Here is a 45,175-nt window from a genome sequence, read left to right as displayed (position 1 = left end):
GACCTCGCGGATGATATGGATGGACTCGGCTTCGAGCTGCTTGAGATGGGTTTGGCGCTGAGCGCTGACGATAGGAGCTGTCATGGTCGATGTCTCACGGTCGCCATCAACACGAAGATGGCAGGACGGAATAAGAATATGGGCTTCCTGGGAGGCAAACCCTAGCGAGACATTGGTAATAACGTCAAAGAATCAAAAATGATCCAAAAAGCGTTTTTAGTTATAAACACTCAGAGCTCGACCCGCTCGACCCAGGTCGACAGCGTCTCGCCACGGAGCTCGAGCACACGCAGACCGGGACGCGCCGCCTCATCGATCGTGAATTCGTGGCTCTTCGGCAGGAACTGATCCGATGTCGACGGGCAACCATAGACGGCCACGACGTCCTGCCAAGCCGCGAACGCCTGATGGATATGACCACAGATCAACGCCCTGACCTGAGGATAGGGGGAAAGCGTCTGCCACAGGGCGTCCCGGTCCTTCAATCCGATCGCATCCATCCATACCGAACCGATATCCAGCGGAGGATGATGCAGAGCAATCAGTGCCGGCCGGTCGTCGGCCTCGAGCTGCAGCGCAAGACGCTGCAACTGCTCCTGGCCCAGCTCCCCACCGGGTTGGCCGCTGACCCGCGAGTTCAACAGCAGTACCTGCCACTTGCCGAAGTCGAGTTGCTCGTGAAAAGGATGGCACTCTTCCATCAACTCCGGCTGATCATGGTTGCCGGGGATCCAGAACCACGGACAGCCCAGGGCCGCGAACGCCCGGCAGGCATGACGATAGGCCGCAGAAGTCTCGTCCTGAGCCACATCGCCGGTAACCAACAGCGCATCGGGCCCCAGTGCCCGGACGCGTTCGAGCACCGCCTCAAGTTGACGCAGCGGCAACCCTTTTCGCGAAGTTCCCTTAGGATCGGCCAGCAGGTGGCAGTCGGTAATCTGGACCAGACGCATCAAGGCGTTTCCGGCACGTCAGCGGCGTGGCCATGTGCCAGCCCGTGCTGCAACCACTCGCCCAGAAAGCGATTGATCTGCAGCTTCTCGTCGGGCTGATGCATCTGGGGGTTCGGGTAGCGGTAGCGCCCCTGGAAATGGCGTTGACGCTGAAAATCGGTCACTTCCGCCATATCGGCGTCGTGATAGAGATGCACCGTCATCCGCGGCGAGTCGACGAAACTGTCGAGCACGCCGGTCTGGGATACCCGAGCGACCGTGGTGTAGGGCGCCTGTTCGAGTACCTCGAACCACAGCGTGCCAAAACGGGCATGCTCCCCCGAGAGCGGTACTTCCTTGACCTCACCGGGCTCCATATCCATGACCAGACGGCAGAGCCGCAGATAATTGCTGCTGCACTCGGCCTGGAGCGTCTTGAGATCCGTAACGTAAGCAGTCTTTCTCATGCAGTTCTCCTGGCGCCTGACGGCCTGTGAAGGGCGCGAACGCGGACAGCTCACGCTGACCCGCATTCATCGCCGCTGCCCCTCGCGCTAGGCCATGACTCTCAACGTGGCACGCTCGCGCGCCAGCCAGTGAAAGCCAATCAACGCCATGGCATTGTCCAATTGGCCCGCCATTAATCGGTCCCAGGCATCCAGGAACGACATGACATGAACCAGAATATCCTCGTGTTCGTCTTCCAAGCCATGCACACCACCGATGTCCTGGCTATCGATCAAACCGCAAAACAGGGTGACTCGTTCGGTACACGCGCCGGGACTGGGGTAATAACGATGGAGTTCGATCAGCTCGCGGACCTCGCAACCGGCTTCCTCCCGGGCTTCACGCCGGGCGACATCGGCAGGAGACTCTCCCTGCTCGACCAGGCCCGCCACCGGTTCCAGCTTCCACGGCGACGTATCGTCATCCAGGGCACCGGCTCGAATCTGCTCGACCAGCACCACCTCGTCTCGAGTCGGGTCGTAGAGTAGTACGCCCACCGCGTCACGGCGAACGTGAACCTCCCGATCGAGAATCTCGCTCCATCCGCCATTGAATTTCCGGTGACGCAAGCGACGCTTCTCGAGATCGAAAAACCCCGTGTAGAGCCGCTGATCCTCTATTCGCTCGACATCCTTGGTGCCGAAGCGGTTAAGCGGGACGATCTCGTGACCCATGGGGTGGCTCCTTGGAACTGAAGGCTCATTATTGCGGCAGCCGTCAGCGATTCCAACCGGCGTTGACAGATTCCCGCCACGGAAAGGCCTTCCAGGTTCCGGCAAGGCTGCTCATCTTCACGCCAAAGAATGCCCAAGATAGCCAAAGTAAATTTTGAAGATAATAAACAATAGTTAGAGCGCAATATAATTCGCCTAAACATTTATATCCTGCCCGATTAACGATGAAAAAAATCGCGGATAAAGGTTAATTAAATCTCACCAAGAAAGCATAAAAATACTTAGGATTTGCAATAAAAATCATAATTATTAACACCCTAAAAATACTCAATTACTTGATTTTAAAGATAAATTAATGAGTATCAAAAAATTACAACAAACAACAATTTTAACAGTTTGCAATGAACTAAGTTCTCTCCTATCCCTACTTAAAAACCAGAAAAGCCGTCCATGTTGACTAAAAAAGCTGACGCTTATGCGTTTCAAGTGATTCAGCAGGGAGAGCCCCATGCCCATTTCAGCGAAAATCAGCCAGCTCAATGAAGATGTTGCTGCAGCGCCCGTCACTACGGTCGGAGACAGCGGGACGATCGCCCTCGACCAACCCAAGAAGGTGCTGCTGAGCCTCTCCCCGGACGACGTGCAGGAACTGCAGCGCGACGGCAATGACCTCCTGCTTCGGACCACGGACGGGCAAGTCATCCGTATCGAAAATTTTTACGGCACGGACCCGGCCATAACGAGCCAGCTCTACCTGACCGGCGACGATCAAGAACTGATATGGGCAAACCTTGGCCCTTCTTCCGGTGACGGAATCGTCTTGGCGGATTATCTACCCCAAGGAGAGTTCGGCGTATTCGAGCCTGCGGCCATTGCCAGCGAAGGTACCGGTGGCGCCTTTGTCACTCCGTTGGGCTGGGCCGCCATCGGGGGTGGCGCACTGGCAGCCGGTGCGCTTGCAGCAGGTGGTGGTGGTGGTGGTGGTGGCGGAAGCGATGATGACGACGCGGCCCCCCCCCGATGACGGAGACGGTGAGACCGACAACCCCCCCCGGACGCGCCGACGATATCGATCAACAAACCGGAGATCTCGACAGCGGAGATCTCGACAGCGGAGATATCACCAACGACGATACGCCGACACTGGACGGCCAGGCTGAGGCCGGAAGTATCGTCACGATCTTCGCCAATGGTAACGAGATCGGCACCATGATGGCCGACAATCAGGGCAACTGGGCATTCACCACCGACAATCTCGACGATGGAGACTACAGCTTTACCGCCACCGCCACCGATGCGGCCGGCAATGTTTCCGAGACCAGCGATCCCTTTGCACTGACCATCGACACCCAACCTCCCTCACCACAGATCGACTCCATTGCCTTTGAGGACGGTGGGGATGGAAGGCTTTCCGCCGAAGAGGTCGGCAGCACCGGATTTACCGGACACGTCGAGCCTGGCGATACCGTGGACTCGATCGTCATCAGCGATGCCAATGGAGAGACGATAACCGCCAGTGGCGACGACATCACGGTCGACAGAGAGGGTAGTTTCAGAGTCACGCCGCGAGCTTTGTTCAGCCTAATGAGCGACTCCAGAACCGACCAGCAGGACTCCTCCAGCCAGGATGAGAACCTCCATGTAACGCCGCAAGACTTGAGCGAATTGCAAGATGGCATGCTCACGGTGACGCTGACCGTGGAAGACATAGCCGGCAACACGATCCGTGTCACCGATTCGTCCACACTGGACACCCACGCCCCAACCGTTAGCGTCGATGTCCCCGATACCGATGACACGCACGTGCCGATCACCGGCAAGGTGGAAGATGCCAATGCCGATCTCGTCGTCACCATAGACGGAGAAGGTCATAACGCAACCAACAATGGCGATGGCACTTGGATAATAGACCAAGAAGACATCGTGCTGAACGAAAGAGATCATGATATTTCCGTGCTCGCTATCGATCTCGCCGGCAACGAAGCAAGCGACGCAGATACGGTAACCGTCGATATTACAGCCCCGGCTCCCCCTACGGTCGACAGTGCAACCGACGATGCTTCTCTTGTCACCGGGAACCTGACATCTGGCGACGCGATCGTCCCATTCTCAGCGGCACTGCCGAAGCCAATAGTATCGTCACGATCTATTCCGGCGAGACCGAACTCGGCACGACCATCGCCAATGCGGCGGGAGAGTGGTCGTTCACGCCAGAGGCACTCGATGACGGCGACTACGACTTCACCGCGACTGCCACCGACAGCGCTGGCAACGTGTCTGTCGCCAACGACCAGCGCCGCGAAATCCGTCGCAGCGTGCTGACCTTGATCGAGAATGCCGAGGTCTACCGTCAGCGCCAGCAAGCGCTGACCGAGCAGGTCGAAGAGGCCCGGTCCGTGGGCGGTCTCTACGACGACCAGTTCTCAGTAGGGCTGCGCGACGTCAACGACCTGCTGACGATCCGGCAGGAAGCGTTCTCGGCTCGCCGCCAGTTGATCGATCTGGAGAGTCAGCAGAAGCGCATCCAGTATCGCGCCGCCTCGCAACTGGGACTGATCAATCCGTTGATCACCGGCCGCCTGGGAGGTGACGACTCATGAGCCTTTCCGCCTCCGAACGCTTCACGGATCCGATCGACGAGAGCAGCGACCCGCTGCGGGAGGGCATGGTACTTCTATGCCGTCGCCTCGGCCGGCCCACCTCCCTGGCAGAGCTCGGCGACGGGCTGCCATTGGAGCAGGGACGGCTGCCGCTGAGGGAAGTCTCCCGCGCCCTGCGCCGGGCCGGGGTCAGCGCCCGGGTGAGCCGACGCTCGCTGAAGGATATCTCGCCACGATTGCTGCCGGCGCTACTGATTCTCGAGAACGACGAGACGGCACTGCTGGAATCGCTGGACGGCGAGGAAGCCCGCATCGCCCTCCCCGAAGCCGACGGCGGCGAGGAGACGCTGACGCCGGAAGCACTGGACTCTCTTTACAGCGGCACGGCAATTTTCGCCCGGCCGGCCGCCCGCAGCGACGACCGCGCCGGCAACTTCGCCCGGGCTGCGCCCAAACACTGGCTAAAGGAGCCGCTGAGAGCCTGCTGGCCCGCCTATGCCGAAGTCGGCGTCGCCGCCCTGGCAGCCAACGTCCTGGCGATATCCACCGCCCTGTTCGCGATGCAGGTCTACGATCGCGTCGTTCCCAACGCCGCCTTCGATACGCTGTGGGTGCTGGCCAGCGGCGTAGCGCTGGCGGTACTGCTGGAGTTCCTGCTCAAGGGGCTCAGGGCACACCTGCTCGAGGTGATCGGCAAGCGCCTGGATCTCGAACTCTCATCGAAACTTTTCGAGCAGGCGGTTCGCCTGCGCCTCAACGCCAAGCCCTCCTCCACCGGCGCCTTCACCAGCCAGGTGCGCGAGTTCGAATCGGTGCGCGAATTCTTTACTTCCGCCACCGCCGGCGCCATCAGCGACCTGCCCTTCGTGGCGCTGTTCGTGCTGATCATCGCCTGGATCGGCGGCCCGGTGGCCTGGGTACCGGTAGCCGCCATCGCCGGCATGATCCTCCCCGGGCTGCTGCTGCAGCGCTATCTGGCCAGGCTGGCGCGCGAGAATCTGCGCGAGGGCGCGGTCAAGAACGGGGTGCTGCTGGAGTCGCTGGACCAGCTCGAGACCGTCAAGGCAACACGGGCCGAGGGCAGAAACCTGGCGCTGTGGGAGTCGCTCTCGGCACAGCTCTCCAACGCCTCGATCCGGCTGAGAGCCGTCACCAGCATGCTGACGCATTCGGCCTCGCTGCTACAGCAACTGGGGTATGTCGGCATCGTCATCGTCGGCGTCTACCGCATCAGCGCCGGCGACATGACCATCGGCGCGCTGATCGCCCGCTGGCAGCACGTCAAGGCAGCAGTCGAAGGGTTGGACGAACTGATGCAGGCCCCCAACGAAAGCGGCACCGGCCAGAAAGTCCGCAAGCCCCGGCTTCACGGCGACTATCGCCTGGAAGAGGTCGTGGTCCGCCATCACGAAGAGGGGCCGGCCGCGCTGAAGATCGACGAACTGACGATCGAGGCGGGCTCGCGGATCGCGCTGCTGGGCGGCAATGGCGCCGGGAAATCGACCCTGCTGCGGCTGCTTTCGGGCTTCGTCGAGCCGACCGCCGGCCGGGTGATGCTAGACGACATCAATATCACCCAGATCGAATCCGCCGACCGGCGTCGGGCGATCGGCTATCCCCCCCCGGACATCGCGCTGTTCTACGGCACCCTGCGGGACAACCTGACCCTGGATGGAGCGGCCTACGAGGACGAGGAGATCTTCCAGGCGCTGGACGGCGTCGGCCTGGGCCGCTTCGTGCGCAGTCACCCCCAGGGGCTGGAGCTGCCGATCGCCTCCAGCGGCGGCGTCTCCGGCGGGCAGCGTCAGGCCATCGGCCTCGCCCGGCTGGTGCTGCAGGACCCCCGCGTCGTGCTGCTGGACGAGCCCACGGCCGCCTTCGACCAGAACAACGAGAAGCGCGCCGTGGCATTCCTCAAACGGTGGATGGAGGGCCGCACGCTGATCGTCTCGACCCACAAGAAACCACTGCTGGACCTGACCGATCGCGCCATCGTGCTGCGCGACGGCAAGCTGGCAATGCAGGGTAGCCTCGACCAGGTCGTGCAGGGCAATCGGGTCGCTTCGAGCAATCCGACCCAGCGGGAGGGACGCTAGATGGCCACCACACTCAGCGACCAGCAGCTTCAGCGGCAGCTTGGCGACCCACGGGCCAACCTGCGTCATCCACTCGCCCGCCCCGTGGTATGGGCCGTCTTGGTCTGCCTGCTCAGTTTCATCGGCTGGTCCGCCTGGGCGCACATCGCCGTGGTGACACACGGCGAGGGCCGCGTGATCCCGGTCAGTCGCATCCAGTCGATCCAGAGCCTGGAAGGCGGGATCATCGATGAACTCAAGGTGCGCGAAGGCGATATCGTCGACAAGGGCCAGTTGCTGGTCAAGCTCAGCGGCACCCGCTTCCGCAGTGCCTACCAGGAGACGGAAAACCAGGTGCAGGCGCTGAAAGCCGCCATTGCCAGACTGCAGGCCGAAGTGCTCGAGGCGGATAACATCGACTTCCCCGCGGATGTCGATGCCCAGAGCTCGCTGGCCCGGTCCGAGCGCGAGCTGTTCCACGCCCGCCGGGAGAAGCTGCGCGAGGCCACCCACTCCTTGGATCACGAGATCCAGATGGCCAGCCGACGGCTGAACCTGATCCAGCCGCTGGTCGAGCGCAAGGCCGTCAGCCAGATGGAGGCGCTGCAGCTGCAGCAGGATATCGCCTCGCTGCGTGGCAAGCGCGCCGAGATCCAGAACAGTTACGTGCAGGACGCCTACACCGAACTGACGGACAAGAAAGGCGAGCTGTCGTCGCTGGAGCAGGTCCTGGTGCAGCGCCAGGATCAGTACCAGCGTACCGAGCTGCACTCGCCGGTGCATGGCAGGGTCAACGCGATCAACTACACCACCCGGGGTGGCGTGGTGCCGCCGGGCGAGACCATCATGGAAGTGATTCCGCTGGAAGACCAGTTGCTGCTCGAGGCCAAGATCAAGCCGCAGGATGTTGCTTTCCTGGCGCCCGGCATGCCGGCTAGCGTCAAGATCACCGCCTACGATTACACGATCTACGGCGATCTCGAAGGCACGGTCGAGCAGATCAGCGCCGATACCATAGAAGAGGAGACGCCGTGGGGCACGGAGTCCTACTACAAGGTCTACACCCGTACCGACAGCGGCTCGTTGACCCACAACGGCAAGGAGCTGCCGATCATCCCCGACATGATCGCCCAGGTCGATATCCAGACCGGTGAGCGCAGCGTGCTGGACTATCTGCTCAAGCCGCTGCTGAAAGCGAAACTCTATTGAGGCTTGCCAGCGCCGTTCGACGGCGCTGGCAGCATTGGCCTATCGATGTTCGGCGAGCCAGCGCTCGGCCTGCTGGCGCAGCGCTTCGTCGGAGCTGCGATCCGCTCGCGCCTGCCCCGCCACCGCCCGCTGTGCGTAGTCGAGGGCCTGGGCATGCTCGCCTTCATCTTCCAGATATTGGGCATAGTAGAAGTTGGTATCGATGCCGTCGGGCCGGATATCCACTGCCTTCCGCAGCAGCTCCCGCGCCTTGTCCGAATCGCCGAACGCGATCGGCCAGCCCGGCGCGTGCTGGTAGAGCGCCCCCAATGTCACGTAGGCCGAACCGTTCTCGCCCTGGGGATCGATGGCGATCGCCTTCTCCAGCGCCGTGCGCGCCCGCTTGGCCAGGTCCAGCGCCCCCAGGCCGCCCTTCGCCTTGGCGTAGGACGCCAGCACGACCCCCTGGGCCGTCAGCACATGAGGGTTGTCCGGCTGATTCCTGGCCAGCGCATCGGCCTCGTTGGCCAGGTCCTCGAACGCCTTCATGCGGGCGTCGCCCTGCATCTGGTATTCGACATTGCCCCACCGCTGCATGAGGGAAAACAGGGTCGGGTCCGGCGTCTGCGCCACGGCGGCAGCCGCCGCGAACAGAAGCCCCACTACCACGCCGATCCGCAGCACCGGCCGCCTCCAGGGGCGGTAAGAGGGAAAACGCTGCCGCCATTGTCCTTGCACTGCCGCAATACCTGAAAGAGCCATCGGTGCCACTCCTGAACGAGCCATCGTTGCAATCTAACGATCGTTTGAATTCACCACTATAGGGTTTTAGTCGCAAGCTCTGGGCCCCGGTCTCGAAATGACAGTCGAAAACTGAATAACGTCTACGCTCATGGGTGAGAGGCACCGACGTGCCACCTGGCGAGGTAGATAGTCGTGACAGATGTCATGGAGTCGGTTCCCCCCTGTCTATCGGCTTTATCGGCCTCCGAGTTTGCCGCGTCGCTGCACCGGCTTACCGCCGATTGGCCCCATCCCGCTGCCGATCCCGAGTCGCTGGCCCGACGTTTTCGGCATCTCGTGGCATCGCGACTCGACCGGCTTGACCTCCCCGCGCGGGGAAGCACGCGGGTCCGATGGCAACATCTATCGGATATCGCCGCGCTCGACCTCGGCCTGGCCAAACTGTTCGAGGGGCACACCGACGCCCTGGCGATTCTGGCCGAGATATCCAGTCTCGAGCGCTATCCCGCCGCGGCGCACTGGGGTGTCTGGGCGGCGGAGCCTCCTTTCGCCCGCCTGATGCTGCGGCCGGCCTCCGGACGACCGGGAGCGCTGGTCGATGGCGACGAGGTCGTTCTCGGCGGCACCAAGGCGTGGTGTTCCGGGGCGCATGCCGTGACCCACGCGCTGGTCACCGCCTGGTTCGAGAAGACCCCCTGCCTCGCCGCCGTGGACCTGTCCCAGTCCGGAGTCCAGGTGACCACGCGTGGCTGGTCGGCGATCGGCATGGCAGCGACTGCCAGCGTCGAGGTCGAGTTCGAGAACGTCGAGGCCACCCTGGTTGGCGACCCCGAAGCCTACCTTCGACGCCCCGGCTTCTGGCAGGGCGGTATCGGCGTTGCGGCTTGCTGGTGGGGCGGCGCACGACGGATCGGAGAGACCTTGCTGGCTGAGGCCACCCCGGAAGATCCCCATCGCCTGGTCCACCTAGGCATGGTGGATCTCGCCCTGCACAACGGCGCTTCGAGGCTGCGCGAGGCCGCCGCCTGGATCGATGCTCATCCGCAAGAGGACGCCCGGTTTATCGCTCTCTCGGTCAGGGCCGCGATCGACGACATGGTCGCGACGATCATCGAGCACGCCGGGCGGGCGCTGGGCGCCGCGCCCTACTGCCGCGATGCGGCCTTCTCCCGGATGATGGCGGACCTGCCGGTCTTCGTGCGCCAGACCCATGCCGAGCGGGATCTCGAGTCGATAGGCCGCGACTTGCTGCAACGGCGCCAGGACGACAAGGCACCCAGTAACGCCCTGCCTCACCATGGATGGAGATTGATGTCATGAATGACGAAGCCACGGGATCCGAAGCGACCACGATCGCCGATGACCGCCAGATCGTCGGCGCGGGTACGCCGCTCGCCGAGTGGCGGCAATGGCCAGGTCTCTCGGCGCTTCCCGCGATCGACGCCGGGACGCTGGTGCTCGCCGGCGCCCGCGCCGTGGTCGTTGCCCCGCATCCCGACGACGAGATTCTCGGCTGCGGCGCGCTGCTGCAGCAGTGGTCGGCGCTGGATCGCGAGTTGTTGATCGTGTCGGTCACGGAGGGAACCGGCAGCCACCCAGGCTCTTCCGCCTGGCCGCCGGAGCGGCTGGGCCAGCTGCGCCCCGAGGAGAGCCGGCGGGCGTTGTCGCGGCTCGGTCTCGAGGGCGTGGACGTCATCCGGCTGCATCTCACCGATACCCGGGTCGGCGAGGAGAGCCATGAATTGGCCTATCGCCTGCATCGACTCCTGCGGCCCAACGACGTGCTCGTCACCACCTGGCGAGGTGACGGCCACCCGGACCATGAGGCCACGGGGCGCGTCTGCGCCCAGCTTGCCGACGACCGCGGGCTGGCGCTGATCGAACTGCCGATCTGGATGTGGCACTGGGCCGAGCCAGGGGACCGTCGTGTCCCCTGGCACCGGGCCCGGCGCGTTGCCGTCGATGACGATCAACTCGCGCGCAAGCGAGCGGCGATGACCGAACATGCCAGCCAGTGCGAGCCCGACCCGTCGATGGGTCGGCCCGCCGTCCTGTCGTTGCCCACGCTTGCCCGTCTCATGCAGGACCACGAGATGGTGCAGGCATGAGCGACGCCCCGCTGATGGCCCATTTCGAGCGGCTCCATGCCGGCTCCCCCGACCCGTGGGGATGCGACACAGGCTGGTACGAGGCTCGCAAGCGCGCCCTGACCCTCGCCATGCTGCGCCGGGAGCGCTATCGCCACGGCTTCGAGCCAGGCTGTTCGGTCGGCGCCCTGAGCGCGGCGCTGGCCCGGCGCTGCGACAGCTTCACCGGTTGGGATGCCAGCGCCAGCGCCGTGGCTCGCGCCAGAAAACGGCTTGGGCATCTCGACCATATACGCTTCGAACAGCAGAAGCTCCCCACCACTCTGCCCATGGCCACCTTCGACCTGATCGTCTTCAGCGAGATAGGTTACTACCTGGACGAGACAGCGCTGGTGGCCACGCTGCAGTCGCTACAGCGAGCCCTGGTGCCCGCCGGCGATTTCATCGCCTGCCACTGGCGCCCCCCCCTGGCCGACGGCTACCGCTCCGGCGATGCCGTCCACCAGCATCTGCACGAGCAACTGGGGCTGACCGCTGTATCGAGCCTGATCGAGCCGGACTTTCGCCTCGAGCTGTGGTCCGGGCTGGCCCCCGAGGTCGCGCCGAAGGGAGAATCGAGATGATGCTGGTGACAATCAGGGGATCCTCGCCCAGGCGGAGTCCCGCGCCTTGATCGGTATCGTGGTGCCCGCGCATGACGAGGAGGAAACACTCGGCGCCTGTATCGCCTCGCTGCAGATCGCTGCCGCGCATCCGGCCTTGCAGTCCGAACCCGTCCGGATCGTGATCGTGCTGGACGCCTGCCGGGATGGCTCTGCGACAATCGCCCGCCAGGCCGGCGTCGAACGGCTCGAGGTCGCCTTTACCAATGTCGGCCGAGCCAGACATCACGGAGCGTGCTGGTCGATCGACCAGGGTGCGCGGTGGCTGGCCTTCACCGACGCCGACACGGTCGTCGAGGCCGACTGGCTGGCGCGCCAGATCGCCAGCGCCGCCGATGTGGTGTGCGGCAGCGTCCATCTGCTCGATTGGGCGACGCTCTCGACGGACCTTCGCCGGCGATACCTCTCCCACCGTCAATCCGTGACGGCCGGAAGGCATATCCATGGCGCCAATCTCGGAGTGAGTGTCGCTGCCTATCTCGCGGTGGGGGGCTTTTCGCCATTGACCACTCACGAGGATGTCGTGCTGGTGGAGGCGCTCCGGCAGCGGGGATTCACCATCGACTGGTTGCAGGAGATGCGGGTCAAAACGAGTTCGCGCCGGGCAGGCCGGGCGCCGGGAGGGCTGGGAACATTACTGCAGTCGCTCGAGTAGAGCGCCAATGGCAGGCGCCGTGGCATTCGCGTTAGGCTACCGCCATCCCCAGGCCGTTGGAGACGCCACCTCGATGCAAGGACGGAACATGACTCGCTGGCGCGATCCCAAGAAGGATCCGCGCCAGGAGAAGAAAAGCAATCTGATCACGCCACAGGGTTTCGATCGGCTCCAAGGCATTCACGATCATCTCTCCCGCGTCAAACGACCGCAATTGTCGACCAAGGTCGGTGAAGCCGCCGCACTGGGTGACCGCAGCGAAAATGCGGACTACACCTACAATAAGAAGGAGCTCAACCGGGTCATCGCGCGAATCCGCTATCTGCGCAAGCGCCTGGACGAGCTCCAGGTCGTCGATCGCTTGCCGGCGGATACGGGAAAGGTCTATTTCGGCGCCTATGTCACGCTGGAAGACGACAACGGGGAGGAACTTTGCGTGCGCCTGGTCGGCCATGACGAAACCGACACCGGCAAGCACTGGATCAGCGTCGATGCCCCCCTGGCTCGGGCACTACTGGGGAAGGCGCTGGACGACGACGTCGTGGTCGCGGCACCCGGCGGCGAGACCCATTATATCGTCACCGATATTCACTATACGGACGGCGATAGCCAGTGAAGGACCACCCGACTTTTGAATGAATCAGCGGAGATTCAGAAAGCGGCGTAACGGTCGATAGACAAACTCGACAGCATTAGCGTCGACGAATCTAGATGAACGAGACCCACCGAGGACAGCCCATGCAGGAGGCCACCGAACACGCAGCACCGGCAGTCCTGTTCGCGCGGCAGCCGATTTTCGACGCCTCCCTGGACATCGTCGCATTCGAGCTGCTGTTCCGCCCCACCGATGGCGGCCCGATGCCGATGCCATTCGATGGCAACCGGGCGACCAGTACCGTCTTGCTGAATGCCTTTACCCAGGGCGATCTGAACGCGGTCAGCCAGGGCAAGCCGCTGTACGTGAACTTCACCTCCGAAACGCTCAGCGACGACCTGCCGTTCGACGCATCCCGACTGGTCGTCGAGCTCCTGGAAGACATCCCGTTCGACGACGCCATCCGTGCCCAGCTGGAAGCGCTGCGACAGCGAGGGTTCACGCTCGCGCTGGACGACTATGTCGAGGCCGATGCCACTCATCCCTGCCTGCCACTCGTGGATATCGTCAAGCTCGAGTACCCGCACTACAACGCGGCAGGGTTCGATCACATCGTCCAGCAATTACGCCGGCACTATCCAAAGCTCAGGATCCTGGCGGAAAAACTGGAGACGGAGGAGGATCTCAGGCGGTGCCAGCAGGCCGGCTGCGATCTGTTCCAGGGCTACTTCCTCGCTCGCCCCCAGCTTGTTCATGGCGCTGCGGTCACCACCGACCGCCTCGCCATCCTCAAGCTCATCGCGACGCTCAACAAACCGAAAGTCAGCGTGGGCGAAATCTCGTCGGCGATCGAGCGCGATCCGACGCTGGGCGTACGACTGCTGCGGCTGGTGAATACGGCGCAGTATCAGCGCCAGGTCGACATCACCTCGCTGCATCAGGCCGTGGCCCTGATCGGTACCCAGCGTATCCGCAGCCTGGCGACGTTGCTGGCGCTTTCGGAGATGGAAGACAAGCCGGAATCCCTGCAGCAGCTGGCGCTGTCACGCGCCTGTCTTTGCCGGGAACTGGCGTTCGGAGACCCGGACCTGGCCGAAAAGGCCTTTATCGCGGGCCTGTTCTCCTACCTGGAAGCCTTTTTCAATCGCCCCCTGGAGGAGCTGGTCGAATCGCTCCCCCTGCACGCCTCGATCACGGCTGCACTGCTGCATCATGATGGGCCGGTCGGCACGCTGCTCGAGACCGCGACTCGGCTGGAGAGCGGCGAGTGGAACGAAATTCCCTGGGCACGCCTGAAATCACTGGGCATCAAGCCCTCGAACATTGGCGAGGCGAATCAACGCGCCATGCAATCCATGAGGGAGCTGCAGACTAGCGCCAGGCTTTGATCGCCCGATAAACCCGGAACCGCCGATCGTCAGCCAGTACCTCGAAATCGCCAAAGGCAGCCCGCAGCCACTCGGGGTACGGCAGGAACGCGTTGGCGACCAGGGTCAGACTGCCACCGCCGAAGAGATGCGCCGGTGCCTCCCTGATCAATCTCTCGGCGGGCCCATAATCGATGGCGCGCTCCTGGTGGAACGGCGGGTTGCTGACGATGGCATCGAAGGTGGCGTCGATCTGTTCGTAGACATCGCTCTGGACGACGTGGCCGCTCAGCCGGTTGGCCGCCAGGCTGCGGCGGGTCGCCTCGACTGCGAATGCATTGATGTCTCCCGCCGTGACCTCGCACCCCTTTCGAGCCAGCCAGGCCGCCAGGATGCCGTCACCGCAGCCCACGTCCAGGGCCCTGATCGCTGACTGGCCGGAGGCCGGCAGCGGTGACCGGGTCACGGCCTCCATCAGCAGCCGAGTGCCGTCATCCAGCTTGCCATGGCCGAAGACGCCCGGATGTGTCGCCAGGGTCAGGCCATCCACCGTCAAGGTGTGCCAGACGGACTCTGTGTCGCCAGCATCTTCCGCCGTCCGGGTGGCAAACAAGGTGCAGCGGCGCGCCGTATCCAGTTTTCGACACGCCTGGTCCAGCCCCGCCAGCACCTTGGGAACCCGCTTGATGCCCCCCTGGTTCTCCCCCACGATCTGCAGCGGCGTGCCGGCTGGCAGCGCCGCATTCAGCGCCGTCAACCACCATTCCCCCAACGCATGACTCTTGGGCCAGAACAGCACCGCACCCGGCACCTCGGTGGGTAGCGGCGTCAAGGCGCCATAGGCCGGGCGCCCCGCCCGCTGCCACGCCGAGCAAACATCCAGGTCCGCGCTCCAGACCACCCCTTCACCCGACTCCAGCCAGCCGTCACGTGGCGGCGCCACCCATAGCCAGCCGCGATAATCGGCATCCTGGCGGGCCAGCAACTGGCAGGCGGGGGACTGCGTCGCCATCAAGACATCTCCTCGGGGTCGGTGCCGTCGGCACGTCGAATCAGATAGTGAAGGTAACGCCCCAGCCGCCAGTGCGGCTCGACCCGACAGTAACGCTTCTCGAGTTCGATGATCGTCTCGAGCTGCGCCTCGCTCGGCGAGCGCTCACGCAAGTAGTCGTGGAAAATCCGGATGCCGGCGACACTCTCGATCACCAGCCCTTCCTCCCGGCACCAGCGCTCGATATCGGCATGCGTCAACGGCGAGATCGGCGTCAGGCGTTGGCGCCGGCCGGTGCCCGACAGCCGATCCTCCAGCGCTTTATCGAGATTGCCCTTGACCACGTTGGAGAAACGCAGCGCATCGCGGTTGAACACCATCAAGGAGAGCCGACCGCCCGGTGCCAGCAACGCGTTCAGGAGGGAAAACGCTTCGCGCGGCTGCGCCAGCCACTCCAGCACCGCATGACAGACGATCAATGGCCATGGCCCCGGCGCCAGCTCAGGCAACGCCTGGATCGGCGCCTGCAACGTCTGGATAGGCAGCCCGCCGAAGCGGGCCCGCGCCCCTGCCAGCATGTCCGCCGAGGGTTCCGCCAGGGTGACGTGATGGCCCCGCTCGGCCAGCCAGCCGCTCATCTGGCCAAGGCCGCCGCCGACATCCAGCGCCGGCCCACCCTCCGGCGGCAGGGCGCGGGACAGCACGTCGTCGAGCACCGCCAGACGGATCTGGCCGCGCGCCGTGGCATAAAGGCTGTTGGCGAACTTATCGGCCAGGCCGTCGAAGATCCGGTCCTGTCCCACGGGAATATCGTTGCCGTGCCGCGTGCGCGAGGCGGTGTCATCAGAACAAGGCATGAGATAGCGATGGCTCGAATCGGAAAGGCGGCATTGTACCAATGCCAACGCGGAGCGTCCCGGCGCAATGGCGACCGCGGGTTTATCTTGGCGAATCCGGCGCTTATACTATGCGCCGCCAGAGACGCATGCACCGTCCATTCCATGGCGGTCGTCACTGCCTACCGATCTCGCCCCCATAGCTCAGCTGGATAGAGCGTCCCCCTCCTAAGGGGAAGGTCTCAGGTTCGAATCCTGATGGGGGCACCAAATTACATTCCTTAACGTTCCGAGAAGTTCCAAAAAACAAATAAAATTCATAGCTTTACACTACAATTCAGTCCTCAGCGTTCCCAGTTCTTCCTCCCAAATCCGGCATACAGATGGCATACTCATCGGAGTAACCCTCTGTTCGATTGTCACTCGTATGCCACTATGCCGCTAACCTCCCGCAAGATCGAAACAACCAAACCAGGTCCCAAAACCATCGCCCTATCAGACGGCTTGGGATTGGAACTCAGGATTTCGCCCAATGGCCACCGGGGCTGGCGTTTGCGTTACACCCGACCCAACGGCAAGCGCAACATGATGAGCCTCGGCCCATATCCCGAGATCACGCTCGCCGAAGCCAGAGAAAGGCGAACGGACGCGCGACGCCTCATCGCTAAAGGCATCGATCCGGTCGAACAGCGCAAGGAGGAAAAGCTGGAGAAGGAGTTGGCTAACACTCATACCGTTCGAGCCATGGCCAAGGAGTGGCACGACACCATGAGCCATCGCTGGAAAGCCGGCTCAGGCAGAGACAAGCAAAGCTGGGGAGCACTGGAGCGTCACGTTTTCCCCTATGTGGGTTCCCGCCCCTTAGAGGGAATCAAGCCGCTCGAATGGCTAGAGCTGCTGCGTCGGCTCGAGTCAGCGGGCAAGGGGGAGCAACGCCGGCGCGTTCATGCCTTCTGTCGAGACATCTACCGCTTTGCCATCATTACCGGGCGCGCCACCTACAATCCGTTAACGGACCTTGGCGCAGCGCTTCTGCCTCAGAAGAAAAAGCATTACCCATTCCTTCCTCAAGACGAATTCCCGGCTCTCGCCGAGGCCATCGAGGGGTACACCAACAGCCCCATCGTTCGCATTGGCCTGAAATTGCTCACCTTGACCGCCGTTCGTCCCGGTGAGCTTCGTCTGTCCAGATGGAATGAATTCGATCTTCAGGCTGGCGTTTGGGTGATTCCCGCCGAGCGAATGAAAATGGGCCGCGAGCACAAGGTCCCACTGCCCTCTCAGGCCATTCTCGAGCTTCGCGAACTCCATAGGATGACCCACCCTTTCGGCTGGCTTTTTCCGGGCAGGAACAACCCTCGCCAACCGCTCTCGAACGCGACGTTCAACATGGCGTTCAAGCGCATGGGGTACGAGGGCCGCTTGGTGCCCCATGGCTTGCGCCACATGGTCGCCACCGGGCTCAAGGAGTACGGCTACCCCCGCGAGTGGATCGAGATGCAGCTCTCGCACAAGCTGCCAGGCGTCGAGGGAATCTATACCCATGCCGAGCACATGGCCCCTGAACAGCGGCCGGCGATGATGCAGTTTTGGGCCGACAGGCTTTATCCGGTCGATGCACGATGAGAGCGCTGGGGCAAAAATGCCCGGTTCACGGGTTGCCGATGCGGACCCTGATCTGGGAAAACAGAGCCGACGGGACTATATGGGTCGCGCTCGGATGCATCATGAGTTCCTGTGGCATGCACCAGACGGCGACGATCCGTTTATCCCCCACCCGCTCTTACACTCGCAGGCGACAAGATGCCGCCGCTGATCCTCTCAACGAGTTCCCGCTCGAGACGAAGCTGAGTAGTCGCCCGGGTCGCGAAAGCGACTATTTCGGATATCCGGTCGATGATATCCAGGGGCTTCACCAGAGCTGCCCTAAGTGCGGCACGGCCATGCGGATTCGCAATAGTCGGGAATTGAGCCCGAATCTGAAGTTGATCTACCTCCAGTGCCGCTACGCCAAGTGCGGCTGTCGGCTGAAAGCCGAGCTGACCATCTCCGACCATATCTATCTGGCTCCCAACCTCGATTGAATCGTCTCCGACGACGGTTTCAGCGGTATCAAAGTCGATCAATTTTTGATCAAAAGGTGTATGGAGTTGTAGATAGCTGACTTACAGCTCGAACCGCTCGAAGTCCTCTTTTCTCCTCGGCATTCTGTGCATGTCCCGCCGCCGACTGGCCCGGGCACGCCCTGACAGCCACCGAGGAACCAACATGGCCAACGTCACATCGACAGCCGCCCCGTACGAGACAGTCGAGCGCCTGCAGCTCGGCAATCGTCTCCTTCGACGCCGCGACGTGGAGCTCAAGACCGGAAAGAGCCGATCCGCGATCTATGCCGGCGTCAGCAACGGCACCTTTCCGGCTCCGCTGCCCATCGGCGACAAGAGCGTCGCCTGGCTCGAGGAGGAGGTGGATAGCTGGATCGCCAACCGACTCGCCGAGCGTAACCGCACGCTGGCCGGTCGCCAGATCCAACACTTCGGCTCCCACGCCCAGGAGGCTCGCGCATGAAATGCTTCACGTTGACGGTAGGCGGACAGACGCTCGATTTCACCGACCAGGATGTCCCGGCGCTGGATGAGGCCCTGAACGTTGCGATCAATAGCGCCGGGCGGGAAGTGGTGCGCCACAGCGCCAGCGGCGAGCGCATCACCGTGTTGATGCACCGCAATGGCGGTGAAGGCAAGCATTCCACGCTGCCCCGCGATCCCAACACGGTGCTGATGCGCGACCTCAACTGCGATCTCAGTTACGAGCAGACGGACTGCTAGGCCGCCCGCCGCACGCTCGCACCACTCAACGACAGCGAATCAGCCAGCCGCTCGGCGTCCGCGCCGAGGGGAACAGGGAGGCTTTGTGCCCAATAAACGCGAAAACCCCGGTCAGCGTGGGGCTGCCGGGGCTCTCGAAGACACTCTTTGCAACGACGATCCTAGCAAATTCCGGCGCGGTGTCACGCCCCGGCACACGCCGATGGTCCGGGGGCTGGCGCTGGCCATTCATCATCCTTTGGCCGGGGAAGGCTTGCACCTTCCCAACGGGTCCGGCTACGATGCTCGCGTCACGGCAAAATCCGTGACCGGGCGTGAGAACCCGAGCTACTCAAGGCGCTACAGCGCCCCTACCTTTGCAGGCGCTTTTTTTGTGCCCGCAATGCGTCGTTATGGCGGCTGTGCGTGGGCGGGCTTCGGCCCGGCCGGTTTCCTTGAGTGCCGGTTTCTCACCCTGCGTACAGTCGCCCCCATTCGCGTGAGAACGAAGGGTGGCGGCTCCGGAACTACTCAAGGAGCTGGCCCCATGGCAGAACACGCCCCCCGTGCGTCCGCACGATCCGTTATTCCCCCGCATCAAATCGCTACCGCCGTCATCGGCGCCAAGCTGATTGCCTTTCGCGTCAATCGTCGTCCCGAACAGCTCGCTCACCTGCTGGGCATGACCCGCATGGCCGCCGAGCTGGGCGCGATCACCCAGGAAGAGCGCCAGCAGTTCCTGGCCGACCTCGACACCCTGATGGCCGAGGGGGTGAACCATGGATAAGCGCCTCGAGGACGCCAATTGCCTGACCGAAACCGAGTGCCTGTTGATCGATCCGCGCACCGACCGCGAGACCCTGCTGGACAATGCGGAGATGCGCCTCGACGCGATCAAGGATCTGATGTTCACGCTCTCGACCATGAACGGACAGGACCGCGATCTGACGTCGGTGGATCTCTCCAATCTGGCCATGGTGTCGCGGCTCCTGATCGGCGACGCCAGCGATTTGCTGGTCGCCGCTCGCGGCTATCAAACGCCTGTCACCGCCCGGCGTCAGAACGCGGGAGGTGGCCATGTCTGAGGTCATCGCCAAGATCCAGCGCGTGTCCCGCGCCTCGCTGGCCCACGCCGAGACCCTCACCCGCGAATGGCTGCCTCAGGGCAGCCGTCAGGGCAGCGAGTGGGTGGCCCGCAACGTCGCCCGGGGCGACCGCGCCAGCGGCTCGTTCGGCGTGTCGCTGGTCAGTGGCAAGTGGAACGACTTTGCCGACAACAGCGCCCACGGCGGCGATCTGGTCTCGCTCTACAGCTACCTCAACGCCTGCCGGCAGGTCGACGCCGCCATGGCGATCGATCGCCGGCTGGGGCTGGGCGTGTTTCGCCGTGGCGTCACGCCACCGGTGAACGACGCCGCCGAGGCCGCCGCGATGGTGGCCTATCGTCAGCGTCTCGAGGACGACGCCGCCGAGCGGGAACTCGCTCGCCAGGAAGCGGCGGACCGGGCGCGGTCGGCATGGCGTGCCGCGCGGCCCGCGCCGTCGACGCATCCCTACCTGATGACCAAGGGCATTCCGGCCTACCACCTGCGCCAGTGCCGCCGGGGCTGGCTGCTGGTGCCGCTCCATTCCGGCGGTGAGCTGGTCAATCTGCAGTGGATCACCCCCAACGGCCAGAAACGCTTTCTCAAGGGCGGACAGGTCCAGGGCGCTTACGCCGTAATCGGCGAAATCGTTCCGGGTGGCCGGGTGTACGTCTGCGAAGGCTGGGCGACCGGGGCGACGCTGCATCGCCTCACCGGGGATCCCGCCGTCTGCGCCATGCACGCCGGCAACCTGCGCGCCGTCGCCGAAAAGCTGCGCAAGGCGCTGAACGGTTCGCTGGATCTCGTTATCGCCGGCGACGACGACCGCCAAACCCAGGGCAATCCCGGACGACAGGCGGCCAACGACGCCGCGCTAGCCGTCGGCGCGATGGTGCTCTATCCCAAGTGGCCGGACGGCTGCCCCGACGACCTGACCGACTTCAACGACCTGTATCGCTGGCATCGGGCCCGACTCGATGACGCGTCCCAAGACGACCAGAGACAGGCTGGCAGCACTGACATGACGGGAGGTGACCATGAGTGAATCGCAACCCACCCTCTCGCTGGTCGGCGAGCCCACGGCCCCGAACCTCGACCGTCTCGAGCGGCCCGCCTTCGCGGTCTACGAGGGGCCGATCAGCGCCGATGGCAAGACGTTTCGCGCCGGGACGTGGTTCCACGGCATCAAACACTCCAACGGCGACGAGGCCGGCCAGCCTTACGACGTCTGGATCTGCGCGCCACTCCACGTCGACGCCGAGACCGTCAACAGCGACGACGGCAGCGTGGGGCGTCTGCTGCGCTTTCGCCATCGGGGCCGCTCGGTGGAACACGTCATGCCGATGGAAGCGCTCGCCGGCAAGGGCGAGGAAGTGTTGAAGGCGCTCATGCGCCAGGGCCTCGAGATCGAGTACAACCAGCGCCGCCACGTCCCGGCCTACATCGCCAGCCACCACGGCCTCGACCGCATCCTGGCCACCACCACCCGCCCGGGCTGGCACGACACCAGCGGCGCGTTCGTGCTGCCGAACCGGATCATGGGCGATGCCGACGTGCGCTTTCAGGACAGCGGCAAGGCCGCCCACCTCTTCTCCGAGCGCGGCACGCTCGAGGCGTGGCAGGCCGAGGTGGCCCATTACTGCCAGGGTAACCCGGTGCTGATCCTGGCGGTGGGCTGCGCGCTGGCCGGGCCGCTACTCTCCCGCGTCGGCGTCAACGGCGGTGGCGTCCATCTGGTCGGCGACTCCTCGAGCGGTAAATCGCTGGCGCAGTCGCTGGCCGCGTCGGTGTGGGGCAATCCCGGCGTCTTCGCCGCCTCCTGGGACATGTCCAAGGGCGGCATCGAGATCGAGGCCTCCTCGCGCAACGACACGGTGCTGATCCTCGACGAGATCAAGCGCGCCGATCCCAAGCGGGTGCAGGAGATGGCCTACGCCATCGCCAACGGGACCGGCAAGGGCACCATGACCCGGGAGCGGGAAGGACGGCCCAAGCTCTACTGGCGCGTGCTGGCCCTCTCCAGCGGCGAGCGCTCGCTCTCCGAGCATGCCGCCATCTCGGGTAACAGCGCTCACGCCGGGGCGGAGCTGCGCATGGTCGACGTCAACGCCGGCACCCGCACCTATCGCGCCTTCGATGACGTGCACGGCAGCGATGGCGCGTCGTTCCACCGTCGGCTGACCACGGCGGCGTCGCAGCACTTCGGCCAGATCGGCCCGGCGTTCGTCGAGCGGCTGGTGACGGAGAACGATCCGGACCACTTCCATCGTCGCTTCAAGGAGGTGCGCCAGCGCTTCGAGACGTCGAGCCCCCAGGCGGGCCGGGTCGCCGACCGCTTCGCCGTCATCGGTCTCGCCGGCGAGCTGGCCATCGAATACGGCCTGCTGCCGTGGCCGCCCACCAGTGCCGCCCGGGCCTGCCGCCAACTGTTCCTTGAGTGGCTGGCCAGCGTCGGCGACGGCAACGCCGAGGATCGCCAGATCCTGGCCGCCCTCTCGGACTTCATCGCCCTGCACGGCGACAGCCGGTTCTCCGACATCGCCGCCACGCTGCCCAATCCCAACGTGCGCCACCGTGCCGGGTACTTCGAGATCGACAACGGCAAGCGCCTTTATCTGTTCAACCGCGCCTCGCTGGCCGAAGCGGCTGACGGCTACGGGCGGGCTCGCATCATCCGCACGCTCGAGACCAGCGGCGTGCTGGCCAAGACCGACGGCAACCGGCACCAGAAGAACTACCGCCTGCCAGGGGGCGGCTCGGCACGGTTCTTCGTCATCGATCCCGACAAGCTCGACAGCGACCGGGGCGCGGCATGACCGACCCGCGCCCGGCCAATCCACCCCAGCCAGCCACCGAGACCAGGAGCGACACCCGCATGAACCACACGACCCACAACGCCGACAATGCAACCCCAGCGCCCGGAGAGACCGAGACCATGATCGACGCCAATGCAACGACGCAAGGAACCGAAAACGTGACTATCGACGCCAACGACACCAGCAACGCCCAGGAAACCGACGCCGTGCCCGAGCACATGGCCACTCAAGCCCAGTTGCGCGATGTCTACCTCGCCAAGCGCAGGGATCTACAGACTTACGTCGACCGACTGCGCCGCAATCAAAAGGGCGCCGCCGCCGCTCGCGAAGAAGCGGAAACCAGCGATACCCGCTGGCGCGAGCTGCTGCGTGAGAACGACGGGGAGGTGACCCGCGAAGTGAGGCAGCTCAAGCGAGCCGTCACCGATAACAGAGAGACCGCCGAGGAGTTGGAAGCGTTGGCGGCCGAGCTCGAGAAGGAGTACGAAACCCGCAACATCGATGTGATCGAGGCGCGCACCGCCTACGGTTCGGCCGCATACAAGGCCAAACGGATCGAACTGCGTAAGAAATTCGACCGTGCCCTGGCGGCGGTCATCGCGACACCGGAAGGACAGGCCCTGATCGATGTCATGCGCCCCATGCAGGAGATGCTCGAGCGGGATACCCGTGACAGCTACCAGGGGCTGTACCAAGCTGGTGTCGTCAGCGATTCCTACCATGCGGCGATCCAGGCGGAAGCGAAGAACCGCCTGCCCGTGTTGCTGTCCACGCGTCTACGAAAAGGTCAGGATGAAGCGTTGCGCCCAGTAGTGGCCGAAGACGATCCCCTCGAAACCTTGAAGACGATTCCCCAGCTCGACTGCGAACGGGAGTACAAAGGTCCAACTAACGCGCTGCAACTTGAAATGAGACGCCGTCGCCGTGTGTTGGAAGAGCAGCGCACCGGCCGAGTTCAACGCTGATGCCCTGATCCTGCCGCCTAGCTATCGGTGACATCCGAAAGGCCTCCCATGCGGAGGCCTTTTTTGTGCGCGACGAACGGCTCTCCCCACAGGGCGACACAACAGCCGGCCAGCCGAAATCGTAACCCCACCTAACCCCATCGCTCGCCAGAGAGGGAGTTGCTGCACCTGGACGGCGACCCGCCGACACCATGGCGACCGGCCCGGCCACCGAGAAAGGAGTTTTTCACAGGAACCTAGTTTTTGTGGCAACAGTGGCAACAAGGCAACGCCCAGCAATGACGGGGGCTGTAGCGTTGCCTATAGGAATAAGGGAATGGCAACAATGGCAACACATCTCCTTGTATCAGTAATCCCCCTCTGACGCTGTTGCCATTTTGAAAAGGGGTGGCAACGCGTTGCCACTTATAAGCCATTGAAAATAAAGGCTGTTACCACTGTTGCCGCGTTGCCACGATTTTTGAAAACAGTCAGGGGAATATTGGGGGGATCTGGGATACACGACACCCACGGCGACGCATTGACCCCTTCACCCCCTGGCGAGCGATGGGGTTGGGTCTGTCACTCGATCCAGGGCAATAGAAACTGCTCGAGGGAGCACCAGAACCCGCGAGAGCGTCGTGGTGCATCGACCCGACGGGATGGACCGAGATTGGCCGCCATGTTGCCTACAGCGGCGCTATGACCCCGCCTCGGCAGTGCGCCCCCGCGCCGCGCGATCAGCACCCCGCCCCGCCCGCGCACTAAATGGGTCGAAAATTACGCAGGTGCAGAAACGGCCTCGAGCCGCGCCACTGCTGGCGCGGATGAGGGGTAGAAGGTGCGGAAAAATTATGCGGATTTATGCAGTTTTACCCACTCCCAACGGTTAGTAGAGAGTGAAAACGCTCAAGTCTGTCTGTGCGACGTCAGATAGACAAAAGGTGGATTCCTGAGAGAGCCTGATTGGGCCAAAGTGTTACTAACAGTAATAGGAAAGTAGCCTTTGCTGTTGCAGGGGCTCGGATTACAGGGGGATCTATGCCGGCACCACCGGCGCGCTGTCGACTCCCCTCCTCCCCTGCGCGCTAAAGGGGTCGGTTTCGATGCAGCGTTGCAGGGGGCGCCAAGTCGCACCGGTACTGAGGCAGCGGACCGATTAGGGGCCCGAGAAAATAGTGCGAAATGATGCGTTTTGCAGACTACCCGACGAGAGGCGGGGGAAATTTGATAGAGAAGTGAAACGGAAGTGGCAGATTGATAGTAAATGTATTCCTGACAGGTTTTGAGAAGGCTGATGGGTTACGACCCAAATCGGGTGGTCCGAGGACCGCCGCAAGCAAGTTCAAGAGCGTTCTTCAACAATCATGATCATTAGTTCTACACTGCCAAGCCATATTTAATGGCGATCGATTTCAATAGGTTAAGGGCTTTTTTGCAATGCATAATAATATTATTGAACGCGCATGCGCGTTCAAGTCAATAGACGAGCATGCTGCCTAATACCTGTTATATCTAAGGAGACACTCGGATGCCCTCGCGTATCTCTGGACAAGATTTGATCCAGATCAAGGACGCTGTCGTCCAGGATTTCGATTCGTCAAATTGGCGCGAGCTTGGTGCCCTCACAAATATGATTGATGAGGTTGAGAGACACCCCCGACTATTGCGGAGCCTCTCTTTTGGCGACCCCGATTATGACGGGTTGGCATTGACCTTTCTGCGAAAAATGATAGGTCAAGAAGACGAGAATCTTGATATTGTCATGAAATATATTCACAAAACCTGCGGCAATGCTGGGGAGAACGTTTCTAGTGAGGTAGCCCAAGGGCGGAAAATAGTGTTTTCTCCGACCATCTTTGACGTTCCCAGCGATTCTATCGATACAGACCTGATCTCGGTAATGATGCCTTTCGACGCCTCAATGAGCGGTATCTATAACGCTATTGTATTAGCTGCCCAGCAAGCAGGTTTCGAGTGCCAAAGAGCGGACAATATCTGGGACCACTCGACCGTAATCCAAGATGTTTTCACACTCATTTTTAAGTCTTACATTGTTGTATGCGACTTCACAGGTAAGAATCCGAACGTATTTTACGAAGCTGGTATCGCACATGCATTGGGAAAACATGTGGTGCCAATTACTCAATCAGAGCAGGACGTGCCGTTTGACTTAAGGCATCATCGCTTTGCCAAATATCTGAACAACGGTGAAGGCTTGGAAAGGCTGAAGGAGGATTTGGCCAGTCGCTTTTTAACGTTGGCCACGAGGCGGTCGAGTTCAGGCTGGGTATAACCAGTTGCCACACTCGGAAAATTACTCGCTGCGCTCATAATTTTCCGGTGAGCAAGGCGTTATTCATATAGAGGGATTTAAATGTTCTTTGAGCCGGAATTTATCGCGAAGGTGGAAGAGGAGCCTATCGAAGGGCTAGTCAAGGCATGCAAGAGGGCAATGGCTGCACAAGATGAACTAGACAATAGAGAAGAATGGACTGCTCAGGAGCATGAACTACTGTGGGAGGCGTCGATATTCGTGGATTTAATAATAAAAGCTAAAGAAATAGATTTGGATTTAGAGCTCCCTGAGCCATCGATAAATATTCACGAGAACTGCAATACTCTTAGAAAATATCTTGAGGAGGTTGAAAAAACTCTTCAAGGGGAAGCTACAAAGTTAAAAATAAATTCTTTTAAAAAGCAATATGAAAACGTGCTTAAGTCATCATTCGCCTATGAATTTACTCAAGGTGATCTTGACCGTGTGCAATTACTCATCAATGAGATCAGAACGCATCTTTCAAGGGTTGATAATTTAGATTCGGGGCACAAGCAACGTCTTTTAAAAAGGCTAGAGAGTTTACAGGCTGAGTTGCACAAACGTGTCTCGGATCTTGATAGGTTCTGGGGGTTGGTAGGCGACGCAGGAGTAGTTCTTGGAAAGCTTGGCAAAGACGCAAAGCCAATCGTAGACAGAATAAGAGAAGTTGCAGAAATTGTGTGGAAAACACAGGCACGGACAGAAGAATTACCCAGCGGCACCAACAATCCTGTTTTAGAACAGAAAGCTGACTCATAATCAGCGCAGACACAGTGAAGCCCATTACATTGCGTCTTCGGCCCCATCTCATAGGCGCGCATGCTGCAGGCGTTAGCTCTTCGAAGGAAAAGAGAATTATGTGGGAATTTTCTGGTTCAGTTGAATACGTGTGTAATAGCTGCGAATCTAAGGATGAGATTTCCATAGCAGATTTCTCTGTCGAATGTGTGGGTGGTGGTGATCGCCAAATGGGGGAGGAAAACTTATATGATGTGATTCATGAGTTCGAGTGCACTGGCTGTGGTGCAGGCATCTCTCTTAATTTTCAGGTCTCTGAATACCCAACAGGAGCACTAAACTTTACACTAAACAACTCAACTGGAGCACAGACTGAGGGCGAGCCGGAGTTTGAGTATGTTAGAGAAATTTACAACGCAAGAGACTTGTTTGAACTACATGAATCAATATCAGAACTGATCACAGCTTTAAAAGCAGACAATCGGTTTCTTAGTGAATTAACATCTCGTCAGTTCGAGGAGATTGTTGCTGAAGTTTTTAACCATAAAGGCTATGAAGTCGATTTGACCAAAAAAACAAGAGATGGCGGAAAAGATATCATTGCCATTCATACAGATGCATTAGGAATAAAAAATAAATATTTTATTGAGTGCAAGTATTACTTGGAAAGCAACAAAGTCAGTGTTGGCGTAGTGCGAGAAATATATGGAGTTAAAAACACGAAAGATGGCCCGAACAAAACAATCGTAGTGACTACTTCGACTTTTACTAGCGATGCGAGAAAGTTTGTAGAAAATGAGGCGTCGAGCAGCTGGGATTTATCTTTGGTAGATAGAGAACAGCTACTTAACTGGTTAAATGAGTATAAAAGCTAACAAGGCGCTGTTATCGGACCAATTTCCCGCTACGCTCCAAATTTTCCGCAGAGAACGGCGTTAGCCATATAGGGAGTTAGATGGACGAAAGTACCTTGGAAAAACTTGCTGGGTTCATATGCGGTAACGATGAGGAAAACCCTGAATACCGATCTGGCTCGAAGATAACAGCGTTCTTTCAGAGGGCTGGCTTACCTCAGTTCGTCCATGATGGTTCCACTCGTCAGTGGTGGGTTTTGGAACGGCTTAAAGAGTGTAACCGGGAGCAACTGGCTGGAGTGCTGAAAAGGCTGGCATCGCCAAGGGAGTACGCAGGAGATAGAGAAAAGACAAAATCCGCATTGCTTCAACTGAATAACATTCTCTATGTTGAGGGCTTCAAGATAAAACTCGTGGAGACGGAGCCTAAGTTTGAAAAGATTACAGTAGATTTTTCCAATGTGGGTGAGAATGAATACGAACTACAACCATTGTCGGCTCCTGATTTCCTTGCTCTAGGTCTAGAGTACGGGGTTGGAGAGGTCCTGAAGAATCGCTGGGAGGAGTCTCAGCGCTGTGTTGACGCTGGAGCCTTTCTATCCGCTACCATTGTTATGGGTAGTATGTTGGAAGGTTTGTTGCTAGGAGTATTCCAGAGAAATCCTGCATTTGTAAATAGATGCCCGAGTGCACCAATGGATCATAAGACAGGGAAGGTGAAAAATTTCGCTAACTGGAAGCTGGCCGAGATGATAGATGTTGCCCATCACGTTGGATGGCTTGACCTGGATGTTAAGAAGTTCTCTCATTCTCTGCGGGAGTTCAGAAATCTTATTCATCCATACGAGCAGATGGCAACCCGTATGAATCCTGATGCTGATACATGCGGGATCTCGTGGCTAGTAGTGCAGGCTGCCGTCAATGATTTAGCAAAGCAGTTAAAAAATGGCTGAATAGCGTGGATTATCAGATAGATACTGTCCCGCGCTCCAGCCGCAACTGCAAGCGTTATGTAATTAATGGAGGTCCACTTTGAACGGAACCGCTGCTGCTTGCGAAAGGTTCTTTAGGCTGTACCACAAGCATTGTGTCTCACCGGACCGGGACACACTGTTTAACTATCTGAATAGCGTTCATAGCCTGAATGACAAGCTGAATTTAAATCATCAAGAAAACTTCTTTGAAATTGAAGAGTTTGTTGCTTTAAAAGCATTGAGAAACCTCTATCATCACCAGGAAGAGTTGATCAACGAGCTCAAAATCATACCTGTTCAAGAACTGCCTCCGATAACAACAGACCTATTGTATCTCTGCTTGGTTCCAAGAGCCCTAATCGAGGCCTCTATAGAAAATATCAGCGCGCGCTACCGTAAAGACCAAGAGAAGATGATTCGATCAATTTTGGGTTGGCATGGTGAGGTAGTGAACATCAACCCCTGCATCTTCAATTTCTCTGTGAAAGTGTTTGAGAAGATATGTGATTTGGGCATGGACGTATCAGGTGAAGAATTTGAAGAGTTCAAGGCTTCATACGCCTATGAAAATGAATGGGGGCACTCTCATTTCGTTACTGGCGAGATAGGGTGCCACAGTGGAAGTGTCGACGATGTTTTAAGAGTTGCCTATGGCAACGTTACATAACAATTGCAGGCAGAGAGACGTCCTTTAGATTGCGCCTTCGGCTCCACCCCAAAGATGCGCCGCGTGTGAGCGGTCAATCTCCGCAACCCACACACAAGGGCCCTGGGCGATCTCGGCGGCAATGGTATCGGGTGTGACGCCCATTTCGGCGAGCTGCTCGAGCGAAAGATGGTTCTCGGCCACGCTGGTGCGAATGGCGAAGATCTCCCCAATGTCTGTCTCTCTCGCTTCTCTCACTTGAATTGACATGAATCGATACGCTTGGCAGTGATTGACAAGCCCATGGGCGATCATTGTGGGGCACACTGTGCCCACAGACGAGCTTGCTGGGCGGCCTGGAGCCGTAGCGGCGTAGTTATGCGATGGACAACCATAGGGTCAGCTTTTGAGGCTGAGAGGTATATCGCGTGGTATATCTGAATTATCCAACCTGGATAATTGCTCGCAAAAACATATAGATACCTCTAATTATAGAATCCTGATGGGGCACCAAGTAGTCTCTTCCGCTGTTGCCCAGAGACCTATAAAAGCGCTGTTGATCACAGGCTTGCAATTGCCATCGATTGGCCCCTCCCTGAAGAGACAGGTATACGGACGGCAGGATCAATGGCCAATCCCCTATTCGATTGTCACTTGTAGACCGACGTGCGCTTGTCCTTACCAAGACGGAAACAGCCAGGCCAGCTAGCGTCGATCAACTGCCACCCAGCAGCGTACCTGCCGGGTGCCATCCACGATCGATGCGAGCCATCGTTGCACCTGGGTCGTCAAGCGCTCGAGCGTTGCCGGGTGGCTTCCAGAGCAGCCTCCAGGCTCAAAGGAGGATGGAAGAAGTATCCCTGCCCCGCGTCACATCGAAAATCCCGTAGCCGATCTACAGTCGCCTGATCTTCGATCCCCTCTGCGACGATCTCGAAGCCAAAGTGCTGCAGCATCTGGATCAGGCGGAAAACGATGGCTCTACTGCCGGCGTTGTTGTCGATGTCGCTGACCAGGCTCCTGTCCAGCTTGATGACGTCCGCGGGAATGCGCCGGAGGTAGTTGAGATTGCTGTAACCACTCCCGAAGTCATCCAGCGCCACCCTGACCCCGGCATCTCGAAAGACCTGGATGGTTTCGACCGCGCGGGGATCCTGGAGCAGCTCCTCCATTTCCAGGCACTCAACTTCCAGATAGCTGGGGCTGACACCATGCTCGTCCAGCATGTCGAGAATATCCAGCGCGAAGGATTCCTCGAGCAAGTTCGTGGTCGTGACATTGACGGACACGACCAAGGGCACGCCTTCGCGTTCGAATCGCTTGATCGCGTGAATCGCCTCGCAGACGACCCACTGGGTCAGGGGACTGATCAACGTGGTCTGGCTGATCAGCGGGATGAAATCCAGGGGCGGCACATTGCCATACTTCGGATGATTCCACCGCAGTAGTGCTTCGACCCCCACTACCTCGCCCGATCGCAGGCTCACTCTCGGCTGATAGACCAGGTGCAGCTGGTCGGATGCCTGAAGCGCCTCCAGGAACCCCGTCGTGAGTTCAAGCTGGCGGCGCTGCGCCTGGTCGAACTCCACGCAGTAGGGCATCACGGGTTTTCTTTTGCTCAACGCCTCATGCAGCGCGCTTAGCGCCCGGCCAAAAGCATCGACGGGCCTGGTGAGTCCGGGGTCGAAGTCGTAATAGCCAGTGCGGAGGTTCAATCGGGTTGGCAGATTCGTTTCATATTCACCGCTGGACACCCTGGCGGCCAATGCCTTCAGTGCCGTGAAGGCGATCTGTTTATCTGCCTGCTTTATCAAAATGGCGAATCTTGAAAGCGTTACCGCATAGAGAATCTGACTCGAGGGTAATGAGATTCTCAATAGATTGGCGACGTCCCGCGACTGGCTCTCGACCGCATCGATGCCAAACCCGTGCATCAGTTCGTTGTAGTAACCCGGCCTGGTGGTTTCGACAAAGATCAATGTGGCCGGCAGAGCCGCCTGGTCGGGCGCTCTTTCATTGAGCGTGTTCAGATCTCTGATCAATTTCTGCCGGTTAGGTAACATCGTCACGGAGTCGATAAACCCAACGGTATTGCTGGTCTCGAAGATGCCCTTGGCCAGCTCGGCAAGGGTGACGAGGATGCCGCGGTCACGCTCGCTGAGCGAGCGTGGCTGGTAGTCGATGGCACAGACACAACCCATGGCCTGCCCCTCGCTGGAGAACACCGGCGCCCCGGCGTAGAAGCGAATCCGGGGTTCGGCCACGACGAGAGGATTGTTCCGATACTCTTCATCGAGCGTCGTGTCTTCGATCACCGTCAGCGCATTGCGCTCGATGGTTCGCTGGCAGATGGCCAGGTTGGCAGGCGTTTCGCTCACCGGGAAGTTCTGCTTCGCCTTGATCCACTGGCGCTCCTCACCGATCAACGTCACCAGGCTTGTCGGTACACCGAGGAGTTGCGTGACGAGCCTGGTGATATTGTCCAGCGAACGGTCCGGCCCAAGCTGCGCGAGTCGCTGGGCCTCCAGCGTCGCGAGCTTCTGGCGTTCGCTCTGGGTAAGATTTCTATCGACGCCCAAGCCTTACTCCCGAATGATGAGCAACATCGGAACAGATCTGTCTTCCTTATCGGCTTTAACGAGCACAAATTCAATCGATACGAAATCAGAGCGCCCCGTTGACGGGGCGCTGAGCGATTCGATCAGAAGGCCTCCCAATCGGCGCTTTCCCTCGCCGGCTCGAGAGCCCTCGGCTTGAGCTGCCTCGACGCCAGCTGTCGATCCCTGGGCGGATTGGCATTGGGGTGGTTGCTGGTCGCCCGTGACGGGGAACCGTCGGTGTCTTCGGCCCCCTTGAAAAAAGAGACCTCTCTCAACAGCTCGGCCGCTTGCTTCTGCAACGACCGGCTCGCCGCGCTGGACTCCTCGACCAGGCTGGCATTCTGCTGGGTGACACCGTCCATCTGCGAAACGGCGGTATTCACCTGATCGATGCCCTGGGACTGCTCACGGCTGGCCACGGCAATCTCTCCAGCCAGGGTGGTGACGCGATGGATACCCTCGACGATCTCCGCGAGTGCATTCCCGGCCTGGTCGACCAGCGCAGAGCCGGCATCCACTTGTGCGATGCTCTCTTCGACGAGTCTCTTGATATCCTTGGCGGCCTCAGCGCTCCGGCTGGCGAGGTTGCGGACTTCGCTCGCCACGACGGCAAAGCCGCGCCCCTGTTCGCCCGCGCGCGCGGCTTCCACCGAGGCATTGAGCGCCAGCAGATTGGTCTGGAAGGCGATTTCGTCGATCAGCCCCACGATGCCAGCGATTTCCCGACTGGAAGCGTTGATGCCCCCCATGGCCTCGACCGCCTTCTGGGCGACTTCTCCACCCGAGCTGGCCTGTTGGCTGAGGTCATTGACCAGACGATCGGCCGCCAGGGCATTCTCGGCGTTCTGCCGGACCGTTGACGTGATCTCATCCATGGACGCGGCTGTCTGCTCCAGGCTCGCGGCCTGTTCCTGGGTGCGGCGACTCAGATCGTCGGTGCCTTGGGCGATTTCATTCGCCGCGAGATCCACGGACTCTGCATTTCTTCGAACGGTCAGGACCACGCTGGAGAAGCGCTCCTCCATCGTTTGGAGGGAGCGAAGCATGTCGCCGAACTCATCCTTGCAGGTAATGTTGATGTCGTTGCCGAGCTTGCCTTCGGCCAGCGCGTCGGCGAGCGCACGCGCCTTGCCCAGTGGCGTCATGATGCCGCGTGTCAGCCAGATGGAAAGCCCAACCCCGATGACGATAGCCAGAGCGATAGCGCCAAGCGTCAAGGCACGCGCCCGCTCATAGTCCGCCGTGGAACTCACATACGCGGTGCCGGCCTGCTGGCGATTGAGTTCGACCACTTGATTGATCGTGTCCAGAACCCGGGTGTATCCACTATTGAGGCGAGCGCTGGAAATCTCCTGGGCACGCTGGAAGTCCCCCCGCATCATCGCCTCGTACTGCTCGTCCAGATCGGCGCGCAGTGAACTCAGCGCGGTCTGGAATTGCGTCGCCAACTGTTTCTCGGCATCGCTATCGACTCGCTCGGGGTAGTAGTCGGCCCAGGCTTCGTCAGCCTCGGCATCGTTCTCGGCCAGGACCTGATGGAGCTGGCCGAGGGTTTCGACGTTCTTATCCCTCTGCGCTTGAAGCGTCAGCACCCGGTTGCGTAGAAGAAGATTGCTGACCCGCCCCAAATCCTCCATGGTCACGACGTTTCTGTCGTAGGTTCCCCGCATTTTCTGATTGCCGGTGCTCAGACCCCATAGCGCGAACAGACCGATCACGATCACCATCGCGATGCACAGCCCTAGGCTCGCACCGAGACGCAATTTGACACTTCGATTGAGTAACAACATCCATCTTCTCTCCGTGAGGCCCTTCGCTTCCTGCGGTGGGCGATACCCATCAATGCAGCTGGAGACCCGGGAGTGCGTCCCATAGGCCAGCCACCTCGCTTGCGATATCGGCACCCTCTCACGAGAACTTAATAATAATTAGCGATTGGATGGCATAGGCAAAATTGATCACGGGGCGCTCGAGCGCTTGGCCAGCCTCATTCACCTGGCCACGCTCCCTGCCCAGGGTCAGGTCGACGCCAGACAGGCCTTGGCTTGGTTGCATAAAAATGCATATTGATGCAGATTTACGCAAAATCATGCAGGGAAGTCGTCATGCTCAATGTCCCCCAGACCCGGCAACAGAAACTCCTGGCACGGCTCGCCAACGGCGATGAGCTGATCGCCCAGGAGCTCGCCGTGGAGTTCGAGGTATCGCTGGACACCATCCGCCGCGACATCATCGCCCTGGAGCAGCGGGGCGAAGTGCAACGGGTTCGCGGCGGTGCGGTCTCCGCCGCGCCTCCGTCACCGCCGATGCAGTATCGAACCTCGAACCAGAATCCTGCGGTCGCGGCGATTGCCTCCCGCACGCTGCGCGAAATCGAGGGCGCGTCGACGCTGCTGCTGGATGGCGGCACTACCCTGCTGGCGGTGGCCGAGCGGTTGCAGCCGAAGCCGGGCTTGCTGGTCATGACCCCATCGCCGTGGATTGCCGTGGCCTGTCAGAAAAACGGGGTCGAGGTGTTCATGCTGGGGGGAAAATTGAGCCCCAGCGGCGGCATCAACGTCGGCGATGCCGCGCTGCTGGCCACGACGGATGTCCATGTCGACATCGCCGTGCTCGGCGTCTGCGGAATCGACCCTGCCTTCGGCCTCAGCGCCGATGACCTGCACGAGGCGCAACTCAAGCTCGCGATGACACGGGCCTCGGCCAGAACGATCGCCCTGGCCTCGCGCGAGAAAATCGGTCGCCGCGCACGCTATCGCGCGGTCGCGCCTGAGTATCTGGACTGCCTCATCACCGACGCCGACGCCAGCGCCGTCATGGACTTCAATCAGGATGGGATGGAAATCATTCATGCCTAGTGCACGCCGGATCTGGCTCGCCGTTGCCGCCGCTTTTGTCCTCAACGGGGGCCTGTTCGGCGCCTGGGCATCGCGGATCCCCACCGTCGTGCAGCGCAACGGGATCGATGGCGGCCAGTTGGGGCTGTTATTGCTGCTGCTTGCGTTGGGCGCCATCGTCTCCTTCCCGCTCGCCGGCCGTGCGTCGGATGCTTTTGGCGCGGCAAGAACGACACGCGCCATCGCGATCTTCTACACGCTGACGCTGATCCTGATCGCGCTGGCCCCGGGGCTTTGGGTGCTGGCACCCGCACTGTTCCTGTTCGGCGGCGCCCACGGTGCCATGGACGTGGCCATGAACAGTTGGGCCGGCGAGGCGGAGCGACACATCGGCAAGCGAGTGATGTCGTCACTCCATGCGATGTGGAGCCTGGGCGCCGGCCTCGGTGCCGCCGCCGGCTACCTGGCGGTCAAGCTGGAGCTGGGACTGGTGGTCCATTTCACCGTCTTCGCCTTGTCGCTCTACGCCGTCACGAGCTGTATCGCCTCTCCTCGCTGGCACTCCGAAACCCGCCCACGCGCTCCCGGCGGCAGCCTGTTTCCGCTGCCCAGGGGTGGCCTGCTATGGGTGGGTATCATTGCCATGTGCGCCTCGATCGGCGAAGGCGCCATGGCGGACTGGAGTGCGCTGTTCCTGGTGGCCGTGACGTCGGCCAGCGAAGCGCAGGCGGCGCTGGGCTATACCGTGTTTTCGGTAGCCATGGTGGTCATGCGGCTCATGGGAGATCGCCTGATATCGGCCTTTGGCCCGACAAAGGCGGCGCGCTTTGCCGGAATCTCGGCGCTGGCCGGCGTGCTGCTGGCGGTGCTGTTCGCTAATCTCTATACCGCGCTGGCGGGCTTCGTGCTGCTTGGCGTGGGCTACGCCCTGATCATGCCGTTGGCGATCACCCGTGCCGCCAACGATCCGGATACGCCGCCGGGCGTGGCGATCGCCAGCGTCTCGACGCTGGGTTACGGGGCGATGCTGGTCGGCCCACCGGCGATCGGTTTTACCGCCCACTTCATCACCCTGCACTACGCCTTCTGCCTGCTGGGCATCCTGGCATGCTTTATCGTCATCTTCGCGCCGACGCTCGACCGGCGCTGATCCGGCCACACACCGCTAGCGGTTACCGCGATGCCCATCCCCGACCGAGGAGGATGTCAAGCGATGAACGATACGGCTCGCCCCGGTCAGGCGCGGGCCGTTCAGGCCGAATGACCCAGCAGTACGCGCAGTTGCTGACGATTCTCGACCAGATCGGCCAGCACATAGCCGTCGAGCACGGCCAGAAAAGCCTGCTGGGCCTTGGCTAGCACGCCCTTCAAGCGGCAGCCCGGTTCGATCGGACAGGTCGATTCCGGCCCGAAGCACTCCAGCAGTTCCAGGTTTTCAGTTTGCCTTACCAGCGCGCCGATGCCGATCTCCTCGGCGGGCTGTTGAAGCCGCAGGCCGCCTCCCCGCCCGCGCAGGCTGGCCACGTATCCCAGTTGCACCAAAGTCTGGGCCACCTTGGCCAAATGATGGGCGGAGATGCCGTAGTGTGCCGCTGCCGCCTGTACCGTGGCCGGCATCTCATCGCTTCTCACCGCCAGGTAGATCAGCAGTCTCAGGGCGTAATCGGTGTGCGTCGTCAGTTTCATCAGCGCTTGACAGTTATAATTTGGTAAATAATACTCCTGTTTAAATAGGTATTTAAAATACCGATTAAAAACCTGCCACAGGAGTCGATATGCCAACCGCCGCCCAGATCGAGATCGTCAAACGGACCATCCCGGTGCTGAGACAACATGGCGAGACGCTGACCCGCCACTTCTACGCCCGCCTGTTCGAGCACGCACCCGACGTCCGGCGCTACTTCAATCCCGCGCATCAGCGCTCCGGCGGTCAACAGCGCGCCCTGGCCGGCGCCATTCTCGCCTACGCCCAGCATATCGACGATCCGGCGGCGCTTAGTGACGCCATCGAGGTGATCGCGCAGAAGCACGCCTCGCTGACAATCCAGCCGGAACACTACCCGATCGTCGGCGAGCACTTGCTGGCGTCGATCCGGGAGGTGCTGGGCGATGCCGCCACCGCCGACGTGCTCGATGCCTGGGCGGCTGCCTACGACGAGCTGGCGGGGGTATTCATCGAGCGGGAACGGACGATCTACGCCGAACAGCGCGCGCATCAGGGCTGGGCGGGATTCAAGCCGTTCACGATCGTGCAGCGCGAACGCGAGAGCGACAACACCGTCTCCCTCTATCTGGTGCCGGCGGACGGCAGCGAGCCGCCCGCGCATCTACCGGGGCAGTATGTCTCGATTCGCGTGCAGGATGCCGATGGCCATACCGCCATGCGCAACTACAGCCTTTCCAATGCGCCGGGCGCTGCGGCTTATCGGATCAGTGTCAAACGTGAGGTCGGGGATGGCGAGGTGCCGGGCGGCGATGTCTCGAACCGTATCCACGACGGCCTGGACCAGGGGGATCGACTCGAGCTTTCCCCACCGTGCGGTGCGTTCACGCTCGAGCTGCCGGAGCCTGACGACCGGCCACTGGTGTTCATCGCCGGAGGAATCGGTATCACACCGCTGATCTCCATGGCCCACGCAGCACTGCAAGCTTCCCCGTCGCGGCGGGTGATCTTCATCCAGGCCGTGCGCCACGGCGGGCTGCGACCCTTCACCTGCGAACTGGAGACACTGGCCGGCCGTTACCCGAGCTTCAGCCTGCACGTCTGCTTCACCCAGCCTCGAGAAACGGACGGCGTCGGCGACCCAAGAGCCAAGCGCGGCGAGCTGGAACCGGCAGATCTACAACGCTGGATCGGCGGTTGGGAGGCGACCTACTATTTCTGCGGGCCGCTACCGATGATGAGCCGGGTCGACCGAATGCTGGAAACCCACGGCGTGGCGATTGATGATCGCCGCTACGAGTGCTTCGGCCCCGCACAGCCGCTGGCCGCCCGAGCGGATGATGAGGGAACGCTGGAAATGCACCATGAACCGACCCTGGCCTGACACCCACCGGGAGATAGCGCCATGACCTGCGAATTCATCAATGACCTGGGGTTGGATGCCCCGATTTTCCAGGCACCCATGGCGGGCGTCTCGACACCGGCCATGGCGGCGGCGGTCTCCAATGCCGGAGGACTGGGTGCGCTGGGAGTGGGGGCGGCGACGCCGGATATCGCGCGCAGGACCATTCAGGAAACCCGCGCGCTGACCGCTCGGCCGTTCAACGCCAACGTCTTCTGCCACGCGCCGGCGCTCCCTGACAGCGACCGCGAACGGCGCTGGATCGAGCGCGCCCGTCCGCTGTTCGAATCGTTCGGCGCGACCCCACCGGCACGGTTGAGGGAGATCTATGCGTCCTTCCAGGCGAGCGACGCGATGCTCGAAGTCCTGCTCGAGACCCGCCCTGCCGTGGTCAGCTTCCATTTCGGCCTTCCCCGACCCGACCAGATCGAGGCGCTGCGCCTGGCGGGCTGCCGGCTGATGGCGACCGCGACGTGCCTTGCCGAGGCCCGGCAGATCGCCGGACGCGGGCTCGATGCGATCATCGCCCAGGGTTGGGGTGCGGGCGGTCATCGCGGCGTGTTCGACACCGATGCCACGGACGAGCGGCGAGCGACCCAGGCACTGACCCGCCAGCTCGCCCAGGAGCTCCCCTTGCCGATCATAGCGGCCGGGGGCTTGATGAACGGCGCCGATATCGAGCGCGCCCTCTCCTGGGGAGCGGTAGCGGCGCAACTGGGGACGGCGTTCATCCGCTGCCCGGAAAGTGCGGCCGACGACGCTTACCGGGCTCACCTGGTCTCCGGCGCGGGCACCGTGATGACGCGTGCGATTTCCGGTCGCCCGGCCCGCTGCCTGGTCAATCGGTTTACCGCTTGGGCCGAAGATGCGGACTGCAAGGATATTCCGGCCTATCCGAGTACCTACGATCTCGGAAAGGCGCTGAATGCCGCGGCCAAGGAACGAGGCGAAACGGGCTTCGGAGCACAATGGGCTGGTATCGGCAAAGCGCGGGACGACAGCCTCCCGGCGGGAGAACTGATTCTAAAGCTGGAAGAAGAGCGACGGGCGGCGGCTTCAGCCGGCGGTCATCGGTTCGGATAGCGAGCAAGATCGATGGGCGATCCGGCTCAGGCAATCAGCACAGCGGATAAGAGACCCTGTCGTGACAGGCCTCAGATACGCTGCTGTTCCTTGCCAATCAGCTCCACGGCATCCTGCCGTGCGTCCCTGTGAGAACCGCTTCCTGCGGTTTCCTTCCGTTGATTCGGTACCTCCCTGGTACCGACCCCCACAGTAGACGGGTTATTCGGTGAATAAGTTGATCCAGATCATCTAACGCGAAATAAAATGCGATGCTCGAGAATCCGGCTGTCGCCAGCCGGCCGCATCCACACCAAGCCTCCCGAGGCTTCCTTGCCTAGCGTCCCTGGCGGCATGTTTGGATATGTGGACCCCGCATCATCCCTGACGCAAGGCTCACTGTGGTGCAGAAAGCCCGATCACGCCAACGCGGATAGCGAAAGCGAGCGCTATCAATGTGGCCCGGGCCACTCACAATGGTCCATTAATCATGCGCTTGACCGGAGTCAAGCCACTCGCGCGCTACTGGAAAAAGAGATGTCTCGAGACGAGAGGCGTCTAGTCGTCCAGTTCGCGGATCCACTGACGTACCCGGTGACGCCTCAGGCGCGACGCATATCGTCGAGTGACGAGCCGCGTCGGCACCAGCGCTTCGCCGGACTCGCCCATGGTCAGCGAGAACGTTCTGGCGGCCCCCACGGGCGAATCCTCGCTGCCGTAAACGGCGATGACCCGCAGCTCTATCGACTGGAGCGTGCGCCCATCGGTTGACTGAAAGTCATCGGAGGGAAGGCCGTTGGCACGAAGCACCCGGCCGACGATGTCATGAAAGGTGCCGATATGATTGTAGCTACCCGAGAGCATCGGCCCCTGCCGGGTCGTTTCGATCAAGCGCCCGGCCTCGCCCTGCTCGTCAGGCGACGCCTCGAAATCGATCAGGTCCTTGGAGATCGCCTCCCGGTCCGAATGAAGGATCGCGATGATGTGCTCGATGAAGATCGGCTCGGGGCTCATGTTGCTGATGACGCAACGGGCCTGCAGCGTGCGGCCGAACCCGCGATTGATGATGATCTTGGGTTGACGTTGGCGTCTAAAATTCAGGTACAGCAGTTGCGCATAGAATAGCCAGACGAAGAGCGTACACACACTCGTCAATGCCGTAATGGCCGAGCTGTTTTGGGAGATCCAATCCATTATATCGATGCTCGCAACCTCTTCCCTCCAGGCATCGCTGCCGGCCGCAGTAGAGAAACGATCCCGCTCTCGAACGATACGCGGCTGAAATCACGCTGGAACGATCACGTTGCCCCATGGCGCCAGCGTCCGCAATGCCCCGGATAATGAAAGGGGAGAATCTTCCATAAAATAAAGTGGGGAGCCGGCAAACCGGCTCCCCCTAGCGCTGCTCGTCCCTGAAGCCATCCATGGCTGCTACCGACGGCAGTCCCTGCCCACGCGTCCTGCGACATCATCCTTGTACAGTCAGGCTTCCCTGCCTCTACACACTGTGAACCCTTCAGCCATTAGATGAATTGATCCCTATCAAGAACGTCGAACCTTTTTGTTTCAAAATGTTTCCATACTTAAGGTGGAAATCATTGAATCAGCGAGTGCCATGCCGTTTTCACCCTAAAAGCCCTCATTGATAGATAACGCCTGCGACAAGGATGACTGAATCTTGCCACCTCACCATAAAGCGCTCGACGCTCTGTCGACGCCTCGAACCCAAGTTAAATTAATGATTCTAAAGCTGGGGGAGCACATTACAATCGGCAACAAATAAACGGGAAAAATCGACCTGAAAAATTACACGTTCAGCGCTTTTCGATAAAAGCACTGCAAGGGCAACTCCGCCGAAATTTACTGTTCTGGCTAGCATCCCTGCGGCCGCTTCGACCCGGTATGGCAAAACGGTCTCCGCTGACTCTTTCCCATAGCCGGGTTATTTTTACCATCCGCTTCCCTCTCGCGCCGGACAGCCACTGCGGACAATCACTGGCAAAAAGCACTTTTCCGAGAGGTGCGAATTCCGAGATACACGGTCAGTAAAGCGACGAGGATCCTGCATCACACATTATTATCAAGCCAAGATACATTAACGGCGAAAGTCGCTCATGCTCCTCGACCTTTTATTCGGCACCAGTGATGCATTCCACTTCGGAATCGGCAAGGTAAGCGACCACTCCAGTCGCGTACTTACCTGTCCACAATGCCCAATAGCCACTCCATGGATCACGAACTCTGCTATAAGGGCAGCAACCCTGGATCAAACGTCGTTCCGGGGGGTTGCTTCATCAACGGTATGGTTACTTGTTAACTCTAGCCCTTCGGCCACCGGATCGTGTAGTCCGCCACCACCGACCAGTCGCGCTCACCGAGACCCGAATCGACCGTTTCGGCCATTCTTTGATAGACCGCCGCCAGCATCGGTAGCGAACCTCCGGTTTCCTCGGCGGCCTCAGTAGCCAGGCGCAGATCCTTGAGCCCCAAAGTCGCCTTGAATCCCGGTTCGTAGTTACCCGCAGAGATGTTGGCCGAGTAGACCTGGTAGGAGCGACTGCCGAACAACGTGCCAAGGATCAATTCGAAGAAACGATCACGCTGCACACCGTTGCCCTCGGTCAGCGAGACCGCTTCCGCCATTGCCTCGATCGCCATGGCAATCATCATGTTGCAAGCGATCTTGGCCGCATTGGCAGCGAGCGGCCGGTCGCCCATGAGCCATACCTGCTTGCCAATGGCCTCGAACACCGGTTGTACCCGATCAACCGCCGCGACGCTTCCCCCTGCGAGGATGTTGAGTTCACCCTTGGCAGCGACATCCGGCCTGCCCAACACCGGCGCCGCGACGTAATCCACCCCGGCGTTGGCATGCAGGGCCACCAGCTCGTGCGAGAACGCCAGCGAGATGGTCGAGGCCACGATATGTACCGTGCCTGCTGCAGCATTTTCCAGGACACCGGCTTCCAGCAGCGCCTCCCGAATCGCCGCATCGTCGGGGAGCATGGTCAGCACCGCGTCACTCTGGAACGCCTCCTGTGGCGAAGCCACCATGGTCACGCCGTCGAGCTCGCCACCGGAGCGGTTCCAGGCCTTGACCGTGTGCCCAGCCGCAACGAGATTGCTCGCCATGGCGCGCCCCATCGCCCCCAATCCAATAACGCCAATATCCATTGCGCTACTCCTGTTGTCTGAAGGTTTTCGGCACCAGCCTTCTATTGATGTTTACCGAGACCGCTTGAGCAGCCGGTAATGAGCCAAGTCTTGTTCATGACGCTCTCCTCGATGTCTTATGCAAAAATCTGTGCAGTCCGTTCATAGCGGCTGGCGTTACGGTCGCCCGGCCCCCGAGATGGGGCCGGACTGATAGGTATGGCCGACCAAGCTCATGCGTTCGCCAGGCAGCCAAGAATGTCCGCGGCGGACGTGACATAGACCGTGACGGCTGTCTCTCTTTACGTAGCTGTCATGCAGACTCTCCTTGCCGATCATTCACGGCTCAAGCGCCGAAGCCGCCATCGATCGTGTGCATGGCACCGGTAATGCCGCGCGCGTGTGGTCCGGCCAGATAGGCGGTCAGATGGGCCACGTCCTGGGCGGTGCCGTGACGCTTAATCGCCATGACGCTGTGCATCTGCTCGGCAAGTTCGCCGTCGGCGGGATTCATGTCGGTATCCGTTGGCCCCGGCTGCACGATATTGATCGTGATGCCGCGCGGCCCAAGATCCCGGGCTAGCCCGCGTGCCATACCCTGCAGCGCCGACTTGCTCAGCGCATAGGCGGCAAGGCCCGGAAACGGCATCCGATCGCCGTTGACCGACCCGATCACGATGATGCGCCCACCTTCCTTCATGCTCCGGGCAGCCTCCACTGATGAGTGGTACGGCGCTCGCACATTGACGTCGATCAGATGATCGACCGCATCCGGATCCAGCGTCAGCGGATCACCCGCTACCAGTACACCGGCGTTGAATACCATGATGTCCAGAGGCCCCGCCTCACGCACGGTCGCCATCATCGCGTCGCGGTCGGCCGCATCGGTCTGGACTGCTGTCGCCCCGGTCTTCGTCGCGAGGCTTTGCGCCGCTTCTCGCGATCCGGAGTAGGTAAAACTCACCCGCGCCCCGCTATCGGCAAAGAGAGCCACGATGGCGGCGCCAATGCCACGGCTTCCCCCAACGACCAATACACGCTTGTCCATGAAATCCATGTAGGGCACCTCGGGTAGCAAATTGGATAGCGATCACTATAGAATTAGGCCAGACGCCTGCGCAAGGGTTTTTGTAGTGACCACTAAAGAAAATACCAAATCAACGCCGAGGCCTCGAGGCCGACCCCGTGCCTTCGACATGGAAACCGCACTGGATACGGGCCAGCGGTTATTTCATGCCAGTAGCTACGAGGCGGTGGGATTGGCAGCACTGACCGACGCACTGGGAGTGAAACCGCCCAGTTTCTACAAGGCGTTTGGTAGCAAGTCCGAGTTTTTCGAACAGGTCATCGAGCGCTACGCGCAAGCGGCCCTCGCGCTGGACGAGATTCTGCTGCCCGGTCGGGCGCCGGTCGACGCACTGGCGGAATTGCTGGAGAGCGCCGCACGAACCTATGCGCGAGATCCGCAGCGGCGGGGTTGCCTTGTACTCGAGGCCGCGCGAGGCCCTGACGGAGATGACAGCGTCATTCACGCACGCCGGATGGCCAATCAGCGCCGCGACCGAATTCGCGAGTTCGTCGCCCGCACCCATCCGGAGCGCGCATCCGCGGTGACCGACTTCATGGACAGCACGATGTCCGGGCTCTCAGCCAGTGCGCGGGAAGGGATGGACGAGTCCCGGTTACTCGATGTGGCACGCACCGCCGTTGCGGGACTGAAGGCGCAATTGGATGCGAATTGATGGTGGGTATCCCCCCTCATCTCTTTGTTGAGGTCACAACCTAAGTTTTCGACAGGTTCGGCGTCATGTCGAGCGGCTAACATTAATCCGGCAGTCTTTGGTCAAAGGACTCGTTATGACGGAGAAGACTTCGAATATGGTGGGCCCAGTAGGACTTGAACCTACGACCAAGGGATTATGAGTTTGCTTTTAAAACAATAAGTTACTGACACAAAAGGAAAACTGACCGAAATCTAGCGTAAGGTACAGTTCTTTGTAATCAGTAACTTAGCGGAAGTTAAGGATAGCACACGAAGCTGGTGTGTGTACCGATAATGTACTGATTGAGATGTGATGGTATTTACCTGACAGTTGACCACTGAAAGCGAGTTGGCATAGCGCTCCCCGTGGACTGTAGGGAAACGGCAGAAAACACTGCTTAACTATAGGGAGCCCACGGGGGCATGTGTTAGGCGAATACAATCACTATACAATCTAGCACTAATCAGCCAAGCGCTAACCAAACAACTTCATATTAGGTGACGCAAGGACATCAATTCCATATAGAGACTCAACTTGATTTAAAAACACATTCTTCCCACCATAGCTTGGATGGCGAACTTTAAAAACCTCACAAGTATTTCGAAACTTATTAGCAGCACTCGAAGCATCATTTCCAACTGCAATTAACCTTTTCGGCCTCAGATTATCAATGAGCATTGATAGAAGCTCTTCTCCTGCCTGCCTTTCTTTAGCGTTATGGTTTCGATTACTGAATTTGGCCCCTGGCTCAAATGGGTGTAGTGGGAAAACATTCCACAAAAAAACAGGTAAAGTGATTTTCTCCAAAACGCCCCAAATGACAGAAGCAGTTCTCTCCGGCATAGCATCCCCTTTGGTAGGACGATCACATTCAACCGACCATCTGTTAACGTGATGAGACAAATGTACATCATCAGTAAGTGCCAAGCCAGTCCGCCTACCACCTCTATAACCTAAATCTCTACCAATCCAAATAGCATCAACCTCTACTTTATCAGCAGCTTCCAACATTCCTCTTAACATCTTCCTGCGTTTTTGTGGCGCATCAAAATAATCATATACTTCGCACTTTTCCACATAAGGATTAAAGGTGTTATCAAATGATAAACCGGATAATTCCTTAACGAACTTATCAGCGCTCACAAGCATCTCCAAAAGAGCGGTACAGGAGAGTTCTTTTCTCTCTGTCACCTATCACAATACCACCATCATTTTCTCTAACTTTTCTAAAAACAGCATAACCTTGAAGAATGGCATCTTCCCATAGCTTTAATGGGCATTTCTCCACCTCATAGCCTTGAACAAACCTCTGGATGGTTTTAAGTATATCATAAGAAATGCCATCATGCCCTTCGAAATAATCTAACCTTTTTGAACAAGAATAGAGCCATGCTGTTAAACCTTCTTCAACAACAATGGCCCTACCGCCATCCTGGGCTTCATCAAACATACGGTCACTTTTTCTTTTTTGCTTGATCAAAGCCCTAAAAGTAGGTGACCAATGAAGAATTGCCGCATGAGCAAGATGCAGCACATCATGGAAGCGATAGCCGTCAGGGTCTTTAATATTGTCTGTCAATGGTGATCTTACCCAGCAA

The 45,175-nt window shown here is 60.2% G+C and carries 44 protein-coding genes, 1 tRNA gene and 2 pseudogenes; 32 read left to right on the top strand and 15 right to left on the bottom strand.

Going from position 1 to position 45,175, the window contains the following annotated elements; all coding sequences use genetic code 11:
• Positions 1-230: 230 nt before the first annotated feature.
• The 3 genes from DOM54_RS19600 to DOM54_RS19590 form a co-directional block, all read right to left on the bottom strand.
• Positions 231-953: a phosphodiesterase gene (locus tag DOM54_RS19600; RefSeq protein WP_110717942.1), complete on the bottom strand. Its 723-nt coding sequence runs from the start codon at positions 951-953 to the stop codon at positions 231-233.
• Positions 953-1,399 (bottom strand): DUF1249 domain-containing protein, encoded by a 447-nt coding sequence (locus DOM54_RS19595; RefSeq protein ID WP_110603442.1) that lies wholly within the window; start codon positions 1,397-1,399, stop codon positions 953-955. Before DOM54_RS19595 ends, DOM54_RS19600 begins: the two co-directional genes overlap by 1 nt.
• 87 nt (positions 1,400-1,486) lie before the next feature.
• A complete protein-coding gene (locus DOM54_RS19590; RefSeq protein ID WP_110717941.1) occupies positions 1,487-2,113 on the bottom strand; it encodes an NUDIX domain-containing protein in 627 nt (208 codons plus the stop codon).
• Between the two features lie 508 nt (positions 2,114-2,621).
• Here DOM54_RS19590 and DOM54_RS19585 point away from each other — a divergent pair.
• From DOM54_RS19585 to DOM54_RS19565, 6 genes and pseudogenes are all read left to right on the top strand, one after another.
• Entirely contained in the window at positions 2,622-3,137 is a 516-nt protein-coding gene (locus tag DOM54_RS19585; RefSeq protein ID WP_110717940.1) for a BapA/Bap/LapF family prefix-like domain-containing protein, read from the top strand.
• A pseudogene (locus DOM54_RS19580) lies at positions 3,134-4,114 on the top strand (Ig-like domain-containing protein); the annotation flags it as partial. The gene DOM54_RS19585 and the pseudogene DOM54_RS19580, both read left to right, overlap by 4 nt.
• 83 nt (positions 4,115-4,197) lie before the next feature.
• A pseudogene (locus DOM54_RS20640) lies at positions 4,198-4,341 on the top strand (hypothetical protein); the annotation flags it as partial.
• A gap of 45 nt (positions 4,342-4,386) precedes the next feature.
• Positions 4,387-4,713 carry a TolC family protein gene (locus tag DOM54_RS20210; RefSeq protein ID WP_167406524.1) on the top strand — a complete coding sequence of 109 codons (327 nt, stop codon included), beginning with the start codon at positions 4,387-4,389 and terminating at the stop codon, positions 4,711-4,713.
• Entirely contained in the window at positions 4,710-6,809 is a 2,100-nt protein-coding gene (locus tag DOM54_RS19570) for a type I secretion system permease/ATPase (protein WP_110717937.1), read from the top strand. Before DOM54_RS20210 ends, DOM54_RS19570 begins: the two co-directional genes overlap by 4 nt.
• Positions 6,810-7,997, top strand: coding sequence for a beta-barrel domain-containing protein (locus DOM54_RS19565; RefSeq protein WP_110717936.1), 1,188 nt, complete (start codon positions 6,810-6,812; stop codon positions 7,995-7,997).
• Positions 7,998-8,036: 39 nt separating this feature from the next.
• Here the strand turns inward: DOM54_RS19565 and DOM54_RS19560 are convergent, their stop codons facing one another.
• Positions 8,037-8,738, bottom strand: coding sequence for a tetratricopeptide repeat protein (locus DOM54_RS19560; RefSeq protein WP_240613978.1), 702 nt, complete (start codon positions 8,736-8,738; stop codon positions 8,037-8,039).
• 174 nt (positions 8,739-8,912) lie between these two features.
• Between DOM54_RS19560 and DOM54_RS19555 the strand changes: the two genes are divergently transcribed.
• The 6 genes from DOM54_RS19555 (at position 8,913) to DOM54_RS19530 (ending at position 14,107) form a co-directional block, all read left to right on the top strand.
• Positions 8,913-10,040 carry an acyl-CoA dehydrogenase family protein gene (locus DOM54_RS19555; RefSeq protein ID WP_206019162.1) on the top strand — a complete coding sequence of 376 codons (1,128 nt, stop codon included), beginning with the start codon at positions 8,913-8,915 and terminating at the stop codon, positions 10,038-10,040.
• Positions 10,037-10,828: a PIG-L deacetylase family protein gene (locus tag DOM54_RS19550; protein WP_110717934.1), complete on the top strand. Its 792-nt coding sequence runs from the start codon at positions 10,037-10,039 to the stop codon at positions 10,826-10,828. Before DOM54_RS19555 ends, DOM54_RS19550 begins: the two co-directional genes overlap by 4 nt.
• Entirely contained in the window at positions 10,825-11,430 is a 606-nt protein-coding gene (locus tag DOM54_RS19545; protein WP_206019161.1) for an SAM-dependent methyltransferase, read from the top strand. Before DOM54_RS19550 ends, DOM54_RS19545 begins: the two co-directional genes overlap by 4 nt.
• Positions 11,431-11,476: 46 nt before the next feature.
• The gene (locus DOM54_RS19540) at positions 11,477-12,124 is read left to right on the top strand and encodes a glycosyltransferase family 2 protein (RefSeq protein ID WP_110717933.1); all 648 of its coding nucleotides are present in this window, start codon (positions 11,477-11,479) and stop codon (positions 12,122-12,124) included.
• Between the two features lie 73 nt (positions 12,125-12,197).
• The gene (greB, locus tag DOM54_RS19535; RefSeq protein WP_110717943.1) at positions 12,198-12,740 is read left to right on the top strand and encodes a transcription elongation factor GreB; all 543 of its coding nucleotides are present in this window, start codon (positions 12,198-12,200) and stop codon (positions 12,738-12,740) included.
• A gap of 95 nt (positions 12,741-12,835) precedes the next feature.
• Positions 12,836-14,107 carry an EAL and HDOD domain-containing protein gene (locus DOM54_RS19530; protein ID WP_110717932.1) on the top strand — a complete coding sequence of 424 codons (1,272 nt, stop codon included), beginning with the start codon at positions 12,836-12,838 and terminating at the stop codon, positions 14,105-14,107.
• Here the strand turns inward: DOM54_RS19530 and DOM54_RS19525 are convergent.
• Positions 14,091-15,098 (bottom strand): methyltransferase, encoded by a 1,008-nt coding sequence (locus DOM54_RS19525; RefSeq protein WP_110717931.1) that lies wholly within the window; start codon positions 15,096-15,098, stop codon positions 14,091-14,093. The two genes, DOM54_RS19530 and DOM54_RS19525, sit on opposite strands and share 17 nt — an antisense overlap.
• On the bottom strand, positions 15,098-15,934 hold the full coding sequence (locus DOM54_RS19520; RefSeq protein WP_110717930.1) for a methyltransferase domain-containing protein: 837 nt from the start codon (positions 15,932-15,934) through the stop codon (positions 15,098-15,100). The genes DOM54_RS19525 and DOM54_RS19520 overlap by 1 nt, the downstream gene beginning before the upstream one ends.
• Before the next feature lie 172 nt (positions 15,935-16,106).
• On the opposite strand from DOM54_RS19520, the gene DOM54_RS19515 reads away from it, so the two are divergent.
• The 15 genes from DOM54_RS19515 (at position 16,107) to DOM54_RS19445 (ending at position 29,118) form a co-directional block, all read left to right on the top strand.
• Positions 16,107-16,183: transfer RNA gene (locus DOM54_RS19515), tRNA-Arg, on the top strand.
• Between the two features lie 165 nt (positions 16,184-16,348).
• Positions 16,349-17,539 (top strand): tyrosine-type recombinase/integrase, encoded by a 1,191-nt coding sequence (locus DOM54_RS19510; protein WP_110717929.1) that lies wholly within the window; start codon positions 16,349-16,351, stop codon positions 17,537-17,539.
• A complete protein-coding gene (locus tag DOM54_RS20540) occupies positions 17,536-17,997 on the top strand; it encodes an ogr/Delta-like zinc finger family protein (protein ID WP_110717928.1) in 462 nt (153 codons plus the stop codon). Before DOM54_RS19510 ends, DOM54_RS20540 begins: the two co-directional genes overlap by 4 nt.
• 184 nt (positions 17,998-18,181) lie before the next feature.
• Positions 18,182-18,481 (top strand): helix-turn-helix transcriptional regulator, encoded by a 300-nt coding sequence (locus tag DOM54_RS19500; protein ID WP_110717927.1) that lies wholly within the window; start codon positions 18,182-18,184, stop codon positions 18,479-18,481.
• Entirely contained in the window at positions 18,478-18,741 is a 264-nt protein-coding gene (locus DOM54_RS19495; protein WP_110717926.1) for a hypothetical protein, read from the top strand. Before DOM54_RS19500 ends, DOM54_RS19495 begins: the two co-directional genes overlap by 4 nt.
• Positions 18,742-19,267: 526 nt before the next feature.
• On the top strand, positions 19,268-19,507 hold the full coding sequence (locus DOM54_RS19490) for a hypothetical protein (RefSeq protein WP_110717925.1): 240 nt from the start codon (positions 19,268-19,270) through the stop codon (positions 19,505-19,507).
• The gene (locus tag DOM54_RS19485) at positions 19,500-19,805 is read left to right on the top strand and encodes a hypothetical protein (protein ID WP_110717924.1); all 306 of its coding nucleotides are present in this window, start codon (positions 19,500-19,502) and stop codon (positions 19,803-19,805) included. Before DOM54_RS19490 ends, DOM54_RS19485 begins: the two co-directional genes overlap by 8 nt.
• A complete protein-coding gene (locus tag DOM54_RS19480; protein WP_110717923.1) occupies positions 19,798-20,850 on the top strand; it encodes a toprim domain-containing protein in 1,053 nt (350 codons plus the stop codon). Before DOM54_RS19485 ends, DOM54_RS19480 begins: the two co-directional genes overlap by 8 nt.
• Entirely contained in the window at positions 20,843-22,621 is a 1,779-nt protein-coding gene (locus DOM54_RS19475; protein WP_110717922.1) for a DUF927 domain-containing protein, read from the top strand. Before DOM54_RS19480 ends, DOM54_RS19475 begins: the two co-directional genes overlap by 8 nt.
• 59 nt (positions 22,622-22,680) lie before the next feature.
• Positions 22,681-23,586, top strand: a complete 906-nt coding sequence (locus DOM54_RS19470) for a hypothetical protein (RefSeq protein ID WP_110717921.1) — start codon at positions 22,681-22,683, stop codon at positions 23,584-23,586.
• Between the two features lie 1,510 nt (positions 23,587-25,096).
• Positions 25,097-25,861, top strand: coding sequence for a hypothetical protein (locus DOM54_RS19465; RefSeq protein ID WP_110717920.1), 765 nt, complete (start codon positions 25,097-25,099; stop codon positions 25,859-25,861).
• An 81-nt stretch (positions 25,862-25,942) separates the two neighbouring features.
• On the top strand, positions 25,943-26,644 hold the full coding sequence (locus DOM54_RS20330; protein ID WP_206019159.1) for a hypothetical protein: 702 nt from the start codon (positions 25,943-25,945) through the stop codon (positions 26,642-26,644).
• 98 nt (positions 26,645-26,742) lie between these two features.
• Positions 26,743-27,498 (top strand): restriction endonuclease, encoded by a 756-nt coding sequence (locus DOM54_RS19455; RefSeq protein ID WP_110717919.1) that lies wholly within the window; start codon positions 26,743-26,745, stop codon positions 27,496-27,498.
• Positions 27,499-27,578: 80 nt separating this feature from the next.
• Complete coding sequence (locus tag DOM54_RS19450) at positions 27,579-28,430, top strand: hypothetical protein (RefSeq protein WP_110717918.1); 852 nt, start codon at positions 27,579-27,581, stop codon at positions 28,428-28,430.
• A 79-nt stretch (positions 28,431-28,509) separates the two neighbouring features.
• Positions 28,510-29,118 (top strand): hypothetical protein, encoded by a 609-nt coding sequence (locus DOM54_RS19445; protein WP_110717917.1) that lies wholly within the window; start codon positions 28,510-28,512, stop codon positions 29,116-29,118.
• A 24-nt stretch (positions 29,119-29,142) separates the two neighbouring features.
• On the opposite strand, the gene DOM54_RS19440 is transcribed toward DOM54_RS19445, so the two are convergent.
• From DOM54_RS19440 to DOM54_RS19430, 3 genes are all read right to left on the bottom strand, one after another.
• A complete protein-coding gene (locus DOM54_RS19440; RefSeq protein WP_110717916.1) occupies positions 29,143-29,367 on the bottom strand; it encodes a hypothetical protein in 225 nt (74 codons plus the stop codon).
• 518 nt (positions 29,368-29,885) lie between these two features.
• Positions 29,886-31,676: a sensor domain-containing phosphodiesterase gene (locus DOM54_RS19435; protein WP_110717915.1), complete on the bottom strand. Its 1,791-nt coding sequence runs from the start codon at positions 31,674-31,676 to the stop codon at positions 29,886-29,888.
• Positions 31,677-31,798: 122 nt separating this feature from the next.
• Entirely contained in the window at positions 31,799-33,487 is a 1,689-nt protein-coding gene (locus tag DOM54_RS19430; RefSeq protein ID WP_110717914.1) for a methyl-accepting chemotaxis protein, read from the bottom strand.
• 315 nt (positions 33,488-33,802) lie between these two features.
• On the opposite strand from DOM54_RS19430, the gene DOM54_RS19425 reads away from it, so the two are divergent.
• Both DOM54_RS19425 and DOM54_RS19420 read left to right on the top strand, forming a co-directional pair.
• Positions 33,803-34,555, top strand: a complete 753-nt coding sequence (locus tag DOM54_RS19425; protein WP_162619941.1) for a DeoR/GlpR family DNA-binding transcription regulator — start codon at positions 33,803-33,805, stop codon at positions 34,553-34,555.
• Positions 34,548-35,684: an MFS transporter gene (locus DOM54_RS19420; RefSeq protein WP_110717912.1), complete on the top strand. Its 1,137-nt coding sequence runs from the start codon at positions 34,548-34,550 to the stop codon at positions 35,682-35,684. Before DOM54_RS19425 ends, DOM54_RS19420 begins: the two co-directional genes overlap by 8 nt.
• A 101-nt stretch (positions 35,685-35,785) precedes the next feature.
• Here the strand turns inward: DOM54_RS19420 and DOM54_RS19415 are convergent, their stop codons facing one another.
• The gene (locus DOM54_RS19415; RefSeq protein ID WP_110717911.1) at positions 35,786-36,220 is read right to left on the bottom strand and encodes an Rrf2 family transcriptional regulator; all 435 of its coding nucleotides are present in this window, start codon (positions 36,218-36,220) and stop codon (positions 35,786-35,788) included.
• 89 nt (positions 36,221-36,309) lie between these two features.
• Here DOM54_RS19415 and hmpA point away from each other — a divergent pair, with 89 nt between their 5' ends.
• Positions 36,310-37,581 carry an NO-inducible flavohemoprotein gene (hmpA, locus tag DOM54_RS19410; RefSeq protein ID WP_110717910.1) on the top strand — a complete coding sequence of 424 codons (1,272 nt, stop codon included), beginning with the start codon at positions 36,310-36,312 and terminating at the stop codon, positions 37,579-37,581.
• 21 nt (positions 37,582-37,602) lie between these two features.
• Positions 37,603-38,682, top strand: coding sequence for an NAD(P)H-dependent flavin oxidoreductase (locus DOM54_RS19405; RefSeq protein WP_110717909.1), 1,080 nt, complete (start codon positions 37,603-37,605; stop codon positions 38,680-38,682).
• A gap of 537 nt (positions 38,683-39,219) precedes the next feature.
• Here DOM54_RS19405 and DOM54_RS19400 read toward each other — a convergent pair.
• The 3 genes from DOM54_RS19400 to bdcA form a co-directional block, all read right to left on the bottom strand.
• Positions 39,220-39,855, bottom strand: a complete 636-nt coding sequence (locus tag DOM54_RS19400) for a hypothetical protein (RefSeq protein WP_110717908.1) — start codon at positions 39,853-39,855, stop codon at positions 39,220-39,222.
• Between the two features lie 1,125 nt (positions 39,856-40,980).
• Positions 40,981-41,880 carry an NAD(P)-dependent oxidoreductase gene (locus DOM54_RS19395; RefSeq protein ID WP_338067029.1) on the bottom strand — a complete coding sequence of 300 codons (900 nt, stop codon included), beginning with the start codon at positions 41,878-41,880 and terminating at the stop codon, positions 40,981-40,983.
• A 280-nt stretch (positions 41,881-42,160) separates the two neighbouring features.
• Positions 42,161-42,871, bottom strand: a complete 711-nt coding sequence (bdcA, locus tag DOM54_RS19390) for an SDR family oxidoreductase (RefSeq protein WP_110717906.1) — start codon at positions 42,869-42,871, stop codon at positions 42,161-42,163.
• A 139-nt stretch (positions 42,872-43,010) separates the two neighbouring features.
• On the opposite strand from bdcA, the gene DOM54_RS19385 reads away from it, so the two are divergent.
• Complete coding sequence (locus DOM54_RS19385; protein WP_110717905.1) at positions 43,011-43,556, top strand: TetR/AcrR family transcriptional regulator; 546 nt, start codon at positions 43,011-43,013, stop codon at positions 43,554-43,556.
• 495 nt (positions 43,557-44,051) lie between these two features.
• Here the strand turns inward: DOM54_RS19385 and DOM54_RS19380 are convergent, their stop codons facing one another.
• Entirely contained in the window at positions 44,052-44,720 is a 669-nt protein-coding gene (locus DOM54_RS19380; RefSeq protein ID WP_240613977.1) for a uracil-DNA glycosylase, read from the bottom strand.
• On the bottom strand, positions 44,710-45,175 hold a 466-nt coding region (locus tag DOM54_RS19375; RefSeq protein WP_476748605.1), incomplete at its 5' end, for a hypothetical protein. The genes DOM54_RS19375 and DOM54_RS19380, both read right to left, overlap by 11 nt.

It is taken from the genome of Salinicola acroporae, from assembly GCF_003206615.1.
GTDB lineage: Bacteria > Pseudomonadota > Gammaproteobacteria > Pseudomonadales > Halomonadaceae > Salinicola > Salinicola acroporae.
Note: the sequence above shows the minus strand (reverse complement) of the source record. Positions and strands in the feature narration are given on the sequence as shown.

Coding starts and splice junctions, on each gene's coding strand:
- DOM54_RS19600 (WP_110717942.1), bottom strand. CDS start 953: ATGCGTCTGGTCCAGATTACCGACTGCCACCTGCTGGCCGATCCTAAG.
- DOM54_RS19595 (WP_110603442.1), bottom strand. CDS start 1,399: ATGAGAAAGACTGCTTACGTTACGGATCTCAAGACGCTCCAGGCCGAG.
- DOM54_RS19590 (WP_110717941.1), bottom strand. CDS start 2,113: ATGGGTCACGAGATCGTCCCGCTTAACCGCTTCGGCACCAAGGATGTC.
- DOM54_RS19585 (WP_110717940.1), top strand. CDS start 2,622: ATGCCCATTTCAGCGAAAATCAGCCAGCTCAATGAAGATGTTGCTGCA.
- DOM54_RS19570 (WP_110717937.1), top strand. CDS start 4,710: ATGAGCCTTTCCGCCTCCGAACGCTTCACGGATCCGATCGACGAGAGC.
- DOM54_RS19565 (WP_110717936.1), top strand. CDS start 6,810: ATGGCCACCACACTCAGCGACCAGCAGCTTCAGCGGCAGCTTGGCGAC.
- DOM54_RS19560 (WP_240613978.1), bottom strand. CDS start 8,738: ATGGCTCTTTCAGGTATTGCGGCAGTGCAAGGACAATGGCGGCAGCGT.
- DOM54_RS19550 (WP_110717934.1), top strand. CDS start 10,037: ATGAATGACGAAGCCACGGGATCCGAAGCGACCACGATCGCCGATGAC.
- DOM54_RS19545 (WP_206019161.1), top strand. CDS start 10,825: ATGAGCGACGCCCCGCTGATGGCCCATTTCGAGCGGCTCCATGCCGGC.
- greB (WP_110717943.1), top strand. CDS start 12,198: ATGCAAGGACGGAACATGACTCGCTGGCGCGATCCCAAGAAGGATCCG.
- DOM54_RS19530 (WP_110717932.1), top strand. CDS start 12,836: ATGAACGAGACCCACCGAGGACAGCCCATGCAGGAGGCCACCGAACAC.
- DOM54_RS19525 (WP_110717931.1), bottom strand. CDS start 15,098: ATGGCGACGCAGTCCCCCGCCTGCCAGTTGCTGGCCCGCCAGGATGCC.
- DOM54_RS19520 (WP_110717930.1), bottom strand. CDS start 15,934: ATGCCTTGTTCTGATGACACCGCCTCGCGCACGCGGCACGGCAACGAT.
- DOM54_RS19510 (WP_110717929.1), top strand. CDS start 16,349: ATGCCGCTAACCTCCCGCAAGATCGAAACAACCAAACCAGGTCCCAAA.
- DOM54_RS20540 (WP_110717928.1), top strand. CDS start 17,536: ATGAGAGCGCTGGGGCAAAAATGCCCGGTTCACGGGTTGCCGATGCGG.
- DOM54_RS19500 (WP_110717927.1), top strand. CDS start 18,182: ATGGCCAACGTCACATCGACAGCCGCCCCGTACGAGACAGTCGAGCGC.
- DOM54_RS19495 (WP_110717926.1), top strand. CDS start 18,478: ATGAAATGCTTCACGTTGACGGTAGGCGGACAGACGCTCGATTTCACC.
- DOM54_RS19490 (WP_110717925.1), top strand. CDS start 19,268: ATGGCAGAACACGCCCCCCGTGCGTCCGCACGATCCGTTATTCCCCCG.
- DOM54_RS19485 (WP_110717924.1), top strand. CDS start 19,500: ATGGATAAGCGCCTCGAGGACGCCAATTGCCTGACCGAAACCGAGTGC.
- DOM54_RS19480 (WP_110717923.1), top strand. CDS start 19,798: ATGTCTGAGGTCATCGCCAAGATCCAGCGCGTGTCCCGCGCCTCGCTG.
- DOM54_RS19475 (WP_110717922.1), top strand. CDS start 20,843: ATGAGTGAATCGCAACCCACCCTCTCGCTGGTCGGCGAGCCCACGGCC.
- DOM54_RS19470 (WP_110717921.1), top strand. CDS start 22,681: ATGAACCACACGACCCACAACGCCGACAATGCAACCCCAGCGCCCGGA.
- DOM54_RS19465 (WP_110717920.1), top strand. CDS start 25,097: ATGCCCTCGCGTATCTCTGGACAAGATTTGATCCAGATCAAGGACGCT.
- DOM54_RS20330 (WP_206019159.1), top strand. CDS start 25,943: ATGTTCTTTGAGCCGGAATTTATCGCGAAGGTGGAAGAGGAGCCTATC.
- DOM54_RS19455 (WP_110717919.1), top strand. CDS start 26,743: ATGTGGGAATTTTCTGGTTCAGTTGAATACGTGTGTAATAGCTGCGAA.
- DOM54_RS19450 (WP_110717918.1), top strand. CDS start 27,579: ATGGACGAAAGTACCTTGGAAAAACTTGCTGGGTTCATATGCGGTAAC.
- DOM54_RS19440 (WP_110717916.1), bottom strand. CDS start 29,367: ATGTCAATTCAAGTGAGAGAAGCGAGAGAGACAGACATTGGGGAGATC.
- DOM54_RS19430 (WP_110717914.1), bottom strand. CDS start 33,487: ATGTTGTTACTCAATCGAAGTGTCAAATTGCGTCTCGGTGCGAGCCTA.
- DOM54_RS19425 (WP_162619941.1), top strand. CDS start 33,803: ATGCTCAATGTCCCCCAGACCCGGCAACAGAAACTCCTGGCACGGCTC.
- DOM54_RS19420 (WP_110717912.1), top strand. CDS start 34,548: ATGCCTAGTGCACGCCGGATCTGGCTCGCCGTTGCCGCCGCTTTTGTC.
- DOM54_RS19415 (WP_110717911.1), bottom strand. CDS start 36,220: ATGAAACTGACGACGCACACCGATTACGCCCTGAGACTGCTGATCTAC.
- hmpA (WP_110717910.1), top strand. CDS start 36,310: ATGCCAACCGCCGCCCAGATCGAGATCGTCAAACGGACCATCCCGGTG.
- DOM54_RS19405 (WP_110717909.1), top strand. CDS start 37,603: ATGACCTGCGAATTCATCAATGACCTGGGGTTGGATGCCCCGATTTTC.
- DOM54_RS19400 (WP_110717908.1), bottom strand. CDS start 39,855: ATGGATTGGATCTCCCAAAACAGCTCGGCCATTACGGCATTGACGAGT.
- bdcA (WP_110717906.1), bottom strand. CDS start 42,871: ATGGATTTCATGGACAAGCGTGTATTGGTCGTTGGGGGAAGCCGTGGC.
- DOM54_RS19385 (WP_110717905.1), top strand. CDS start 43,011: ATGGAAACCGCACTGGATACGGGCCAGCGGTTATTTCATGCCAGTAGC.